The sequence below is a fragment of the Aliiroseovarius sp. B-4 genome, assembly GCF_056857795.1.
The window spans coordinates 285106-325799 of sequence record NZ_JBSXNV010000040.1 but is presented as its reverse complement, the minus strand read 5'-3'; the positions used below and the strand labels follow the sequence as shown (position 1 = coordinate 325799).

The window sequence follows — 40694 nt, the reverse complement described above, 5'->3', positions numbered from 1 at the left end:
TATTCTCAGGAATTGAGGCGCATGGAAATATACGACCTCGTAGACGCGCTGCAGGCGCATCAAGGGCAACGGCACTCCACATCATGCTGTCAAGCAAGCGAAACGTGCTCGATTCGCCGACAGCCCCATTACGGCATCTTTTACCGTCTGAACGACGCGATCTGGTGGTCGAAAACTATCTTGGCGAACAGCCCGCGGATGACGAACGCGCGTCGCCGGTTCTGCATGACTTCAAGACACCACCTCCAGCTTTCCTCCAGTTCTCGACAACCGAAATCCTGCGTGATGAAAGTCTGCGGATGGCTCAGCGGTTGCGAGATGCGGGGGGTCAGGTCGAACTGGACGAATGGCCGGATGCGCCACATGTATGGGTCATACTGGATGGGTGGGTGCCAGAAGCGCGCGTTGCGTTGCAACGCGCGGCCAGTTTCATCAACCGACAGTTTCCCGATGGGACACAAGGCGAAAGCTAAGCGCCTCGGCCACGTGTTTTCGGGTGACATCTGGTGCGCCCGCCAGATCGGCGATGGTGCGCGCAACCCGCAAGACCCGATGATAGCCGCGAGCGGACAGGCCGAACCGCTCGGACGCCTTCAGCAGCGTATCGCGCCCGTCCTGATCCGGGCTGGCATATTCGGTCAGGGTCTTTCCTTCGATATCGGCATTGGTCGTCACACCATTTAGCCCCACATAGCGTTCAGCCTGAATGGCGCGGGCGTCCATTACACGCTGTGCAACCGTTTGCGACGGCTCACCATTCGCGGGCAGGTCGAGATCCTGAAACGTCACCGGCGGCACCTCGACCCGCATGTCGAACCGATCCAACAGCGGACCGGATATCCGCTGCATGTAATCTTCACCACATAAAGGGGCACGATTGCAGGCCCGGTTGGGGTCCGTCAGATGGCCGCATTTGCATGGGTTTGCAGCCGCGATCAGCAGAAAACGACTGGGATAGCGCACATGCGCATTTGCGCGCGCGACAGTGACATCGCCGGTTTCCAACGGTTGGCGAAGGGTTTCCAGCACTTGTCGGCTGAACTCTGGAAACTCATCCATGAACAGAACACCGTTATGGGCCAAGCTGATCTCGCCGGGTTTTGCGCCGCGTCCGCCGCCGACAATCGCTGCCATCGACGCTGTGTGATGGGGCGCGCGATAAGGCCGGTCTTGCGAAATGCCACCCCCTTCCAGCAGGCCAGAGACCGAGTGAATCATGGATGTTTCAAGCGCCTCGGCGGGGGACATGGGCGGCAATATTCCCGGCAATCGTGCTGCCAGCATGGATTTTCCCGATCCGGGAGGGCCAACCAGAAGCAAGTGATGGCGCCCGGCCGCCGCGATTTCCAAGGCGCGTTTGGCGCGTTCCTGCCCTTTCACATCGCGCAGGTCTTTGATGGTCGTCTCGATCGTGACCTTGCCAGGCTCGGCGACGGCAAGCGGTGACTGGCCGGTGAAATGTTGCAAGACGGCGGCAAGCGAGGTTGCTGCGTGCACTTTGGTCGCGCCGATCCACGCGGCCTCTGCGCCACAATCCCTGGGACAAAACATCGACATGTCCTTTTCAGCGGCCGCCAAAGCGGCGGGCAGGGCACCGACAACCGGCAGCAGGGTTCCGTCCAGCGCCAGTTCGCCAAGTGCTACCACGTCTGCGATGTCTTCCCGCGCCAGAATGCCCGCCTCGGCCAACAACGCCATAGCGATGGGAAGGTCAAAATGTGACCCTTCTTTCGGGATGTCGGCGGGCGACAAGTTGATAACGATCTTGCGCGGGGGCAGGGCGACCGACATGGCAGACAGGGCGGCACGCACCCGTTCGCGGGCTTCGGAAACCGCTTTGTCCGGTAAGCCGACAATCGAGAAACTTGGCAATCCCGGAGACAGGGCGCATTGCACCTCGACCAATCGGGCGCGAATCCCTTCGAACGCGACCGTGTTTATTCGAGCGACCATCACCGACCCCATATTGTGTAGAGCGCAGAATATGGGGTCGTGGTTACTGAATGGTTAACCGCTCTGCTTGGTCCCGATGTCGCGGGCGTCAATCAGGGCAGGTGATTGATGCAGTGAATGGACCAGAACCGCCCATCCCAATCCAGCCGAGTCACTGACAGGTTGTCGATCTTATGCCCCAGCGCGGCATAGGGCGTCAGGCCGCCCGCCCGCGCGATCTGGGTCAGTATTACCCCGAAATGTGCCACTGCGATGATGTGGCGAAGCCCTTTGGCGTTAAGCTCTTCGACGGTGCCCGAGACCCGATTGGCGAGTTGATCCCAGCTTTCCCCATTCGGGGCTTGATGCGTGCCCGGTGTCTCCCAGAATGCGCGGGACAAGGCGGGATCGCGGGTGGCGACCTCGTCCCAATGCAACCCATCCCAATCTCCGAAATTGAACTCACGCAGGGATTTCTGATGGGCAAGGCGTGGATGCTTGCCCGTCACGGCATCCGCTGTGGTGATGGCGCGGGACAGGTCCGACGACACGATGGGCGCATGATCCGGCAAATATGCAGACAGGCGGGCCAGCGCAGCCTTGTCCGACAAATCCGCAGGCACATCGCGCCAGCCGACCATGCTGTTGGTATGCGTCGGGCCATGTCGAACCCACCACCAACTGACTGGGGCGGTCATGGTGCACCATTTGGCAAGCGACCTTTCAGGACCAAAGGCAAGCTTGCCATGACCGTGATCACCAGATCCGCGCGCTGGGCGAGGCGTTGATTCAACTCACCCTGAGCCTGCCGAAACCGTCGCACCAGTGGGTTTTCCGGCACAATGCCCGCACCAACTTCGTTTGACACGATGACGACAGGCGCCGCGCAGTCGGAGAGCGCAGCAAATAGTCGAACCTCGGCATCTGGCAAATACGCCTCAGCCAACAGATGGTTGGACAGCCACATGGTGACGCAGTCGAACAGGGCGACCTCGGTCGGATCAGCGGCGGCAAGGGCGGGAGAGGCGTCCAATGGGGCCTCGATCGTGCGCCAGCCTGCCCCGCGCTGTGATTCGCGCCGTGATTGATGGCGCGCGATCTTCGCCGCCATCTCGGCGTCATGTGCCTGTGCGGTCGCGATATAGAGCATCGGGCGTGTGGTTGCGCCGACCAGCCGTTCGGCATAGTCCGATTTGCCAGAGGCAGCGCCGCCCAATACGAGCGTGAGGGGGGGGAGCGTGACAGTCATGGCGATTGCCTAACACTGCGACACGGGGTCCGCCAAGACGAAAGCGCTTGAGGTGGTCCGCGACCAGACTTAGCTTCGTGTCATGAAGCTGTACTCTTTCCTGTTTGCATTGATTGTTCCAACCGCTGCGCTGCCTTTGGATGCCGTGCCCAGCGCGGATGATCTTGCAATGTTGGCCAAAGCGGATGTCGTCATCATCGGGGAAACCCATGACAATCCGGCCCACCATCAAGTGCAGGCACAGATTGTGGCCGCGTTGCAGCCCACGGCCTTGGTGCTTGAAATGCTGACGCCCGAGCAGGTCACAGAGCTGACCCAGGATATCTCAGGATACAGCGCGGCTTGGGAAGAGGCCGGCTGGCCGGACTACGAGATGTATCTGCCCATCTTCACCGCCTCGGAGGCGGCAATATTTGGGGCTGCCGTGCCGCGCGACGTGGCGCGTGCCAGCTATACCGAAGGTGTCGCTGCACATTTCGACGGCGATGTAGAGCTGTTTGGGTTGGATCAACCATTGCCCAAGACACAGCGCGACCAGCGATTGGACCTTCAGTTCTTTGCACATTGCGAAGCCATGCCTCGCATTGCGCTGGGTGGCATGATCGAAGTGCAGCGCCTGCGTGATGCTACGCTTGCAAAAGCGGCGATTGAGGCCATCGACCCGGCTGGACGCCCGGTGGTGGTCATCACCGGAAACGGACACGCGCGGACGGATTGGGGCGCGCCGGCCATGCTCCGAAAGGCCCGCCCGGATCTTGTCGTAAGAAGCATCGGTCAGGCCGAAGATGGAATCGACCCCGAGGGCACGTTTGACCTTGTCTATGATGCCCCCGGCGTTGATCGCCCCGATCCGTGCGACACGTTCAAGTGAAGACCATCGGTCCTGCCCATTGATCCACGCGCGCAGGTCCCGTAACTGTCTGAAGAAGCTAAACCGGGGGCGCCTATGCTGGCTGGCAAACATATTCTTCTGATCATCGGCGGCGGGATCGCGGCCTTCAAGGCGCTGGACCTGATCCGGCGACTGCGTGAACGCGGGGCTGAGGTGACACCCGTTCTGACCCGTGCCGGGCAGAAGTTCGTGACCCCCTTGTCGGCGTCCGGTCTGGCTGCCCGCAAGGTCTACACCGACCTTTTCGACCTGACGGACGAGGCCGAGATGGGTCATATCGAACTCAGCCGCGCCGCCGATCTGGTGGTTGTGGCCCCGGCAACGGCGGACTTGCTGGGCAAAATGGCGGGAGGGCTGGCGAATGACCTTGCCTCGACCCTTCTGATGGCGACGGACAAGCGTGTGTTGGTTGCGCCTGCGATGAATGTGCGGATGTGGGAGCACCCTGCCAATCAACGCAACATTGTCACTCTGAAGCAGGATGGCGTTCTGTTCGTTGGCCCCACCGATGGGAACATGGCCTGTGGAGAGTTTGGGCCCGGTCGTATGGCTGAACCGTTGGAGATCGTTGCCGCCGTCGAAGCCGCCCTGATGGACGGACCTCTGAAGGGCAAACATGTGCTTGTCACCTCTGGCCCAACCCACGAACCCATCGACCCCGTGCGCTATATCGCCAATCGCTCGTCGGGTGCGCAAGGCACCGCTTTGGCGCGGGCGCTGTCGGCGCTGGGTGCGGATGTGACCTTTGTCACCGGCCCGGCGGATGTGCCGCCACCGGACGGGGTCAAGGTCGTGCAGGTGCAGACCGCCGGGCAGATGTTGGAGGCGGTGCAGGCCGCGCTGCCCGCCAGTGCCGCGGTGTTTGCCGCCGCAGTGGCCGACTGGCGGGTCGCGCGGACCTCGGACCAAAAGATCAAGAAGGATCAGGCGGGTAGCCTGCCGGTGCTGGAGTTTGCCGAGAACCCCGATATCCTTGCTACTGTCAGCCAGATGAAACAGGGACGCCCCGCTCTTGTTGTCGGCTTCGCCGCAGAAACCAATGACGTGATCGCACATGCCACGGCCAAGCGCGAACGCAAGGGCTGCGACTGGATTGTTGCCAATGATGTAAGTCCAGCGACTGGCATCATGGGTGGATCGGAAAACGCGGTGACGTTGATCTCGGATCAAGGGGCCGAGGCATGGCCGCGCATGGGCAAAGACGACGTGGCGCGCCAACTGGCCGCCCGGATTGCCGAAGTGATCGGAGGGGACGCGTGATGCCAGTTATCAATGTGACCCGTGATGCAGGCGCCGACCCGACCATTGCCCTTCCCTGCTATGAGACCACCGGGTCCGCAGGGGCCGACCTGCGCGCCAACTTGCCAGAGCCGGATCGCGCCACCGGTTGGACGCTTGCCCCGATGGAACGACGCATCGTGCCAACGGGTCTGCGTGTCGAAATTCCCGAAGGATTTGAAATGCAAATTCGACCTCGGTCTGGGCTTGCCGCGAAACATGGTGTCACACTGGCGAATGCGCCCGGCACCATCGACCGCGATTATCGCGGCCCATTGGGGGTGATCCTGATCAATCTTGGGGCCGAACCGTTCAGCGTCGGGCATGGGGACCGCATTGCGCAAGCCGTGATCGCTCCGGTGGTGCAGGCAAGCTATGCTTTGGTCGAAGCATTGTCAGGCACCGCGCGTGGGACGGGTGGCTTCGGGTCGACGGGCCGTGGCTGATCGGAGGCGGCAGTGATCTGGGTTCTGATCTGGGCGACAGTGATCTGGGTGGGCGGCAGCTATGGTGGCTTGTCCGTCGCGCGCCGCTGGCAGTTGACGGCGCTGCTGGGCGGGGTCGTGTTGCTCAGCCACTTGGTTCTGCCTGAGGGCGCGGGCATCCGCGTGGCGCTGGGCGGGAATTTCACCTCTTGGGCCGTGCTGTTTGCCGTCGTTGCGCTGGTCGCACTTTATGGACGTGGGCTGGCTTGGCTGAAAGCGCGCGCGCCGAAGGTGCCGGTCGCTGATGCGCAAGAGGGTCCCTTTTCCGAGACCGAACTGAGCCGATACGCCCGCCACATCGTGCTGCGTGAAATCGGTGGGCCGGGGCAGGTTGCCTTGAAAAACGCCCGCGTTCTGGTGGTGGGGGCTGGCGGACTTGGCTCGCCCGTGCTGCTCTATCTGGCGGCAGCCGGGGTGGGCACGATCGGTGTGATTGACGATGATACGGTCGACAATTCCAACCTGCAACGGCAGGTCATCCATCGGGACGCGGATATTGGCATGCCCAAGGTCTTTTCCGCCGAAGCCGCGATGCGGGCACAGAACCCCGCGATCATCATCCGCCCTTACAATCGCCGTCTGACAGCGGACGTCGCGCAGGACCTGATGCGAGATTATGATCTGGTGCTGGAAGGCACCGACAATTTCGAAACCCGCTATCTGGTCAACCGGGTCGCGGCGGCGCTGGGCATACCCATGATTGGCGGTGCGCTCAGCCAGTGGGAAGGGCAGGTGTCGACCTTCGATCCGGCGAACGACGCGCCGTGTTATCAATGCATCTTCCCCGAAGCGCCCGCCCCCGGTCTTGCGCCCAGTTGTTCCGAGGCAGGTGTGGTCGGACCTTTGCCGGGCATCATCGGTTCCATTATGGCAACCGAGGCGATCAAAGAAATCGCTGGTGCGGGCGAAGGGCTGCGTGGGCGGATGCTGATCTATGACGCGATGTATGCGGAAACCCGGGTCATCCGCACAGCGCGACGCCACGGATGTCCCTGCTGTGGCTGAGCTTGAACTGGCTCCGCTCAGCGTCGATGACGCGCCCGGCCTGTTCGCGTTCGAAGTCAAGAACCGGCTGTGGTTCGAAAAGCATGTCGGCCCGCGCCCGGATACATACTGGAACCTTGCCGCCCTGACCGACATCGTGCGCGAGCAGGTGGAGGCGGGCGAGATGATGTTCCTGTTGAAGATCGGCGGACGAATCGTTGGGCGGGTGAACGTGACCGCGGTGGAAGGGGGTGTGGCGCAACTGGGCTATCGCGTCGGTCAGGCCTATACCGGGCAAGGCATCGCGACCCGCGCCGTTGCGATGGCCTGCCAAGCGGCCTGCGACCGGGGCGTTTGGGCGCTTGAGGCGCGTGTGCTTCTGGACAACATCGCCTCGAAACGCGTGCTTGAGAAGGTGGGGTTTATTCGAACGGGAAATACCAAGGTCGGTGATCTGGACTGCGAAACCTTTCGCCGCGATCTTGATCAGGACTGAATGGGCGAATGGCTGCCGGGATCTCTGGTAATCCCCGCACGCGGCACATAGCTTCCGGGTAAAGGAGAATTGCCGATGACCAATCCGCTTCTGGCCCACTGGGACACCCCGTTCAACCTGCCACCTTTCGACATAATCAAGGATGCGGATTTCGAGCCTGCCTTTGATGCAGCCCTGGATCAGACACGGGCGGCCATTCGCAAGATTGCCGAAAACGAAGCTGCCCCCACCTTCGCCAACACGATCGAGGCGCTGGAACTATCCGACGCGCTGCTGGATCAGGTGTTGGGGGTCTTCTACAACGTCGCCGGTGCCGACAGCACACCGGCCCGGGAGGATCTGCAACGCAAGTTTTCACCGCGTCTGGCGGCGTTTTCGTCGGAAGTGACGATGAACGAAATGCTGTATGCGCGGATCGAGGCGCTGTGGCAGGCCCGCGACAGTTTGGACCTGACGGACGAACAGGCGCGTGTGCTGATGTTGACGCGTCGTCGCTTCGTGCGGTCTGGCGCGGTGTTGAAGGGCGCAGACCGGGATCGGCTGAAAGATGTGCAGCAAAAGCTGGCGACATTGGGCACAGAGTTCACGCAAAACCTGTTGGCCGATGAACGGTCGTGGTTCATGCCGCTGACCGAGGGCGATCTGGAGGACTTGCCGGGTTTTGTCGTCGATGCCGCCCGCGCCGCCGGTCAGGAAAAGGGCTGTGATGGTCCGGCAATCACGCTCTCGCGCTCGGTCATCACGCCGTTCCTGCAACATTCGCCCCGGCGCGATCTGCGCAAGGCGGCATATCTGGCCTATACCACGCGTGGCGCGAACGGCGGCCAAACCGACAACCGCGCCATTGCCGCCGAAACGCTGGCTCTGCGTGAAGAACGCGCGCGCCTTCTGGGCTATGACAACTTCGCGCAATTCAAACTGGAAACCGAGATGGCCGGACATCCCGACCGGGTGCGCGATTTGCTGATGCAGGTCTGGGAACCGGCCCGCGCGTCGGCTCTGGAAGACGCGGCAAAAATGACAGAAATGCTACATGCTGACGGTCACAACGGCGATCTGGAGCCGTGGGACTGGCACTTTTACGCAGAACGGCGACGCGAGGCTGAACATGATCTGGACGAGGCCGAGATCAAGCCCTACCTGCAACTGGACCGCATGATCGACGCCGCGTTTGACACCGCGCACAGGCTGTTCGGGTTGGAGTTCGCACCGCTCGGTGTGGCGCGCTACCATCCCGACACCCGTGCATGGGAAGTGACACGCGATGGCAAGCATGTCGCGGTGTTCATCGGGGATTACTTTGCTCGAGGCTCGAAACGCTCAGGGGCGTGGTGTTCAACGATCCGCGACCAGCAGAAACTGGCAGGCGATATTCGCCCGGTGGTGGTCAATGTTTGTAATTTTGCCAAGCCTGAAAAAGGGCAACCGGCGCTTCTGTCTTGGGACGATGCGCGAACGCTGTTCCACGAGTTCGGACACGCGCTGCACCAGATGTTGTCAGATGTGACCTATCCGTCGATCTCGGGCACATCCGTGGCGCGCGATTTCGTCGAACTGCCCAGCCAGCTTTACGAGCATTGGCTGGAAGTGCCCGAGGTGCTGGGCAAATTTGCCACCCACGCCAAGACCGGTGAGCCGATGCCGAAGGCGCTGTTGCAGCGCCTGTTGGCAGCGTCGACCCATGACATGGGATTCCAGACGGTAGAATTTCTGTCCTCGGCGCTGGTTGATCTGGACTTTCACGACGGCCCCGCGCCAGATGACGCCATAGCTGCGCAGGAGGCGACACTGGAGCGGATCGGAATGCCTCCGGCCATCAAGATGCGCCACGCCACCCCGCATTTCGCACATGTGTTTGCGGGCGACGGCTATTCATCCGGCTATTACAGCTACATGTGGTCCGAGGTCATGGACGCCGACGCGTTCGAGGCGTTCAAGGAAACCGGCGATGCGTTCGACCCCGACATGGCGCGAAAGCTGGAAGATCACATCCTGTCCAAAGGCGGTTCAATCGAAGCGGAAGACCTTTACATCGCGTTCCGCGGGCGGCTGCCCGGTGTTGATGCGCTGTTGAAAGGACGTGGGCTGGCAGGGGGCTGACCTCAGGTATCCTGTCGTGACGGATCATCGGGGTGTGGTGTCACCCCGACCGGATCCTTGTGTATCATCACGTCGGTATCAGGAAAGGTGTGCAAGATCGCCCGGCGCAGGCTCGCCCCGATCGCATGAGCCTCGTTCAGGCTTTGTTCGCCGTCCAGCTCGATGTGCAAGTTTACGAAGGTGATCGATCCCGACCGGCGGGTCTTGAGGTCGTGAAAGCCGTGAATCCCAGGATGGCTGCGGGCGATGTCCTCGACTCCAGTTACCAGATCGGGGTCGGCGGCGTGGTCCATCAAGCCGTCCCACGCGGTCTTGAATATGCGCAAGGCACCGACAACCAGCATGATCGCGGCACCAATGGCGACAACGCTATCGATAGCTTCCATGCCGAACAGGTTCGCAGCCCAAAGGGACAAAATCGCGCCGATGTTGGGGATGAGGTCTCCCACGTAGTGCAGACTGTCCGCTTTGACGACAGCCGACCCTGTTTGGGACGCCACACGCCTTTGCCAAAGCACCAGTGCAATGGTCAGTGCAATTGAAAAGACCATGACGGCGATCCCCTGCTGATGGGCCATGATCGGCGCAGGTTCCCCGGACAAAAGCCGCGCGATGGCGGCCCATGTGATGATCCCAGCCGATGCTATGATGAACAGGCTTTGCCCAAGCGCAGCAAGGTCTTCGGCCGCAGAGTGTCCGAAGGCGTGGTCGTCATCGGCTGGGCGCGCCGCATACCAGATTGCAGCCAAGGCACCCAGCGACACCATCAGGTCCATCGCGCTGTCGGCAAGCGATGCCGCGACCGACAGCGACTGCGTTTGACCCAGCGCCCACAGTTTCAGCGCCACCAGCGTCACTGCCACTGAAGCAGAGGCAATGCCGGCAGAAAGGTTCAATCTGATCCGCTTTTCTGTCATGACTTCCGGCTTACCCAGCGGTTTTGCCGGACGCAAGTGCGGTTCGAAGTGCTATTCGATCACTTCATTCGGGCGCACCCCCCACAGGTTGGATTTCAGCGTCCAACCCCGGATGCCGTCAGCCTTTACCCGGCACCAGTCAAGGTCGCAGGTTTCGAGCCGCGCGATGACGCCAGCCTCGAGATAAGCATCGATCTGGCTTTCGGCATCTGCGCGGCTGTAAAGTGGGCTGAGATCTGCATCGACAATCGCCGTGCGTGCGCCAGACAGAAGTGCATAATGTATCCATCCGCCCACGCCATCACGATCGCGAACCTGACGCCAATTGTCAAACTCGCCGGTGATTTCAAGCGGCATCCCGGGATGCTTGAACACCCAGTCGATGCGATGGCGCAGGGATGGCCCGCGCCGGACATTACCTTCTGAGGTCTTAAGCGAAACAAACCGTGGAATCGGCAGATTGGTTACCGAACCGCGTTTTTGGCCAACCTGCCCTTGGTCCTGTATCTTGTCCGCTGCTATGGGCCCATGCCAAAACGTTGCTACAATGGTGATTGCAACCACTGCCAACCTGCTGGTAAACCGCATTTCCACCCTCATTTCCTTTATCACACCAACGCGCGCGCAATTTTCTTTCGTTTGCGTTCCGGCGGTGCTTGTGCCTTGCCTCGTTCCTTGTCACTTTGTCAGGGAGACGCGCAAAAGAAAAGCCAAAGGGAGGGCGGGCATGGCCGCTGAACGTCTGAGTGTTGTTGTCACGCGACGGTTGCCCGAGGTCGTAGAGACCCGGATGACAGAACTTTTCGATGTCGAGCTTCGGGATGACGACGTACCGATGACCCGATCCGAACTGGCCGACGCGATGACACGCTGCGATGTGCTGGTCCCGACAATCAATGACCAGATCGACGCGAACATGTTGGCCGGCGCAGGCGAGAGGTTGCGCCTGATCGCCAATTACGGGGCCGGTGTGGACCATATCGACGTGGGTTCTGCGCGGCAACGTGGCATTCTGGTCTCGAACACGGCTGGCGTGTCGGCAGATGACACCGCAGATATGGCCATTGCCCTGATTCTTGCGGTGACGCGACGATTCCCGGAAGGGATCCGGCTGATGGCATCGGGTGAATGGGCGGGCTGGTCGCCCACTGCCATGCTCGGCCATCGTATTCAGGGCCGTCGCGTTGGCATTCTGGGTATGGGCCGCATCGGTCAGGCCGTCGCCGCGCGCGCGCGCGCCTTCGGGATGCAGGTGCATTACCACAACCGAAAGCGTCTTCACGCCAAGATCGAAGAGCAGTTGGAAGCGACCTATTGGGAAAGCCTTGACCAGATGGTGGCGCGCATGGACGTGATTTCGATCAACTGTCCGCACACGCCATCAACCTTCCACCTGATGAATGCCCGTCGCCTGAAGCTGATGAAGCCGGACGCGGTGATCGTGAATACCTCGCGCGGCGAAGTGATCGACGAAAACGCCCTGACCCGGATGCTGCGGGCGGGCGCGATCGCGGGCGCCGGACTGGATGTTTACGAGCACGGGAACGAGATCAACCCCCGCCTGCGCGATCTGCCCAATGTCGTGGCGCTACCGCACATGGGCTCAGCCACCGTCGAAGGTCGTGTTGAGATGGGTGAGAAAGTGCTGATCAACATCAAGACCTTCGCCGATGGTCACCGTCCGCCCGATCAGGTTGTGCCGGGGATGCTGTAGGGCTTTCGTTTCCGATGAAGGCGCGTGTGATCTTGGTTGTGGGGGCCTTGGTGGTGTTGGGCACTGCTGGCTGTGCCCGCAATCTGTCCGATACCGAGGTCGAGATGTCGCGCCTGGTCTTTGGCGACAGCCTTGATACCGACAAGGTGCGCGTGCGCGCGGGTATCGGCGTTCTGCCGTTGCCGAAAGCCAAGCCGACGCCAAAGGATGCACCCAAGCAGGACGCGCGCAAGCTGCCCAAGGGAGTCTGCGACCGGGTGCCCCAACCAGATCGCAAGATCGAGTTTCCGGCGGGTTTCGTTCTGTGGAATCAGGTGTTCTTGAAACGTGATCTTTACCGCGACGACATGTTTGAAGGTTGGCCCAAAAGCCTACCCATGCCGCACGCCCTTCTGATGATGCACGAATTCGTGCATGTCTGGCAGTGGCAAAACCGCGACCGCACTGGGTACACACCTGGCCGGTCGGGGGCGGAAAGCTTGCGACCCGGTGATCCCTATTACTGGCCAGGACGCGAAGCGGGGGCTTACCTCTCGTATGGGTTCGAGGCGCAGGCGGCGATGGTCGAGGATTACATGTGCATGACGCTGTTTGATCCGACCAACCCAAGGCGTGCCGATCTGGCCGCGCTGATCGGTCCGGTTCTGCCTGTGACCCGGCTGGGCGAAGCGTTGGGGCGCTGAAACCGTCACTGATGTCGTTTTCTCGCAGGCAAAGGTCGGGCTGGCTTGGCATGGCGAATGGCCATGGGGCATCTATGATGCAACGCAAATACCCCAAGGGAGTCGCCCCATGAAAACCCAAGTAAAAGCTCTTGTCGTCGGTGGGGGTGCCGTCGGCACGTCGATCGCTTATCACCTTGCGAAAGCGGGTTGGGATGATGTGATGTTGCTGGAGCGCGATGAGCTGACCTCGGGGTCCACATGGCACGCAGCAGGCTTGCTGCCCCTGTTCAACATGTCCTTCGCGACGACCCATATTCACGACTATTCGGTCAAATTCTATAAAACGCTTGAGGAAGAAACCGGTCTGAACGCGGGCTTTGCGGTGGTTGGCAATCTGCGCATGGCGCAGACGGACGAGCGTATGGATGAATACATGCTTTACGCCTCGACCGCCGAGACAGTGGGCGTTCCGTATGAATGGCTGACCCCGGACGAGATTAAAGCCCGCTGGCCGTTGATCGAGACGTCCGACCTGAAAGGCGCGCTGTATCACAACACCGACGGCTATATTAACCCTGCGGACGTGACACAGGCGATGGCCAAGGGTGCGCGCCAGCGAGGCGTCGCGATTGAACGCAAATGGCAGGCGGATGCGTTCCACTGGAACGGCACGCATTGGGAAGTGACCTGCACCAAGATGGTGGAAAAGGGCGGCAACCTTGTGCCTTCGGACGAACAGATCGTCATCACCGCCGAACATGTCGTGACCGCCTCGGGCAACCACGCCCAAACGACGGCCAGGAAGCTGGGCATCAAGATCCCGGCAATTCCGGTTGAACACCAGTTCATCGTGATGGACCAAGACCCGGAGTTGGTGAAATACCGTGCCGGGGGTGGGGCAGAACACCCGGTTATCCGCGACGCCGACGCGCAATCTTACGTCCGCGAAGAGCGAGGCGGCTGGATCCTTGGTGTCTATGAAAAGAACGCGCCCGCTTGTTTTGAATATGGTGTGCCGGACAGCTTCCGCGCCGACCTGTTCCCGCTTGATCTGGAGCGGATCGAAGAACAATACCTGGCAATGATCCACCGTATTCCTTCCTGCGAGGAAAGCGGGCTGAAAGATGATTTCAACGGCCCCATCTGCTACACACCTGACGGCAATCCGCTTGTCGGCCCGGCTCCCGGTCTGCGTAACATGTGGCTGGCGGAAGGGTTCAGCTTCGGGATCACCGCAGCGGGCGGCACCGGTTACTATCTGGCCCAGATGATGGTCGATGGCGAGGCCGAGATCGACATGGCGGCCCTTGACCCGAAACGATATTCATCCAACTGGATGACGACCGAGTTTGCGGCGCGCAAGAACGAAGAATGCTACGACCACGTCTATATCCTGCACCACCCCGACGAAGAGCGCCCGGCGGCCCGACCCCTGCGCACCTCGCCCGCCTATGATCGTCAGGCCGCACGCGGCGCGCAGTTTGGGTTCGTCAACGGGTGGGAGCGCCCGAACTATTACGGCCCGCTGGATGCGCCGGAAAACTTCGACCACGACGCGCGCAGCTTCCGCCGTGGCGGATGGTGGCAATACGCGGTCGAAGAAGCGAAGGCGATCCGCGAAGGTGTTGGGCTGATCGACGCCACTGCGTTCACCAAGCATGTTGTCAAAGGGCCGGGCGCGACGCAGTTCCTTGACTGGTTCACCTGCAACAAGCTGCCCAAGGTTGGCCGGATCAACCTGACCTATGCGCTGACGGCGGCGGGCACCACGCGCACCGAATACACCATCGTGCGAAATGGTGAAGACAGCTATTACCTCGTCTCGGCCGGTGCATGGACAGAATATGACGCCGACTTCATGCGCAAGGCCGCCGAAGATAAGATGGACGAATTCGGCTATATCGAGATCCAGGACGTCACCACCCAGTGGGGCGTATTCGCCATCGCCGGGCCAAAATCGCGCGACGTTCTGAACGAGGTCATCAGGGACGCCGATCCAAAAACCGCGTTGTCCAACAAGCGTTTCCCGTGGCTGACCGCCCGAAAAATCGAGCTGGCCATGTGTCCTGTGAATGCGATCCGTGTGGCCTATACCGGCGAACTTGGCTGGGAACTTCACCACCCGATCGAGATGCAGAACTATCTGTGGGATTTATTGATGTCGGCGGGCGAGAAGCACGGCATGAAGCTGGTCGGCGCGCGGGCGCAGAACTGGTTGCGACAGGAAAAATCCTATCGCGCATTCGGCACCGAACTGGGCCGCGACGCCACCCCCCAAGAGGCCGATCTGCCGCGCTTTATTGATCTTGAGAAAGACTTCCACGGCAAGGAGGCGATGCTGGCAAAAGGTATCCGTTCAAAATGCGTCACGCTTCTGATCGACGGGCCAGAGGATGCGGACCCTTGGGGTCGCGAGGCGCTCTACGATGGGGACACCAAGATTGGTCGCCTGACCTCGGGCGGTTATTCGGTTGCGTTCGGCAAATCCATCGGCATGGGCTATATCCGCCCCGATCTGGCGGTTCCCGGTACCAAGCTGAAGGTCAAGATGTTTGATAAGCTCTGGGATGCCGAGATTGCGGTCGACAGCCCCTATGACCCGAAGAACGAAACCATTCGCAAGGATGGCTGAGTGCCGCAAGATCCAAAGAATGGCCCCGCAATTGCGGGGCCTGTTCATTTTGCAGGGTCAAACAGTCACAATGCGATCAGATGGTTGTCCCATGACCATTCCGGATCGACAGGCACAAATGTTTCCGCCCCATCCACACGATGAACCAAGCCGCCATCACAGGTGATCATCAAGCCACCATCCGGCGCTGGCGCTACACCTGAAGCGGTCGATCGGGCGGCACTGCCTGCCGAACGACCCGTTTGGGTGAAATAGATAATGGTGCTGCCTTTTGGTCCGGTCACGGCGATCTCGCCGGTTTGCGGACAGACGGCGATGGATCCGGCGTAGTTTTTCAACAGATGCTGATCGGGATGAGACAGGAATTCGACGCTCGTTCCGATTCGGTGGCGCATGACCAGCGGCACCTTCCGAGTTGGTGCACCCTGCCATTGCAACGCTGCCACAACACCACCGTCGCCATCAATTGCGATATGTCGGACCGAGTTCTGGTGCATCGCGCCGGTCAGTTCGATCTGATCCACAATACTGGCCTCGGTGTTTAGATAGGTCAGATTGGTCTGCATCGTCGGCAGGTTCAGCTTTGCACGCTCCATGTCGGGATGGGTCTGGATGCCCCCATTGGCGACGACAATGCCGCCATCGGGCAGTCGCAGGATTTCATGGGGACCGATGCCGCCAGACCACACTTCGCCCACGCGGCGATAGCTATCGGACACGTCCCAGATGCCAAGGACGCCCGCTGGGGCGTCAAAATCGTTTTCCGTGGTGAACAGGGTCCTCCCATCCGCCGAAAAGGCCCCGTGGCCATAAAAATGCCGCCCCTCGGGCGTTTCCAGCCGTGCGATCTCGCGGCCATTGGCGCAGTCGATCACCACGGCGAAGCGACCCGGACGACGCGCAAAGGCAACGGCCTGCGCAGCTTGCGGATTGACCGCCGCCGCATGGCCCCGGCTGGGAATTGCGATTTGGAACACCACGTCGCCCGCGCGTGTCAGGCCCACCAGCCACGAGGTTTTATCGGTCCGATTGCCTGCCGTGATGAAATCGGGCGCACCGGCGGCAGCCCATGAAGGTGCGGTCAGACTGCCCAGTCCAAAACTGGCAGACGCGCCTGCAAGAAAACTTCGGCGTTTCATATCAATCCCCGTCGCCGGCGCTGAACCCGGCGTCGACCCCCAGAACCTCGCCGATCTGCTGATCAAGCCGAAGTTGCAAATAGTTCAGTTTGGTTTGCAAGGTTTCCACCCGAATGCGCATCTGCGGGTCGCTCAACGCCTGTGACAGCGGTGCGCCGATGGCCTGAACGCGCGTTTGAATGTCTTGCGCGATCTGAGTGATCTCGGCCCGTGTGGCATCGGAAACGGCACCGGCAAATCCATCATCGACAATCTCGGTCAAACCGTCGATCTGCGCGACCATGATGTCATTTGTGACGCCGGACCGCCATGCCTCGGCCCGTGAGGGAAAGCTGCGGTCATAGGTGCCAAGCGCCCGCCCGATGCGATGTTCGCGCAGGCGCAGGATCGAAAAGTCCAGCGCGGTGAAGATTTGGCGGGTAAACTCCTGATGAGATATATAAACCGGATTGTCAGGACCTGCGTCCCTGACAAGGTCAGCCCAGCCATCGGGTGCAAACCATCCATCATAAAGCGCCGTCCCAATCCTGGCCAGGTTGCCCGCCACGCCGACCAGTGCCGGGCAGGTCTGCATGTCATCGAACAACAGCCGTTCAAGCGCGGGCAACCCTTGAGTGCCGGCGCTGGATGCACCGATCACGGTGGGGTCTGCCTGTTCGTTCACGGGACGCTTAAGCAGGTCCGACACGGCACGTCCGACAAAGTTTTTCTTGTCCGGAAAGAAATTGACGGTCAGTACCGCAGCTTGCGTCTCTATCGGGCCGAACTGATAGGCGTCCAGCGGGGCCCATGCGCGCCACGCACTGGCAAGGGCATCATCAACGTGGCTTCGATCGGTGGTCCCGTCACAAAATGCAGTCGCGGTGTCGGACAGAGTGGCGGTTTCGTTCCGGAACGCGCCAAACTGACGCTCCAGCACGGCAAGCACACGGCCGGTCAACGCGACGTGGTCGATGGTCGGGGATGGGTCGGCTGCCCACACAATTGCAGGCATCAGGCAGGCGGTCACAAGGGTGGCGAATTTTCTCATAACGACTCCAAAAACGCGATCAGGGCAGCGCGATCTGCGGTATTTAACTGGCGGACGTTTTCGCGGGCCGCCACCGCCTCTCCTCCGTGCCACATGATGGCTTCCAGCACCGAACGCGCGCGCCCATCGTGAAGAAAGCTCTTTTTCCCGCCAACCTGTTCGGTGCGGCCAAGACCCCACAGGGGCGGCGTGCGCCATTCCCGACCCGTCGCTTGCCGTTCCGGGCGGTGATCCGCCAGCCCGTCGCCCATATCGTGCAGAAGCAGATCGGTGTAAGGCCAGATCAGTTGAAAGGATCGCGCGGGATTGTCCGGCAGGCGATGTGTCACAAACGCAGGCTGGTGGCAGGCTGCGCAGCCTGACCTGTGAAACAGAGACTTCCCTCTGAGAACCAGTTCATCATCTGCTTTTTCGCGCACCGGAACTGCAAGATTGGCGGCGTAGAATGTCATCAGATCTAGCGCCATGTCACCCAGCTCCTGATTGCGCTGCGACGCGGAGTTGCCATTGCGCGCAGCGCGGCAGTCTGCTTGCTGCTCGGTGCAATCGCCGTGCGGTGCGGGAAACAATCCGCTGGACAGGCCGATATCGCCATTGGCCGCGTCGGCGGTTTGTTGACGTATCGTCGGGCTGCCTGCCTTGTGACCAAACCGGCCCAACATCCATTGATCAAACTCGCGCGACCAGACGCGGTTGGGGCGACCGGAAATGCCATCGCCGTCTTTGTCATCAGGATCGGCATTCGCCAGGATGTCTGCTTCCGGGATCGCCTCCAACAGTCCCAGCCCGATCATCGGCGACGCGATTCTGGGGGAAGTCATGGTCTGATCGTCCAGTGCGCCATATGTTGGCGAGGTGAGCATGTAATTTGGTTCGCGCAATTCAACGATATATCCGTCCGCCAAGGGCACAGGTCGGGTGTTGTAGGTGATACGGAGCGAGCCTTCTGCCACATGCCCTGAAATTGCCCGGTCCTGGATCTGAAACCCATAATTGGGATCAGGCTGTCTCGAACCGTCCGCGCTGGTCTGCGACAGCCGCAAGACGAGGCCGGGGGTTGGGTCGGTGGGGTCAGTTGGCGGATATCCCCGTCCATCATTGACGTGACAGGCAGAGCAGGCGCGGGCGTTGTAAAGCGGGCCAAGCCCGTCTGATGAAATGGTTGAAGCGGGTCCCTGCACCCAGAGTTTTTCAAACAACGCCTCGCCCAGCCTGAAATCGAGCAGCTGATCGGCAGTCAGCCCCGACGAAGGTTGCGAAAATGGCGATTGTGCCGGGGGTGACATCGCTGTGGCTGCACCGCCAGAGCGGTTTTCGTAAGGAGAGGGAGTATGCTGTGCGGTGGCAACAGCGGCTTTAATCCGACTGATTTCGGCCTCGGTGCGGGAAACTGCGGTCAAATGCGGCTCGCCCCAAGGGGGGTGGCCCTCGGCCATCGCCATCGGGCCGTTGATCAGAAAAAGTACCAGAAAGACCGGGCGGCGCATCACAGGCTCCTACAGAACGCGCCCAGTTCTATTGGCGGATGGCAGCGACGTAAAGTGGTTCTGACAAAAATAGTCAGGATAATCTTGTGCAGCTACAGTTTCGCGTTTTTGCGCACGAATGCTTCGATTGCATTGGCTGGAATGGCCCCGGCATGACGCGCGACCTCTTTGCCGTTTTGGTAAAGGATCAGCGCTGGAATGCCTCGGATATTGTTTTTCATCGAGACGTTGGGGTGGTCTTCCGTGTTGACCTTCGCAAACCGCGCTTGCGGAGACATCGACCGTGCAGCTTGTGCGAACGCAGGCGCCATTGATCGGCAAGGTCCACACCAAGGCGCCCAGAAATCCACCAGCAAAGGTGTGTCATCGTTTTTTGCGGCTTTGGAGAGAGTGGTCGGATCCAACTCGCGCACCTTGCCGTCCGACAGTTTCGCACCGCAGGTGCCGCATTTCGGACCCGCGCCCAGCTTGTCGGTTGGAACACGGTTTACGCTGCCACATTCAAGGCAAGTCATTTTGGCAGAACTGGGCATTGGGCGCTCCTATAAATTCTATAAACGGCATATGATGTTGCGACAGGCTGCCGTCAAGGGATCAGACCGTGCTGAGTAGAATGCTGGTTTCGCTGTTGGTGATCCCTTCGACCACCCGCACATCGCGCAGCACCCGGTCGAAATCCGTCAGGCTTTCGGCGGTCAACTGCGCCACAAGATCCCACTTCCCGTTCGTCGAATGCAGGCTGCGCAATTCCGGCAATCCGCGCAGACGCTTGATAACGGCGGTCGTGGATCGGCCCGACACTTCGATCATCATGATCGCGTGAACCCCGTCCGGGCCATGGTCCTGTCGCGCGCGAATGGTAAAGCCCAGCACCGCGCCGCTGTCCAATAGGCGATCAAGCCGCGCCTGCACGGTAGCGCGGGAAACGCCGAGGATTTCGGCCAATTTGGAGATCGGCGCGCGGCCATCCTCGCGCAGGACGGCGATCAAGTTGCGGTCAAGGTCATCAAAAATGTGCATAACAAATTGTTAAGTGAAACTGTAAAATATGGCAACATGATTTGAGTTTAGTAATAAATTTGCGTATTATTTTTGAAATCATGAAGTTGCTATGATTGGGTATTCACTTTGACCCGAGACCCAGAATGCCACAAAGCTCGCTTCAGGCGCCAAGCGCCGTGATCATGATCTGCCCGCATCGTTTTCACCCGAATGCCGAAACGGCGCGGGACAATGGATTTCAGACTGATGCCCCCGCGGATGCCGCGGAAAACCTGGCCGCACAGGCGCAGGCCGAGATCAGAACAGCGGTGCAGGCCCTGCGCGAGGAGGGAGTGCAGGTTCACCTGTTTGACGATCCGCGTGATGACCGCCCGGACGCCGTGTTTCCGAACAACTGGTTCTCGACCCATCCTGGCGGGCATGTGGCGGTCTATCCGATGTATTCTTCGAACCGCCGCATCGAACGGCGCCCCGATATTCTGGACATGCTCAAGCACCGCTATCGTGTGCAGGACATCATCGACTATTCGGGGCTGGAGCAGGACGGGCTGTTCCTTGAAGGCACCGGGGCGATGGTGTTGGATCACGTGGAACGTGTGGCCTATGCCGCGCGGTCCAAGCGCACAAGCGAGGTGTTGCTGGAACGGTTCTGCACGCATTTCAACTATGAGCCGATGGTGTTTGATGCCTATGACGCCGCCGGTTTGCCGATCTATCATACCAATGTGTTGATGTGCATCGGCACCGATGTGGCGCTGATAGGGCTGGAGACCATCCGCGATGTCGCGCGTCGGGACGAAATTCGCGACCGTCTTTCGCAGGGTGATCGCGAGGTCATCGACCTGTCGCAGGACCAGATTGCCGATTTCGCAGGCAATGCCATCGAGCTGCAGGGTCGCGATGGGCGACTGCTGGCGATGTCCTCGCGCGCCATGGCGGCCATGGCCCCAGCGCAACGCCAGCGAATTGAAACGCATCTGAAGATATTGCCGCTGGACATCCCGACAATCGAAATGGCGGGCGGGTCCGTGCGCTGCACCATTGCGGGCATTCACCTCAGCCCGCGTCCGCACCTTACCCCGGAAGGAGAGGCCCAATGACCAACATCCACCTGCTTGGCGCACCGATAGAGGAAGGCGCTGGTCGTCGCGGCTGTATCATGGGGCCTGCGGCCTATCGCACTGCCGGCCTGGCCGAGGAACTGGCGTCGCTGGGTCACGAGGTCGCCGATCTTGGAGATGCGCAGCGCGACGAGGTCGGAACGCTTGAAACAGAACACAGCCATCTGAAATTACTGCCTCAAGTCGCGGGTTGGGTGCGCAGCCTGCACCGCCATGCGTATGAACTGGCAAAGCAGGATGTGTTGCCGATATATCTGGGCGGCGATCATGCGCTGTCCATGGGCACCGTCACCGGCCATGTGGCCGCTGCTGCCGAAATGGGTCGCCCGCAATTCGTGCTGTGGCTGGACGCACATTCCGATTTCAACGTTCCGGCATCCTCGCCAAGTGGGAACATTCACGGCATGCCCGTGGCGTTTGCCTGCGGGCTGGACGGATTCCCGGACATGCTGGGCAAGCCGTTACCCGCGCAACTTGATCCACAGAACTTGTGCTTGATTGGCTTGCGTTCGGTTGACGGGATGGAGCGGGATTTGCTGCAAGCCTCAGGCGCACATGCCTATGATATGCGGGCCATTGATGAACACGGGCTGGCCAAGCTGCTGTTGCCGTTTCTGGATCGGGTCGCGCAGGCCAACGGGCTTCTGCATGTCAGCCTTGACGTGGATTTCATCGAACCCGACATCGCGCCAGCCGTGGGCACCACGGTTCCCGGCGGAGCCACCTTCCGCGAGGCCCATCACATCATGGAGATGCTGCATGACAGCGGCCTTGTCACCTCGCTCGACCTGGTCGAACTGAACCCGTTTCTGGATGACCGTGGACGCACGGCGCGCCTGATGGTGGACCTGACCGCAAGCCTGTTCGGCCGCCGTGTGCTGGACCGTCGCACACAAAGTTATTGATCTTGTCTGACGAAAGGACATCCGATGCCGCCGCTTCCCTCTGAACTTGCCTATGTGCCCTTTGTGTCCGTTGAACACATGATGGGGCTTGTCCATCATATCGGCATTGAAAAACTGCTGATCGAACTTGCTGATGAGATCGAAGCCGATTTCAAGCGGTGGGAGTTGTTTGACAAAACCCCGCGTGTCGCCAGCCATTCGGACGTGGGCGTGATCGAGCTTATGCCGACCTCGGACGGCGAGATGTATGGCTTCAAATACGTGAACGGCCATCCGAAGAACACCAAAGAAGGGCTGCAAACCGTGACGGCGTTTGGTCTGTTGGCAGATGTGAACAGCGGATACCCCAAGTTGTTGAGCGAAATGACAGTGCTGACGGCCCTGCGCACGGCGGCGACCTCGGCGATGGCGGCGAAACATCTGGCGCCCAAGGGCGCGACGACGATGGCGATGATCGGCAACGGTGCGCAGTCCGAGTTTCAGTGCCTGGCCTTCAAGGCGATCTGTGGCATCGACACGGTGCGTTTGTATGACATCGACCCCGCCGCGACCGAGAAATGCGCCCGTAACCTTGCCGGGCAGGGGCTGACCGTCATTCCCTGCAAAACCGGCGAGGAAAGCATGGAAGGCGCGCAGATCATCACCACCTGCACCGCCGACAAACAATATGCGACGATTCTGACGGACAACATGATTGGCGAGGGCGTGCATATCAACGCCATCGGTGGCGACTGTCCCGGCAAGACCGAGCTGCATCGCGACATCCTGCTGCGGTCCAGCATCTTCGTGGAGTACCCCGAACAGACCTGGGTCGAGGGTGAGATCCAGCAGTTGGACAAGGACCACCCGATCACCGAGCTTTGGCGCGTGATCACCGGGCAGGCCAACGGGCGGACGGACGCCAAGCAGATCACGCTGTTTGACAGTGTGGGTTTCGCGATCGAGGATTTCTCGGCGCTGCGATACATCTCGAAATCGATCGAGGGAACAGAATTTTTCACCCAATTGGATATGCTGGCCGACCCCGATGATCCGCGCGACCTCTTCGGGATGCTGGAACGGTCGAAGGGTTAGCTCACTTCTCGCGACGTTAGGGCAGCGCCCTCCCGTGGGGAGGGTCGGACGCTGCCCGGGCCGAAGACCCGTGCATGAATGAAACACGGGCGTTGGATCACCCCATCGCCCGTGTTTTTTCGCTGCCTGGCGACTTAGCTTTCGTCCGCATAATCCGTGAGCGGCGGGCAGGTGCAGACCAGATGCCTGTCACCATAGGCGTTGTCCACGCGGTTGACGGGCGACCAGTACTTGTCCACCCGGAAGCTGCCCGCCGGAAAACACCCCCGTTCGCGGGTATAGGGCCGGTCCCATTCACCGACGAGGTCCACATAGGTATGCGGCGCGTTTTTCAACGGGTTGTTTTCCGGGTCGATCTTGCCTTCCTCAATCTCGCGAATTTCCTCCCGGATCGCCAGCATGGCATCGCAGAACCGATCCAGTTCGGCCTTGGTCTCGGACTCGGTCGGTTCGATCATCAGCGTGCCTGCCACGGGCCAGCTCATCGTTGGGGCATGGAAGCCGTTGTCGATCAAACGTTTGGCGATGTCATCGACGGTCACGCCCGCGCTATCGGCATAGGGGCGCGTGTCGATGATACATTCATGCGCCACGCGGCCATTGTGACCGGTGAACAGAACGTCGAACGCACCTTTCAGACGGGCCGCGATATAGTTGCCGTTCAGGATCGCCACTTTCGTCGCCTGGGTCAGTCCGTCGCCGCCCATCATCAGCACATAAGCCCAACTGATCGGCAGGATTGAACCCGATCCGAAGGGGGCAGCGGATACCGCGCCTTCTTCCCCGATCAGACCGTTGCCCGGCAGATGCGGCGCAAGATGAGCCTTCACGCCAATCGGCCCCATACCGGGACCACCGCCGCCATGCGGGATGGCGAAGGTTTTGTGCAGGTTGAGGTGGCTGACATCGCCGCCAATCTCGCCCAGTTTCGACAGGCCGACCATGGCGTTCAAGTTTGCGCCGTCGATATAAACCTGCCCGCCGTGGTCGTGGGTGATCTTGCAAACCTCGCGCACGGTTTCTTCGAACACGCCGTGGGTGGATGGATAGGTGATCATGCATGCCGCAAGCTTGTCGCCCGCCGCTTCGGCCTTGGCGCGGAAGTCATCAAGGTCGATGTCCCCATTCGCCGCTGATTTGACCACAACCACATCCATATCGACCATATGCGCCGAGGCCGGGTTGGTGCCGTGCGCGGAAATCGGGATCAGGCAGACATTGCGTTCACCCTGACCTTGCGCCCGGTGATAGGCCTGAATGGTCAAAAGCCCCGCATATTCCCCCTGCGCGCCCGAATTGGGTTGCATCGACATGTCATCATAGCCAGTGATCAGGCAGAGTTTCTGCTTCAAATCTTCGATCATCTCGCAATAGCCTTCGACCTGGCTTTCCGGGGCCATCGGGTGGATATAGGCAAACTCGCGCCACGTCACCGGCATCATTTCGGCAGCCGCATTTAGCTTCATGGTGCACGAGCCAAGCGGGATCATTGCGCGGTCAAGGGCCAGATCGCGGTCGGCCAAGCGACGCATGTAGCGCATCATTTCCGTCTCGGCCCGATTCATGTGGAACACTGGGTGGGTCAGATAGTCAGAGGTGCGCAGGCTGGCATCTGGCAGACGGTATTCATTGTCGCTGTCATCATAGCTGCGGGTGATGCCAAAGGCGCGCCAGACACCTTCAATCACGGCGGGTCGAGTGGCCTCATCCAGCGTTATGCCGACATATTCCGTTTCGACAGGTCGCAGGTTGATGCCTTCCTCACGCGCAGATTTCAGCACGGTGTTTTGCAGCGCGCCGACATGCACGGTGATCGTGTCAAAGAAGTGCTTCGAGGTGATGGTGAAGCCAGCATTCTCAAGCCCCTTGGCCAGTCGCACGGTTTTCAGATGCACGTCCTGCGCGATGGCTTTCAAACCTTCGGGGCCGTGGAAAACGGCATAGAAACCGGCCATCACCGCCAACAACGCCTGCGCGGTGCAGACATTCGAGGTCGCTTTTTCACGCCGGATGTGCTGTTCGCGGGTTTGCAGGGACAGGCGATAGGCCTGATTGCCGCGCGCATCGACCGAGACGCCGATCAAACGACCGGGCATCGAGCGTTTGTGCTGGTCGGCGGTGGCCATATAGGCGGCGTGTGGGCCGCCAAAGCCCATCGGCACGCCGAAACGCTGCGAAGAGCCGACGGCAATGTCAGCCCCCATCGCGCCCGGCTCTTTCAACACGGTCAGCGCCAGCGGGTCAGCGGAGACAATACCAACGGCTTTCGCTTCGTGCAGCGCGGTGATCTGGTCAGTGAAATCGCGCACACGGCCATAGGTGCCGGGATATTGGAAGATCGCACCGAACACCTCGTCCGCAACCAGATCTTGTTCCGGGTCGCCGATGACGATCTCGATCCCCAAGGGGGCCGCGCGGGTCTTCATCACCGCGATGTTTTGCGGGTGGCAGCCTTCGTCCACGAAGAACTTCGTGGCTTTCGACTTGGCGATGCGTTGCCCCATGGTCATCGCTTCCGCGCAGGCGGTGGCTTCGTCCAGAAGCGAAGCATTGGCGATTTCAAGTCCCGTCAGGTCCGAGATCATGGTCTGGAAGTTCAAGAGCGCCTCAAGCCGCCCCTGCGAAATCTCGGGCTGATAGGGCGTGTAAGCGGTGTACCAAGCCGGGTTTTCCAGAATGTTTCGCTGGATCGCAGGTGGCGTGACCGTGCCGTGATACCCCTGACCAAGCAACGAGCGCATGACCTGGTTCTTCGCGGCCGTATAGCGCATCTTGTGCAGCGCCTCACGTTCCGACAGTGCCGGACCCCAGTCCAAAGCGTCATCCTGTCGGATGCTTCTGGGAACGGTCTGGTCAATCAGGTCATCCAGATCCTTGACGCCGATCGTCTTGAACATCTCGTCCATCTCGGATGGTGACGGGCCGATATGGCGGCGGTTGGCGAAGTCATAAGGTTTGTAACCGGTGGGCGTGAACGACATTGCGTTTCTCCGTGCGGGGGCAGGCATAAGGGTTTGGCAAGGGCCGGACTGGCCCTTGCACCTGTGCAGAAAGGGTCAAGACCCGTGGATCAGCCGATGAATTTCTTATAGGCGGCTTCATCCATGTAATCATCCAGCGGGCTGGTGTCCGAGGCTTTGATCCTGAAGAACCACGCTTCACCTTCTGCGTCTTCGTTGACCTTGGTTGGTTCGTCCACGATGGTATCGTTCACCTCGACGATTTCACCATCCAGCGGGCTAAGGATATCGGACGCGGCCTTGACGCTTTCGATCACCACGATCTCGTCATCCTTGGATACGATATCGCCCACTTCGGGAAGTTCTACAAAAACAACATCACCAAGCTGTTCGGCGGCATGGGTGGTGATGCCCACGGTATAGACGCCGTCTTCTTCACGCAGCCATTCGTGTTCTTCGGTATATTTCATTCTGTGTCTCCTGCTGGATCTCTGGGGTCAACGTTTATAGGTGGCGGGGCGGAACGGCATGTCCGCGACCGTGACCGGCTGGCGCTTGCCGCGCACATCGCCGAAAATCCTTGTGCCGGTGTCGGCGTGGTCGATACCGACATAGCCCATCGACATGGGACGTTCGATGGATGGACCGAATGCGCCTGACGTGACTTCACCGATGGAAGTCTCTGCGTCCTCGGTCGCATAGAGCATTGTGCCAGCTCGCATGGGCGCGCGGCCATCGGGCAACAGGCCAACGCGGCGGCGGGTGGCACCGTTTTCGAACTCGGTCAGGATGCGATCGGCACCGGGGAAACCGCCTTCGCGCGCTCCACCAGTCTTGCGCACCTTTTGAACGGCCCATTCCAGCGCTGCCTCGACCGGTGTCGTTGTTGTGTCGATGTCATTGCCATAGAGGCACAGACCGGCCTCAAGCCGCAGACTGTCACGTGCGCCCAGGCCGATCGGTTCGACCTCCTCCATTGCCAGAAGCGCACGGGCGAAGGTTTCGGCATGAGCTTGGGGAACCGAGACTTCATAGCCGTCCTCGCCAGTATAACCCGAGCGGGACAGCCACAGCTCGCCAAAGTCACTGTCGGTGACGGACACATCCATGAATTTCATGTCCTTGGCCGACGGCACCAGCCGCGAAAGCGCCGCCTCGGCAGCCGGTCCCTGCAAGGCCAGAAGGGCGCGGTCGTCAATCACTTCGACCTCGCAATCGGTCAGGTGGACGCGCATATGGGTGATATCGGCATCCTTGCATCCAGCGTTCACCACAAGGAACAGGTGATCGCCCCGATTGGCGATCATCAGGTCGTCCAGAATGCCACCGTCGTCATTGGTGAACAGGCCATAGCGCTGGCGACCTTCGGCCAGCGCGATGACAGATTGGGGCACAATGCGTTCCAGAGATTGGGCAGGATTGTCGCCACGCAAGATCACCTGACCCATATGGCTGACATCGAACAGCCCAGCGGCGGTGCGCGTGTGCAGATGTTCTTTCATCACGCCCAATGGGTATTGCACGGGCATTTCGTAACCGGCAAACGGCACCATCTTGGCGCCAAGCTCCAGATGCAGGTCATAAAGACCCGTCCGCTTCAGATCGTCTTGGGCTGCACCCATGGCCATTCCTCCAACTGTTACCGGTAAGTCATGGAAGCCATGCGCCCGGCATCGTTCAGACGCCTTCGCGTCTATCGATGCCCCCTCTGTCCGTTTCGCCTGAGATCGTTATCCCTTCGGCGGGCATCTGTGTGCCTCTCTCCAGAGTCATGTTCGCCGCATCGGTCCGTGGGCCTGAGAGTTTACCGGGGCGGTTGCTCCTTCGGCACCAGCTTTCGCCAGATTCTCCCGATGCGATGGCGTTACGTTATCCGCCCACGCCGGTTTCGGCAAGAGCTTGAATACAACCGTATGCGGGGTCACAGTATGATCATGCAGGACCCGTTTTTCTTCGGCTATGGCTCGCTTGTGAACCGCCGCACCCATTCCTTTCAAAACGCCCAGCCCGCACGGGTGTCGGGGTGGCGGCGGGCATGGCGTCGCTCGCCGTTCCGGGATGTGTGTTATCTGACGGCTGTGCCGGACCGGGAAGACTATATCGAAGGGTTGATCGCCTCGGTGCCGGGCGCGAATTGGGCGGTGCTGGACGAACGCGAACGGGCCTATGCGCGTGTGCCACTTGGGTCTGAGGTGCAGCATTCGGCCGGGGCGGTAGAGGTAGCGATTTATGCCATAGAACGCGGTCATCATCACACGCCCACCGACGACAATCCGGTCTTGCTCAGCTATATCGACGTGGTGGTGCAGGGATATTTGTCCGAGTTCGGCATGGCCGGCGTCACCCATTTCTTCGAAACCACGGAAGGATGGCATGCACCGATCCTGAACGACCGCCTTGCGCCAATTTATCCGCGCGCACAAACGCTGACCGAGGAAGAGCGCGCCTTGGTGGACGAAGGTCTGTCGCGCCTATCGGCGAAAGTGAAACAAGGATATCCGCTTGGTTAGCCGCTGATATGACACGGCGTCAGTGTCGAATTGGGCCGGTGCCACTTTTCGTAAAGTTCGTGCAGAAAGCGCCAAGGCAATCACTGCAAAAAACAGCCCGCCAGCGGCTTGCCCGATCAAGACACCCGGAGCGCCCCATAGGGACGCGCCCAGAATGACAAGCGGTATGGTGCCCAATGTCTGACGCCCCCAGTTGATCCAGGTGGAATAGAACGGGTGGCCGAGGTTGTTGAAACTGGCATTGGTGACGAAGATCACGCCGTTGAAGAACCATGCCAGCGCCAAAGGCCCGCAGAACAAATAGACAAGATCGCGGCTTAAGCCTTCAGCATTGAACAGATCCGCAATCGGCGCGCGCAGGATGAACAAGATTGCGCTGACACCGACCGAAACGCACAGGACAAACACCAGCCCGTCACGAATGGCGCGACGCACACGGTCCAGTTGACCCGCCCCGAAATTCTGGCCGACAATCGGACCAATCGCACCCGACAGCGCAAAAATCACGGCAAATGAGACTGGAACAAGCCGCCCGACAATGGCCATACCTGCGACCGCATCTTCGCCAAACTGTGCCGTGGCGCGGGTGACATAGGCCTGACCGACCGGTGTTGCAAACTGGGTCAGGATGGCGGGCAGGGCAATGGTCATGATGGCTGCAAAATCGACCTTGAAATCGACGGAACGAGGCCGATCCAGCCCGCCATGATGGCGCAGCACGGGATAGATTGACATGACGGCAATGGTGGCGCGCGCGCAGACCGAAGCAAGTGCGGCACCGGTCAGTTCGAGGTCCAGCCCAAAGATCAGGATCGGGTCGAGGACCGCATTCACAACCCCGCCCCAGATGGTCGCCATCATGGCCCGACGCGCGTCCCCATGCGCGCGCAAAATCGCGCCGCCGACCATGCCCACGATCAGGATGGGCAGGCTGGGAAGGATGATCCTGAGATATCCTGTGGCAAGCACCAATGTTTCGCCGGATGCGCCCAAAAGCGCGGTCAGTTGGGGAACGAAGGCCCACACGATGGCGGCAAATACGCTGCCGATGACGACGCCATACAGCAAGGCGGTCGCGGCCCGGCGTTTGGCGGTTTGCTTGTCGCCTTCACCCAACGCCCGCGCAACCAGCGCCCCGGCGGCAATCGACATCCCGATACCAAACGAGGTGGTGAAAAACAGGATTGCACCGGCATACCCAACGGCAGCGGCCAATTCCTCATGACCCAGCATCGAGATGAAAATCATGTCGACGAGGTCGACAAGAAAGATGGCCATCAATCCAACAGATGCGGTCAGCGACATGACCGCGATGTGGCGCATCAGGCTGCCGCTTAGAAATTTCGCCTGTGTGGCGCTTGCACCTGCCGGTTGGGCCATTGTCTTCTCCTGTCACGCCCATGCAGCATGGAGGAGAGATGCGCGGCGGACCATAGGCAATTGAATGAGATCGGTGGCGCTGGAGCAGCCAGAGCTTGGCGACGGATCAATCCTTTGCGCGGATCACTTGCAAAAGCGGCATCAGGGCCGACATATCCGGCCCATGGCTCATTCCGGTCAGGGCCTTGCGCAGGGGCATGAACAGCCCGCGCCCTTTGCGGCCCGTGGCTTCTTTCACGGCGGCGGTCCAGGTCGACCAGCTATCCGCGTCATAAGGTCCGTCGGGAAGAAGACCCATCGCGGTTGCGACGAACTCGCGGTCTTCTTCGTCAATCACCGGGTCGGCGCCGTCGCGACACAGGGTCCACCAGGTCTTCAGATCGCCCAGCGTCGTGATGTTTTCACGCGCGACCGTCCAAAAGGCATCGGCTTTGTCGGCGGGAACGCCAAGACTGTCCAGTGTATCCGTGACCGCATCAACCGGCAGATGGGACAGATAGCGGGCCGTCAGCGGGAACAGGTCTTCTACGTCAAACTTGGTGGGGGCCGAACTGAAGCTCGACAGATCAAACCCTTCGACGATTTCGTTCAGCGAGTTGCGAAGTTCGACCGGTTGCGACGACCCAAGGCGGGCCAGCAGGCTGAGCAGCGCCATCGGTTGCACACCGCGTTCGCGCAAGTCGCGGATTGCCAACGTGCCCAGCCGTTTCGACAGCGCCTCGCCCTGCGGGCCGGTCAGAAGCGAGTGGTGTGCAAATGATGGAACCTTGCCGCCCAACGCTTCGATAATCTGGATTTGCGTCGCGGTGTTGGTCACGTGGTCCGAGCCGCGCACCACATCGGTGATGCCGAAGTCGATGTCGTCACAGACCGACGCCAAGGTATAAAGGAACTGCCCGTCCCCGCGGATCAGAACCGGATCAGAGACGGATGCCGCATCAATCGAGATGTCGCCCAGAATGCCGTCCGTCCAGTTGATCCGCTCGTGATCCAGCTTGAACCGCCAGTGGCCCTTACCGCGTTCATCGCGCAACTTGGCTTTTTCGTCATCGGACAGCGCCAGCGCCGAGCGGTCGTAGACTGGGGGTTTGCCCATGTTCAGTTGCTTCTTGCGCTTCAGGTCCAGCTCGGTCGGGGTTTCGAAACACTCGTAAAACCGGCCCATATCGCGCAGCTTCCGGGCGGCTTCCTCATAGCGGTCCAGCCGGTCGGATTGCTTTTCGACCCGATCCCATGTCAGGCCCAGCCATTCCAGATCCTCTTGGATGGCATCCGCGTATTCCTGCTTGGACCGCTCGGGGTCAGTGTCATCAAGGCGCAGGATGAATTGCCCGCCCGATTTGGCAGCGATCAAATAGTTGAACAGCGCGGTGCGCAGGTTGCCAACATGGATGTAGCCGGTGGGCGAGGGGGCAAAGCGGGTGGTGGTCATGGGTCAGGTCTCCTTGGCTCGTCCCTCTTTCATACTGGCCTGCTTTTGTCCATATATTCCCGTATGACCCGCAAATACGCTCCTTCTGTCGCTGATATTGAAGCGCTTGCCTTCGACGCCCGGATGCGTCTTCCACCCATCTTTGTCGAAAAGGCGCTGGAAGTTGCCATTCGCGTCGAAAACATGCCGAACGCCGTGTTGCTGTCAGAGATGGAGATCGAAGACCCATTCGAACTGACGGCCGTTTACGAGGGCATCCCGCTGACGCAAAAATCCGTGTCCGATCAACCCTTCGCGCCGGACACTGTCACGCTGTTTCGCAGGCCGATCCTCGATGAATGGGCGTCGCGTGGGGATGTCTCGCTGGCTGAACTGGTGGGGCACATCGTTGTGCACGAATTTGCCCATCACTTCGGATGGTCGGACGAGGATATCGCGCAAATTGATCGCTGGTGGGAGTGATCAGCTGGGCCGCACCTTCCATGTTTTGTCGAGATCGCGCAGCCCTGCGCGGATCAGTTCGGCCAACACGTCCAGATCAATATCGGCCAGCTTGTTCACGTATAGGCAGGACTTGCCCATCCTGTATTTGCCAAGCCGGGTCAGGATGTCACCGTAATCTGCATATCCGGGCATGATATAGATCGAATGACGCGCCTTGCGCGGGGAAAAGCCAGTGGCCAGAAAGTCGCCTTCGCGTCCACTGTCATAGCGGTAGCGATAACGGCCATAGCCGATTATGGATGGCCCCCACATAACGGGCGAAAATCCAGTCACCTGACAAAACAACCGATCAAGCACCCGCGCGTCTTCACGTTTCGCAGGCGGTTCGGTTGTCGCGATAAATTCGGCGACGGCTTGTCCGGTCGGTTGTGTTTTGTTGTCGGCCATGCTGATCCCAAGTGCACGATTTTTACGCATGTCACGATTGCGTGACGCCATCCATTTCCGGTTGGATTTCCAGTATAGTGCAGGTTCGATTTTCATCAAAACTTGCTCTTACTTGGAGGTCACTCATGAAATCTTTTTCTGTTCCAAATCTGTCGCGTCGGCATCTTCTGATGGCGGGGGCCGCCGCCCCTTTGGCCGGTCTGGTCTCGGGTCCGGCACACGCCATGGCCCCGCAAATGGGATTGTCCAGCACGGCATCGCAGACCGTAAAGCTGGGTGGATTTGAGGTCACGACACTTTTGGCGGGTAATCGCACAGTGGAAGAGCCGCAAAGCATCTTTGGCATGAACGCCAGCGCGGAAGATTTTGCAGCCGCCTCTGATGCGGCAAATATCCCCACAACCGCCGCGCAGTTCTTCTTCACACCAACATTGGTCAACACCGGGTCAGAGCTTGTGCTGTTTGACACAGGCCTGAACCCGGCAGGGATCACGGCGGCATTGGCCGGGGCGGGCTATACGCCGGATCAGGTGGACATTGTTGTGCTGACCCACATGCACGGAGACCACATTGGCGGGCTGTCCGGCGATGCGGGAACTACCTTTCCCAACGCTCGCTATGTCACCGGCGCCGTTGAGTTCGACCATTGGGCAGCGGCGGGCAATGAGGGATTCGATGCCAAGGTCGCACCGCTGGCCGAACAAACCACGATGATCAATGGTGGCGATACGGTCGCATCCGGCATCGAAGCCGTCGAAGCCTTCGGCCACACGCCGGGCCACATGGCCTATCGGCTCGAAAGTGATGGCAAATCGCTGCTGATCGCAGCGGATTTCGCCAACCACTATGTCTGGTCGCTGGGTTATCCCGATTGGGAGGTGAAGTTCGACATGGACAAATCCGCCGCCGCCACAACCCGGCGCACCCTGCTGTCGATGCTGGCCGCCGAACGGATACCGTTCATCGGATACCACATGCCGTTCCCGGCGCTGGGCTATGCTGAAGCACGGGATGACCGCTTCCAATATGTCCCGCACAGCTATCAGCTTTTGATGGGTTAAAGCGCACAGGCGGCGGGGCGATCAGCTTTCGTCCCGCCAGCGGTTCACAATCGGATAACGGCGATCCAGCCAGAAACTTCGCATGGTCAGGCGGGTGCCCGGCGCGGATTGGAAGCGTTTGTATTCTGAGATGAAGATCAGATGTTCGACCTTCTTCACGGTCGCCCGGTCGAACCCGTCTGCCACCAGCTCAGCCACGGATTTTTCGTCGTCGATCAACCCTTCAAGGATCGCATCCAGAACCTCATAGGGTGGCAGGCTGTCTTCGTCTTTCTGATCGGGGCGCAGTTCAGCGGACGGAGGCTTGTCGATGATTGACACCGGAATAACCTCGCCTTCCGGCCCTTTCATCCAGTCGCGGTGATTGGCGTTGCGCCAACGACATTGCTCAAACACCCGCGTTTTATACAGGTCTTTGATCGGGTTATAGCCGCCGGACATGTCGCCATAGATGGTCGCATATCCCACCGCGAGCTCGGATTTGTTGCCTGTGGTCAAGAGCATCGCACCGGTCTTGTTGGACAGCGCCATCAGCAGCAGGCCGCGCAGTCGGGACTGGATGTTTTCCTCGGTCACGTCGGGCGTGGTGCCTTCAAACAGCGGCGCCAACGTGTTGGTGATCGCGTCGCGCCCTTCCTTGATCGGCACGAAATCATAGGTGCAGCCAAGGCGCTGGGCGATGTCCTTGGCGTCATCCAGCGAACTTTGCGAGGTATATTCCGACGGCAACATCACACAGCGCACATTTTCCGGCCCCAAAGCATCCGCTGCGATGGTGGCAACAATCGCGCTGTCGATTCCACCCGACAGACCCAGAAGCACTTGCTTGAAGCCGGTCTTGCTCATGTAGTCGCGCAGGCTCTCGACCATCGCGCGATAATCCTGTTCCCACTCATCCCCATGCACAGCAATGGCGCCGGGGGCGATGCGCCAGCCATCATCCGCGCGGTTCAGATCGAAATGCCGGATTTCTTCGTCAAAGGTTGCCATGCGGAAGGCAAGTTCTCCACCCGGATTAAGCGCGAACGATCCGCCATCGAACACCTGATCGTCCTGCCCGCCCACCATATTCAGATAGATCAGCGGCAGCCCCGTTTCGACGACACGCGCCACCATGTGGTTCACACGCACGTCGAACTTGCGCCGGTAATAGGGCGAGCCATTGGGGATCAGCAGAAACTCGGCACCGCTTTCGGCCAGCGTTTCGCAAACATCTTCGCCATGCCACGCGTCTTCGCAAATCGGGATACCGATGCGGATCGGGCCCATGGCAACCGGGCCTTGCGGGTCGGCGGATGTGAATTGGCGTTCTTCGTCAAACACAGTGAAGTTGGGCAGGCGCTGTTTCAAAACACGCGCGGCCACCTTGCCGCCGTGCAGAATGTAATAGGCGTTGAACAAATGCGCCCCGTCATGGAACGGTCCGCCAATGCCGATTGCAGGACCGTCGGCGCAATCCGCAGCAAGTTGATCGACCGCCGCCATCGCGTCGCGAAAAAACTGAGGGCGCATCACAAGGTCTTGTGTCTGATAGCCTGTGATGAACGCTTCGGGCAGAGCCAGCAGGTCACTGCCTGCGGCCTTGGCCTGCCCCCACGCCTTGCGGGCCTTTTCAGCATTCGCGGCAATCGCGCCGACGGTGGGGTTTAGCTGCGCCAACGTCAGGCGGAAATGGTCACTCATCGCGCGTATCCTTCTGGCCCGGCGATCCCTGCCGGGTTTGATCTTGCGCTCAGATGTAACAGGTTTATGTGCAGGATAAAGTGCATGCGTTGGAAAACCGTTGTTTCAGGGCAGACCCTCGCATAGTCTTGGTGCGGGTTTGCGTGGGTTGAAGCGCGAAAAATGCACTCATTGAAAGAGGTTGGACATGGATCCCCTTCGTACAGGTTTTCGCGGTTTTGCGTTCTTCATGATGCTGGGCGCAGCGCCTGTCATGGCTCAGATCGAAACCAAGCAATACGAAGATGGCGCCGTCTATGAAGGGACGTTCAAGGGCGGTGTGCAGCACGGCATGGGCACGCTGCAACTGCCAACCGGTTATGAATATACCGGCGAATTTATTGAAGGCGAGATCATCGGCCAGGGCGTGGCGCGATTCCCCAACGGCTCGATCTATGAAGGCAGTTTTGCCAAGGGAAAACCCGAAGGCTTCGGCAAGATCACCTTTGCCGACGGATCGACGTTCGAGGGCGATTGGGTGGATGGCAAGATCAACGGATCCGGCCTGGCCATCTATGCCAACGGCATTAAATACGAAGGCGGATTTCGCAACGCCATGCATCACGGGCAGGGCCGGTTACAAAGTCCCACGGGCTATATCTACGAAGGCGACTGGGTTGCCGGCGTGAAAGAGGGGCGCGGCACTTCAACCTATGCCGATGGATCAGTGTATGATGGTGAAATGCGTGGGGGGGAGCGCCATGGCACCGGCGTTTTGACTCAAGCGGATGGCATGATCTTCGATGGCACGTGGGAAAAAGGCCAGATGCAGGGTGAAGGTATCCTGAAACAGGCCAATGGCGACATTTATTCCGGCAATTTCGTAGCAGGTGCCCGTCAGGGGCAGGGGGTCGTCGAATACGCCAACGGTGATCGCTATGAAGGCAGTTTTGAAAGCGACAAGCGTCATGGACAGGGCGTTTTCGAAGGCGCTGATGGATATCGCTATGAAGGCAATTGGGTTGCTGGCGCCATCGAAGGCTCGGGCAAGGTGACTTATCCCGACGGCTCTGTTTACGAGGGGCAATTTCGTGACGGTCTGGCCGATGGCATGGGCGCGATTACTTACCCGGACGGCAACACCTATGAGGGTGAATGGAAGGCGGGTGTCATCGAAGGCAAAGGCGTTGCGCGCTATGCCAATGGCACGGTTTATGATGGCATGTTCAAAGACGCGCTGTATGACGGGCAGGGCAGTTTGACCACCGCGGACGGAACATCCTACGTCGGGGACTGGCAAGCAGGTCAGCCGCACGGTCAGGGGCGCTCGGTCTTCCCGGATGGCGCGACATATGAAGGCGGTTTCGTTGGCGGGCTGCGCGAAGGCAAAGGCAAATACACCGTGGCGGATGGGTTCTCATATGAAGGGGATTGGCTGTCGGGTCTGTTTCATGGACAAGGCGTCGCGATTTATGCGAATGGCGACCGCTACGAGGGCAGTTTCCAAAAAGGAAAGCGTCATGGTGAGGGCGTCGTGACCCGCGCAGACGGCAGTCAGGAAGACGGTACATGGGAAGACGGTGTCATCGCCGGGGCTGCCACGACATCGCCTGCGCCCGAGATTGACAGCACAGCCGGGGAAGCGGCGGCAGAGGCCAGTTCGGACGCCGCCGCCAACTAAGCTGACCCCGACAATTTGTCAAAGCTTGCTCGAAAAAGGGGTTTATCTCGCGCCAAACCGCCCTATAGTCGCGCCCATGGTATCGCAGAAACATATCACACATTGCCCCGCGCAGGGCCTTCTGCTTCTTCTTAGCCGCCTCTGAGCGTGCCGTTTTGGCGCGACCGCTCAGGGGAACCGCCATACGCGCCACGAACCGGCCCGACCTTGGGCCACAAAGGCTAAGACACTTCTACTGAAAGACATGACAATGACCACCACATCGGATCACGTGTTGATTTTCGACACAACCTTGCGTGACGGCGAACAAAGCCCCGGCGCGACCATGACGCATGACGAGAAACTGGAAATCGCCGAGATGCTGGATGACATGGGCGTCGACATCATCGAAGCGGGTTTTCCGATTGCATCGGAAGGCGATTTCGCCGCGGTGCGCGAGATTGCGAAACGGTCGAAACAATCGGTGATTTGCGGGCTGAGCCGCGCGAATTTCAAGGATATCGACCGCTGCGCCGAAGCTGTTCGCCACGCCGCGAAACCGCGTATTCACACCTTTATCGGCACATCGCCCTTGCACCGGGATATCCCCAACCTGACCAAAGACGCGATGGCGGACCTGATCCATGAAACCGTGACGCATGCACGCAATCTGACTGACGATGTGCAGTGGTCGGCCATGGATGCGACCCGGACCGAACACGACTATCTGTGCCGGGTGATCGAGATTGCGATCAAAGCGGGCGCCACGACGATCAACATCCCCGACACGGTCGGCTATACCGCCCCGCGCGAAAGCGCAGACCTGATCCATATGCTGATCGAGAAAGTGCCGGGCGCGGACGAAGTGACGTTTGCAACCCATTGCCACAACGATCTGGGCATGGCGACGGCAAACTCGCTGGCCGCGGTCGAAGCGGGTGCGCGTCAGATTGAATGCACGATCAACGGATTGGGCGAACGCGCCGGCAACACGGCGCTGGAAGAGGTCGTGATGGCGTTGAAGGTGCGCCATGACATCATGCCGTGGAACACGCGAGTGGACACAAAAAAGATCATGAACATCTCACGTCGGGTGGCGCAGGTGTCTGGTTTTGCGGTGCAGTATAATAAGGCCATCGTTGGCAAGAACGCCTTTGCGCATGAAAGCGGAATTCACCAGGATGGGATGCTGAAGAACGCCGAGACGTTCGAGATCATGCGTCCTGAGGATGTTGGCCTGTCGGAGACCAGTCTGGTCTTGGGCAAACACTCGGGCCGGGCCGCGCTGCGCGACCGGTTGAATCAGTTGGGATTTGACGTGGGCGACAACCAGTTGAAGGACGTCTTCGTGCGCTTCAAGGAACTGGCCGACCGCAAGAAAGAGGTATTTGACGATGACCTGATCGCCCTGATGCGTGACGGGACTGACGCCGCCAATGACCGAATTCAGGTGAAATTCCTGCGTGTCATCTGTGGCACCGAAGCACCGCAATCCGCTGACCTGACGTTGGAGGTCGACGGCGTGGACCACCAGAAGACCGCCACGGGGGATGGACCGGTCGATGCGACCTTCAACGCGATACAACAACTGTTCCCCCACGACGCGCGGTTGCAACTGTATCAGGTGCATGCCGTGACCGAAGGGACCGACGCGCAAGCCACGGTGTCGGTGCGGATGGAGGAGAACGGCAAGATCGTCACCGGCCAGTCGTCCGACACCGATACGGTGGTGGCGTCCGCCAAGGCTTATGTGAACGCGCTGAACAACCTGTTGGTGCGGCGCGAGAAAACGAAGCCCGAGAGCGTTTGATCCATTGACCATCATGCGGGTGGGTTTACACTCGCCCGTATGAGACGCGCCCTGTCAAACCGCACCTATGCCACGCTATTCACCGCGCAGGTGGTGGCATTGCTGGGCACCGGGTTGATGACCATTGCACTGAGCCTGCTGGCCTATGATCTGGCAGGCGATGCGGCGGGCGCCGTTCTGGGCACGGCCTTTACCATCAAGATGCTTGCCTATGTCGGGTTGTCGCCGGTGCTGGCAGCGATTGCGGAGCGTCTGCCACGAAAGGCGGTGATGATCGGAGCGGATTTGGTGCGTGCGGCGGTGGCGCTGGCCCTGCCGTTTGTCTCTGAGGTTTGGCAGATATATGTTCTGATCTTTCTGCTGCAAACCGCATCGGCAAGTTTCACGCCGGTGTTTCAGGCCACGATACCTGATGTGTTGACCGATGAAGACGAATATACTCAGGCGCTTTCGCTGTCGCGCTTGGCCTATGATCTTGAAAACCTGCTTAGCCCATCCCTTGCCGCACTTCTGCTGCTGGTGATCTCGTTCCACGGGCTTTTCGTGGGGACGGTTGTGGGCTTTCTGGTTTCGGCGGCTCTCGTGGCGCAGACATCGCTTCCGCGCAGCGCACAATCAGCAGAGAAAAGACCGTTTCGCGAGCGCCTGACCCGCGGCAGTCGGATATATCTTGCGACGCCGCGGCTGCGCGGGCTTTTGGCGTTGAACCTGACCGCCGCCGCGATCGGTGCTTTCGTTCTGGTGAATTCGGTTGTGCTGGTTCGGGCGGAATACGGGTTGGGCGAACGGGCCTTGGGTGTCGCAATGGCCGCCTTCGGAGGTGGCTCGATGTTGGCCGCGATCTTGTTGCCACGCGTGCTGAGGCGGGTGCGGGAACGTGATGTGATGGTGCCGTCGGCAATTGCGCTGACCGCGCTGGCGTTTGTATTTGCCGCGTTAAGTTGGGGTGCTTCCCTTCCTGCTTGGGGGGTGTTTCTGACGATCTGGGCGCTGATCGGCGCGCTCTATTCTGCGATCCTGACTCCTTCGGGACGGCTGTTGCGCATCTCGGCCCATTCCGAGGATCGACCGGCGATTTTTGCGGCACAGTTCGCACTCTCACATGCTTGCTGGCTTGTGACCTATCCTTTGGCCGGTTGGGTCGGGAAGGCGGCAGGGCTTTCGGTTTCGCTTCTGGTGCTTGGTGGGTTGGGTGTATTGGGTGTTCTGGCCGCTATCAGGTTCTGGCCTGCCAATGCCGAGCGGATTGTCGAACACAGCCATCCGCACTTGCCATCGGATCACCCCCACATGAAAGCCTATCTCGGTCAGGGACAAAACCATGCCCACGCTTTCATCATTGATGACGAACACAAGGTTTGGCCGACCCATGGTTAGGCAACCAGACCCAATCCATGACCAGACAATTTCCGCCTTTCCATTTAAGCGATAAGCCGCCTGCGAACGTGCATTAGGTCTTTCACCCGAGCGTGCTGACCCTTATATATCCATCGGTCTGCGCCCATTTGGGGAATCGCGGACTATAAGGGTATTGAAGCGGGGTAGGCAGTAATGGTTGGGTTTTCGAGTCTGTTTTCGTCGGACATGGCAATTGACCTTGGAACGGCGAATACGCTGGTTTACGTGAAGGGCAAGGGAATTGTCCTAAACGAACCTTCGGTCGTTGCCTACCATGTAAAGGACGGTGTCAAGAAGGTGCTGGCGGTGGGCGAAGACGCCAAGCTGATGCTGGGCAGGACGCCCGGTTCCATCGAAGCCATTCGCCCCATGCGCGAAGGCGTGATTGCAGACTTCGACAGCGCGGAAGAGATGATCAAGCATTTCATCCGCAAGGTGCACAAACGCACGACCTTCTCGAAACCGAAAATTATTGTCTGTGTCCCGCACGGCGCCACCCCTGTTGAAAAACGTGCCATTCGCCAGTCGGTGATCTCGGCAGGTGCGCGCAAGGCAGGGCTGGTGGCCGAACCGATTGCCGCGGCAATTGGTGCCGGGATGCCGATCACCGACCCGACCGGAAACATGGTTGTTGATATCGGTGGCGGCACGACCGAGGTTGCCGTGATGTCGCTGGGTGACATTGTCTATGCGCGCTCGGTGCGCGTGGGTGGCGATCGGATGGATGATGCGATCATCAACTATCTGCGCCGCCAGCAGAACATTCTGGTGGGCGAAACCACCGCTGAACGCATCAAGACCTCGATTGGCACGGCGCGGATGCCCGAT

At 59.9% G+C, this 40694-nt stretch carries 37 protein-coding genes and 1 riboswitch (1 of these 38 running past the window's edge); of the genes, 20 read left to right on the top strand and 17 right to left on the bottom strand.

Translation table 11 applies throughout. The annotated features are described in order from the left end of the window. The first annotated feature begins 104 nt into the window (after window positions 1-104). Window positions 105-473: an alpha/beta hydrolase gene (locus tag AC13C8_RS15450; protein ID WP_482848171.1), complete on the top strand. Its 369-nt coding sequence runs from the start codon at window positions 105-107 to the stop codon at window positions 471-473. Here the strand turns inward: AC13C8_RS15450 and AC13C8_RS15445 are convergent. The 3 genes from AC13C8_RS15445 to cobU form a co-directional block, all read right to left on the bottom strand. Beyond that, a complete protein-coding gene (locus tag AC13C8_RS15445) occupies window positions 433-1953 on the bottom strand; it encodes a YifB family Mg chelatase-like AAA ATPase (protein ID WP_482848169.1) in 1521 nt (506 codons plus the stop codon). The two genes, AC13C8_RS15450 and AC13C8_RS15445, sit on opposite strands and share 41 nt — an antisense overlap. 92 nt (window positions 1954-2045) lie before the next feature. Next, entirely contained in the window at window positions 2046-2630 is a 585-nt protein-coding gene (locus AC13C8_RS15440; RefSeq protein WP_482848167.1) for a histidine phosphatase family protein, read from the bottom strand. After that, window positions 2627-3181 (bottom strand): bifunctional adenosylcobinamide kinase/adenosylcobinamide-phosphate guanylyltransferase, encoded by a 555-nt coding sequence (gene cobU / locus AC13C8_RS15435; protein WP_482848166.1) that lies wholly within the window; start codon window positions 3179-3181, stop codon window positions 2627-2629. The genes AC13C8_RS15440 and cobU overlap by 4 nt, the downstream gene beginning before the upstream one ends. 82 nt (window positions 3182-3263) lie before the next feature. On the opposite strand from cobU, the gene AC13C8_RS15430 reads away from it, so the two are divergent. From AC13C8_RS15430 to AC13C8_RS15405, 6 genes are all read left to right on the top strand, one after another. After that, window positions 3264-4052, top strand: coding sequence for a ChaN family lipoprotein (locus AC13C8_RS15430; RefSeq protein WP_482848164.1), 789 nt, complete (start codon window positions 3264-3266; stop codon window positions 4050-4052). A 75-nt stretch (window positions 4053-4127) separates the two neighbouring features. Next, the gene (gene coaBC / locus AC13C8_RS15425; protein ID WP_482848162.1) at window positions 4128-5333 is read left to right on the top strand and encodes a bifunctional phosphopantothenoylcysteine decarboxylase/phosphopantothenate--cysteine ligase CoaBC; all 1206 of its coding nucleotides are present in this window, start codon (window positions 4128-4130) and stop codon (window positions 5331-5333) included. Beyond that, window positions 5330-5797, top strand: coding sequence for a dUTP diphosphatase (dut, locus tag AC13C8_RS15420; protein WP_482848160.1), 468 nt, complete (start codon window positions 5330-5332; stop codon window positions 5795-5797). Before coaBC ends, dut begins: the two co-directional genes overlap by 4 nt. Window positions 5798-5809: 12 nt before the next feature. Further along, a complete protein-coding gene (locus tag AC13C8_RS15415) occupies window positions 5810-6841 on the top strand; it encodes a HesA/MoeB/ThiF family protein (protein ID WP_482848159.1) in 1032 nt (343 codons plus the stop codon). After that, window positions 6834-7316 (top strand): GNAT family N-acetyltransferase, encoded by a 483-nt coding sequence (locus AC13C8_RS15410; protein ID WP_482848158.1) that lies wholly within the window; start codon window positions 6834-6836, stop codon window positions 7314-7316. Before AC13C8_RS15415 ends, AC13C8_RS15410 begins: the two co-directional genes overlap by 8 nt. Window positions 7317-7391: 75 nt before the next feature. Beyond that, window positions 7392-9416: a M3 family metallopeptidase gene (locus AC13C8_RS15405; protein ID WP_482848156.1), complete on the top strand. Its 2025-nt coding sequence runs from the start codon at window positions 7392-7394 to the stop codon at window positions 9414-9416. A 2-nt stretch (window positions 9417-9418) separates the two neighbouring features. Here the strand turns inward: AC13C8_RS15405 and AC13C8_RS15400 are convergent, their stop codons facing one another. Both AC13C8_RS15400 and AC13C8_RS15395 read right to left on the bottom strand, forming a co-directional pair. Continuing rightward, on the bottom strand, window positions 9419-10333 hold the full coding sequence (locus AC13C8_RS15400; protein ID WP_091431445.1) for a cation diffusion facilitator family transporter: 915 nt from the start codon (window positions 10331-10333) through the stop codon (window positions 9419-9421). Window positions 10334-10384: 51 nt separating this feature from the next. Beyond that, the gene (locus tag AC13C8_RS15395) at window positions 10385-10921 is read right to left on the bottom strand and encodes an SH3 domain-containing protein (protein WP_407639055.1); all 537 of its coding nucleotides are present in this window, start codon (window positions 10919-10921) and stop codon (window positions 10385-10387) included. Window positions 10922-11060: 139 nt separating this feature from the next. Here AC13C8_RS15395 and AC13C8_RS15390 point away from each other — a divergent pair, with 139 nt between their 5' ends. From AC13C8_RS15390 to AC13C8_RS15380, 3 genes are all read left to right on the top strand, one after another. Further along, complete coding sequence (locus AC13C8_RS15390; protein ID WP_482848155.1) at window positions 11061-12047, top strand: 2-hydroxyacid dehydrogenase; 987 nt, start codon at window positions 11061-11063, stop codon at window positions 12045-12047. Window positions 12048-12061: 14 nt separating this feature from the next. Further along, window positions 12062-12730: a hypothetical protein gene (locus AC13C8_RS15385; RefSeq protein ID WP_482848153.1), complete on the top strand. Its 669-nt coding sequence runs from the start codon at window positions 12062-12064 to the stop codon at window positions 12728-12730. A gap of 109 nt (window positions 12731-12839) precedes the next feature. Further along, the gene (locus tag AC13C8_RS15380; protein WP_482848152.1) at window positions 12840-15344 is read left to right on the top strand and encodes a GcvT family protein; all 2505 of its coding nucleotides are present in this window, start codon (window positions 12840-12842) and stop codon (window positions 15342-15344) included. A gap of 65 nt (window positions 15345-15409) precedes the next feature. Here the strand turns inward: AC13C8_RS15380 and AC13C8_RS15375 are convergent, their stop codons facing one another. From AC13C8_RS15375 to AC13C8_RS15355, 5 genes are all read right to left on the bottom strand, one after another. Next, complete coding sequence (locus AC13C8_RS15375; RefSeq protein WP_482848150.1) at window positions 15410-16483, bottom strand: DUF1513 domain-containing protein; 1074 nt, start codon at window positions 16481-16483, stop codon at window positions 15410-15412. A 1-nt stretch (window position 16484) separates the two neighbouring features. Further along, a complete protein-coding gene (locus tag AC13C8_RS15370) occupies window positions 16485-17513 on the bottom strand; it encodes an imelysin family protein (protein ID WP_482848149.1) in 1029 nt (342 codons plus the stop codon). Continuing rightward, window positions 17510-19000, bottom strand: a complete 1491-nt coding sequence (locus tag AC13C8_RS15365; protein ID WP_482848148.1) for a di-heme oxidoreductase family protein — start codon at window positions 18998-19000, stop codon at window positions 17510-17512. The genes AC13C8_RS15370 and AC13C8_RS15365 overlap by 4 nt, the downstream gene beginning before the upstream one ends. Window positions 19001-19092: 92 nt before the next feature. Beyond that, on the bottom strand, window positions 19093-19533 hold the full coding sequence (gene trxC / locus AC13C8_RS15360; protein ID WP_091431428.1) for a thioredoxin TrxC: 441 nt from the start codon (window positions 19531-19533) through the stop codon (window positions 19093-19095). A gap of 61 nt (window positions 19534-19594) precedes the next feature. Beyond that, on the bottom strand, window positions 19595-20020 hold the full coding sequence (locus AC13C8_RS15355) for an Lrp/AsnC family transcriptional regulator (protein ID WP_091431426.1): 426 nt from the start codon (window positions 20018-20020) through the stop codon (window positions 19595-19597). 125 nt (window positions 20021-20145) lie between these two features. Between AC13C8_RS15355 and ctlX the strand changes: the two genes are divergently transcribed. The 3 genes from ctlX to AC13C8_RS15340 are packed head-to-tail and all read left to right on the top strand — an operon-like array spanning window position 20146 to window position 23102. Then, complete coding sequence (gene ctlX / locus AC13C8_RS15350) at window positions 20146-21102, top strand: citrulline utilization hydrolase CtlX (RefSeq protein WP_091431425.1); 957 nt, start codon at window positions 20146-20148, stop codon at window positions 21100-21102. Then, complete coding sequence (rocF, locus tag AC13C8_RS15345; RefSeq protein ID WP_091431423.1) at window positions 21099-22028, top strand: arginase; 930 nt, start codon at window positions 21099-21101, stop codon at window positions 22026-22028. The genes ctlX and rocF overlap by 4 nt, the downstream gene beginning before the upstream one ends. A 24-nt stretch (window positions 22029-22052) precedes the next feature. After that, a complete protein-coding gene (locus AC13C8_RS15340; RefSeq protein WP_482848147.1) occupies window positions 22053-23102 on the top strand; it encodes an ornithine cyclodeaminase in 1050 nt (349 codons plus the stop codon). Window positions 23103-23236: 134 nt separating this feature from the next. Here AC13C8_RS15340 and gcvP read toward each other — a convergent pair whose 3' ends face one another. The 3 genes from gcvP to gcvT all read right to left on the bottom strand — a co-directional run bounded on the left by gcvP (window position 23237) and on the right by gcvT (window position 27684). Next, entirely contained in the window at window positions 23237-26083 is a 2847-nt protein-coding gene (gene gcvP / locus AC13C8_RS15335; protein WP_482848146.1) for an aminomethyl-transferring glycine dehydrogenase, read from the bottom strand. An 89-nt stretch (window positions 26084-26172) separates the two neighbouring features. Beyond that, window positions 26173-26532: a glycine cleavage system protein GcvH gene (gcvH, locus tag AC13C8_RS15330; protein ID WP_091431419.1), complete on the bottom strand. Its 360-nt coding sequence runs from the start codon at window positions 26530-26532 to the stop codon at window positions 26173-26175. 27 nt (window positions 26533-26559) lie between these two features. Beyond that, window positions 26560-27684, bottom strand: a complete 1125-nt coding sequence (gene gcvT / locus AC13C8_RS15325) for a glycine cleavage system aminomethyltransferase GcvT (protein ID WP_482848145.1) — start codon at window positions 27682-27684, stop codon at window positions 26560-26562. 152 nt (window positions 27685-27836) lie between these two features. Beyond that, window positions 27837-27925: riboswitch (glycine riboswitch) on the bottom strand. On the opposite strand from gcvT, the gene AC13C8_RS15320 reads away from it, so the two are divergent. After that, window positions 27916-28572, top strand: coding sequence for a gamma-glutamylcyclotransferase family protein (locus tag AC13C8_RS15320; RefSeq protein ID WP_407639054.1), 657 nt, complete (start codon window positions 27916-27918; stop codon window positions 28570-28572). (Overlaps the previous riboswitch by 10 nt.) Here AC13C8_RS15320 and AC13C8_RS15315 read toward each other — a convergent pair. Together AC13C8_RS15315 and gltX are read right to left on the bottom strand one after the other, a co-directional pair. After that, window positions 28534-29952: an MATE family efflux transporter gene (locus tag AC13C8_RS15315; protein WP_482848144.1), complete on the bottom strand. Its 1419-nt coding sequence runs from the start codon at window positions 29950-29952 to the stop codon at window positions 28534-28536. The two genes, AC13C8_RS15320 and AC13C8_RS15315, sit on opposite strands and share 39 nt — an antisense overlap. Before the next feature lie 106 nt (window positions 29953-30058). Beyond that, a complete protein-coding gene (gene gltX / locus AC13C8_RS15310) occupies window positions 30059-31384 on the bottom strand; it encodes a glutamate--tRNA ligase (protein WP_482848143.1) in 1326 nt (441 codons plus the stop codon). A gap of 63 nt (window positions 31385-31447) precedes the next feature. On the opposite strand from gltX, the gene AC13C8_RS15305 reads away from it, so the two are divergent. Beyond that, entirely contained in the window at window positions 31448-31846 is a 399-nt protein-coding gene (locus AC13C8_RS15305) for a metallopeptidase family protein (protein ID WP_091431414.1), read from the top strand. Here AC13C8_RS15305 and AC13C8_RS15300 read toward each other — a convergent pair whose 3' ends face one another. Next, a complete protein-coding gene (locus tag AC13C8_RS15300) occupies window positions 31847-32275 on the bottom strand; it encodes a DUF1801 domain-containing protein (RefSeq protein ID WP_482848190.1) in 429 nt (142 codons plus the stop codon). It abuts the gene before it with no gap. 125 nt (window positions 32276-32400) lie between these two features. Here AC13C8_RS15300 and AC13C8_RS15295 point away from each other — a divergent pair, with 125 nt between their 5' ends. Further along, a complete protein-coding gene (locus tag AC13C8_RS15295) occupies window positions 32401-33336 on the top strand; it encodes an MBL fold metallo-hydrolase (protein ID WP_091431413.1) in 936 nt (311 codons plus the stop codon). 21 nt (window positions 33337-33357) lie between these two features. Here the strand turns inward: AC13C8_RS15295 and AC13C8_RS15290 are convergent, their stop codons facing one another. Continuing rightward, complete coding sequence (locus tag AC13C8_RS15290; protein ID WP_482848142.1) at window positions 33358-35019, bottom strand: NAD+ synthase; 1662 nt, start codon at window positions 35017-35019, stop codon at window positions 33358-33360. Between the two features lie 187 nt (window positions 35020-35206). Here AC13C8_RS15290 and AC13C8_RS15285 point away from each other — a divergent pair, with 187 nt between their 5' ends. The 4 genes from AC13C8_RS15285 to AC13C8_RS15270 all read left to right on the top strand — a co-directional run. Then, window positions 35207-36679, top strand: coding sequence for an MORN repeat-containing protein (locus AC13C8_RS15285; RefSeq protein ID WP_482848141.1), 1473 nt, complete (start codon window positions 35207-35209; stop codon window positions 36677-36679). Between the two features lie 244 nt (window positions 36680-36923). Beyond that, the gene (locus tag AC13C8_RS15280; protein WP_091431408.1) at window positions 36924-38468 is read left to right on the top strand and encodes a 2-isopropylmalate synthase; all 1545 of its coding nucleotides are present in this window, start codon (window positions 36924-36926) and stop codon (window positions 38466-38468) included. Window positions 38469-38507: 39 nt separating this feature from the next. After that, window positions 38508-39845: an MFS transporter gene (locus tag AC13C8_RS15275; protein WP_482848140.1), complete on the top strand. Its 1338-nt coding sequence runs from the start codon at window positions 38508-38510 to the stop codon at window positions 39843-39845. 174 nt (window positions 39846-40019) lie between these two features. After that, on the top strand, window positions 40020-40694 hold the 5' portion of the coding sequence (locus AC13C8_RS15270) for a rod shape-determining protein (RefSeq protein ID WP_091431404.1). 363 nt of this gene lie beyond the right edge of the window; 675 of the gene's 1038 nt are visible here — the first part of the coding sequence; the start codon lies at window positions 40020-40022; its stop codon lies off the right edge, out of view.

Excerpts from the sequence above, each read along its gene's own strand:
- AC13C8_RS15400 (WP_091431445.1), bottom strand. The coding sequence starts at position 10,333 with ATGACAGAAAAGCGGATCAGATTGAACCTTTCTGCCGGCATTGCCTCT.
- AC13C8_RS15390 (WP_482848155.1), top strand. The coding sequence starts at position 11,061 with ATGGCCGCTGAACGTCTGAGTGTTGTTGTCACGCGACGGTTGCCCGAG.
- AC13C8_RS15320 (WP_407639054.1), top strand. The coding sequence starts at position 27,916 with ATGCGATGGCGTTACGTTATCCGCCCACGCCGGTTTCGGCAAGAGCTT.
- gltX (WP_482848143.1), bottom strand. The coding sequence starts at position 31,384 with ATGACCACCACCCGCTTTGCCCCCTCGCCCACCGGCTACATCCATGTT.
- AC13C8_RS15385 (WP_482848153.1), top strand. The coding sequence starts at position 12,062 with ATGAAGGCGCGTGTGATCTTGGTTGTGGGGGCCTTGGTGGTGTTGGGC.
- rocF (WP_091431423.1), top strand. The coding sequence starts at position 21,099 with ATGACCAACATCCACCTGCTTGGCGCACCGATAGAGGAAGGCGCTGGT.
- AC13C8_RS15380 (WP_482848152.1), top strand. The coding sequence starts at position 12,840 with ATGAAAACCCAAGTAAAAGCTCTTGTCGTCGGTGGGGGTGCCGTCGGC.
- AC13C8_RS15430 (WP_482848164.1), top strand. The coding sequence starts at position 3,264 with ATGAAGCTGTACTCTTTCCTGTTTGCATTGATTGTTCCAACCGCTGCG.
- AC13C8_RS15315 (WP_482848144.1), bottom strand. The coding sequence starts at position 29,952 with ATGGCCCAACCGGCAGGTGCAAGCGCCACACAGGCGAAATTTCTAAGC.
- AC13C8_RS15365 (WP_482848148.1), bottom strand. The coding sequence starts at position 19,000 with ATGCGCCGCCCGGTCTTTCTGGTACTTTTTCTGATCAACGGCCCGATG.
- AC13C8_RS15370 (WP_482848149.1), bottom strand. The coding sequence starts at position 17,513 with ATGAGAAAATTCGCCACCCTTGTGACCGCCTGCCTGATGCCTGCAATT.
- coaBC (WP_482848162.1), top strand. The coding sequence starts at position 4,128 with ATGCTGGCTGGCAAACATATTCTTCTGATCATCGGCGGCGGGATCGCG.
- AC13C8_RS15285 (WP_482848141.1), top strand. The coding sequence starts at position 35,207 with ATGGATCCCCTTCGTACAGGTTTTCGCGGTTTTGCGTTCTTCATGATG.
- AC13C8_RS15405 (WP_482848156.1), top strand. The coding sequence starts at position 7,392 with ATGACCAATCCGCTTCTGGCCCACTGGGACACCCCGTTCAACCTGCCA.
- gcvH (WP_091431419.1), bottom strand. The coding sequence starts at position 26,532 with ATGAAATATACCGAAGAACACGAATGGCTGCGTGAAGAAGACGGCGTC.
- AC13C8_RS15275 (WP_482848140.1), top strand. The coding sequence starts at position 38,508 with ATGAGACGCGCCCTGTCAAACCGCACCTATGCCACGCTATTCACCGCG.
- AC13C8_RS15300 (WP_482848190.1), bottom strand. The coding sequence starts at position 32,275 with ATGGCCGACAACAAAACACAACCGACCGGACAAGCCGTCGCCGAATTT.
- AC13C8_RS15355 (WP_091431426.1), bottom strand. The coding sequence starts at position 20,020 with ATGCACATTTTTGATGACCTTGACCGCAACTTGATCGCCGTCCTGCGC.
- gcvP (WP_482848146.1), bottom strand. The coding sequence starts at position 26,083 with ATGTCGTTCACGCCCACCGGTTACAAACCTTATGACTTCGCCAACCGC.
- AC13C8_RS15280 (WP_091431408.1), top strand. The coding sequence starts at position 36,924 with ATGACAATGACCACCACATCGGATCACGTGTTGATTTTCGACACAACC.
- gcvT (WP_482848145.1), bottom strand. The coding sequence starts at position 27,684 with ATGGGTGCAGCCCAAGACGATCTGAAGCGGACGGGTCTTTATGACCTG.
- AC13C8_RS15375 (WP_482848150.1), bottom strand. The coding sequence starts at position 16,483 with ATGAAACGCCGAAGTTTTCTTGCAGGCGCGTCTGCCAGTTTTGGACTG.
- AC13C8_RS15295 (WP_091431413.1), top strand. The coding sequence starts at position 32,401 with ATGAAATCTTTTTCTGTTCCAAATCTGTCGCGTCGGCATCTTCTGATG.
- cobU (WP_482848166.1), bottom strand. The coding sequence starts at position 3,181 with ATGACTGTCACGCTCCCCCCCCTCACGCTCGTATTGGGCGGCGCTGCC.
- AC13C8_RS15440 (WP_482848167.1), bottom strand. The coding sequence starts at position 2,630 with ATGACCGCCCCAGTCAGTTGGTGGTGGGTTCGACATGGCCCGACGCAT.
- AC13C8_RS15290 (WP_482848142.1), bottom strand. The coding sequence starts at position 35,019 with ATGAGTGACCATTTCCGCCTGACGTTGGCGCAGCTAAACCCCACCGTC.
- AC13C8_RS15305 (WP_091431414.1), top strand. The coding sequence starts at position 31,448 with ATGACCCGCAAATACGCTCCTTCTGTCGCTGATATTGAAGCGCTTGCC.
- trxC (WP_091431428.1), bottom strand. The coding sequence starts at position 19,533 with ATGCCCAGTTCTGCCAAAATGACTTGCCTTGAATGTGGCAGCGTAAAC.
- AC13C8_RS15445 (WP_482848169.1), bottom strand. The coding sequence starts at position 1,953 with ATGGTCGCTCGAATAAACACGGTCGCGTTCGAAGGGATTCGCGCCCGA.
- AC13C8_RS15340 (WP_482848147.1), top strand. The coding sequence starts at position 22,053 with ATGCCGCCGCTTCCCTCTGAACTTGCCTATGTGCCCTTTGTGTCCGTT.
- AC13C8_RS15395 (WP_407639055.1), bottom strand. The coding sequence starts at position 10,921 with ATGCGGTTTACCAGCAGGTTGGCAGTGGTTGCAATCACCATTGTAGCA.
- ctlX (WP_091431425.1), top strand. The coding sequence starts at position 20,146 with ATGCCACAAAGCTCGCTTCAGGCGCCAAGCGCCGTGATCATGATCTGC.